This is a genomic window from Pseudomonas putida (assembly GCF_022627325.1).
Taxonomy (GTDB): Bacteria; Pseudomonadota; Gammaproteobacteria; order Pseudomonadales; family Pseudomonadaceae; genus Aquipseudomonas; species Aquipseudomonas putida_X.
On the sequence record NZ_JAETZZ010000008.1, the window covers coordinates 226,122 to 282,695 of the forward strand.

The window sequence follows — 56,574 nt, forward strand, 5'->3', positions numbered from 1 at the left end:
AGCCCAGAATCACCCAGAAGGTCACCAGCGGCGGATTGCCCAGCAGGATGATCAGCGCCAGCATTTGCGCTGCGGTTTTCCACTTGCCGAGGTTTGACACCGCCACATGCGCCCGCGCCCCGAGCTCAGCCATCCACTCACGCAGGGCCGACACCACGATCTCGCGGCCGATGATCACGGCGGCCGGCAGGGTCAGCCAGAAGTTGGCGTGCACTTGCACCAGCAGCACCAAGGCTACGGCGACCATCAGCTTGTCGGCCACAGGGTCGAGGAACGCGCCGAACGGCGTGCTCTGCTGCAGGCGACGCGCCAGGTAGCCGTCCAGCCAGTCGGTGGCGGCGGCGATGGCGAACACCGTGCTGGCGGCCATATAGCTCCAGTGATAGGGCATATAGAACAGCAAGATGAAGATCGGAATGAGCAGGACGCGTAGAACGGTGAGCAGGTTTGGAATATTCATCGGTACGACTGGCTGCGGGTTGAGCCCGGCATTCTACTCGCTATGCAGGCTGGCATAAATCGACTCGGCAAGCTTTTTACTGATGCCGGGCGCTTTGGCAATTTCATCGATACTGGCGCGGTTGAGCTCTTGCAGGCCGCCGAAATGTTTCAGCAGGTCGCGGCGGCGCTTGGGCCCTACCCCGGCAACATCTTCCAGGCTGGACACCCGGCGGGCCTTGCCACGGCGAGCGCGGTGGCCGGTGATGGCAAAACGGTGCGCTTCGTCGCGGATCTGCTGGATCAGGTGCAGTGCCGGGTTGTCACCTTTGAGGGTGAACTCGTGGGCCACGTCATTGAGGTAAAGGGTCTCGAAACCGGCCTTGCGGGTCACGCCCTTTGCCACACCGAGCAGGGTCAGGTCGGTGAAGGCCAGCTCCTGCATCACTTCGCGGGCCATGTTCAGCTGGCCCTTGCCGCCATCCACCAGCAGCACGTCGGGCAACTTGCCCTCGCCGTCCTTGATGCGCCCATAGCGGCGCGTCAGGGCCTGGTGCATAGCGGCGTAGTCATCACCGGCGGTCACACCTTCGATGTTGAACCGACGGTAATCAGACTTGAGCGGACCTTCAGGCCCGAATACCACGCAACTGGCGACCGTTGCCTCGCCGCTGGAGTGGCTGATGTCGTAGCACTCCAGGCGCTGCGGCACTTCGTCCAGGCCCAGCACCTCGGCCAGGGCCTCGAACCGTGCTGCCATGTGTTGGCGGTTGGCCAGGCGGGCGTTGAGCGCCTGTTCGGCGTTGGTCACCGCCAGTTGCTGCCAACGCGCGCGGGTGCCGCGCACGCGGTGGCTGATGGTCAGCTCACGGCCGCGCAGGGTTTGCAATGCCTCGCTGATTGCAGCGAAGTCCTCGTGCACCACGTTGACGATCAGTTCGCCCGGCAATTCGCGCTCGGCATTGCCCACATAGAACTGGGACAGGAAGGCGGCCATCACTTCGGACACCTCTTCCTCGATGCCTACCTGCGGGAAGAAGTTCTTGCTGCCCAGCACCCGGCCACCGCGCACGCTGATCAGGTGCACGCAGGCCCCACCGGGGTTGATGAATGCGGCGACTACGTCGACATCGCCGGAGCCGCCTTCCATGTATTGCTGGTCCTGGACCCGGCGCAGCAAGGCGATCTGGTCGCGCAGTTCGGCGGCCTTCTCGAAGTTCAGGGCCATCGCGGCCTTTTCCATCTCGGCATTGAGCTCATTACCCAACTGCTGGCTGCGGCCCTCGAGGAACATCACCGAATGGCGCACGTCCTCGGCATATTCCTCTGCATCGACCAGGCCCACACAAGGCCCCTTGCAGCGCTTGATCTGGTATTGCAGACAAGGGCGGGTGCGGTTGGCGTAATAGCTGTCCTCGCATTGGCGTACCGAGAAGGCTTTTTGCAGCAGGCCGAGGCTTTCGCGAATGGCCCCGGCGCTGGGGTATGGCCCAAAGTAGCGCCCCTTGGCTTTTTTCGCGCCGCGGTGAATGCCCAGCCGTGGGAATTGGCCGTCGGATAAAAACACGTACGGGTAGGATTTATCGTCGCGCAGCAGGATGTTGTAAGGCGGCCGCCACTGCTTGATCAGGTTCTGCTCTAACAGCAGCGCCTCGGTCTCATTGGCGGTGATGGTGGTCTCGACCTGGGCGATGCGCCCCACCAGCGCGGCCGTTTTAGGCGCCAGGCCAGTCTTGCGGAAATAGCTGGCCAAACGCTTCTTGAGGTTCTTGGCCTTGCCCACATAGAGCAGCCGAGCCTCGCTGTCGAACATCCGGTAGACGCCCGGGCGAGCGCTGCAGGTTGCCAGGAACGCGCTGGCATCAAAAGCTTGGGACATGAGGTTCAGAGGCTTGCGTCGACCATACCGTGGCGAACGGCCAGCAACGTCAGTTCGACGTCGCTGGTGACCGAGAGTTTTTCAAAGATCCGATACCGGTAAGTATTGACGGTCTTGGGCGACAGGCACAACTTGTCGGAGATGAGCTGAACCTTCTGGCACCCAACGATCATCAGGGCAATCTGGATTTCCCGCTCCGACAGCGCGTCGAACGGCGAACCTTGCGGCTGGAACGACTTGAGTGCCAGTTGCTGAGCAATCTGCGGGCTGATGTAACGCTGCCCGGCAAACGCCAGGCGGATGGCCTGGACCATCTCGTCCAGCCCCGCGCCCTTGGTCAGGTAGCCGGCCGCGCCGGCTTGCATCAGGCGCGTGGGGAACGGGTCTTCCTCGCACACGGTCACGGCCACCACCTTGGTATCAGGGTGGCTGCGCAACAGTTTACGGGTAGCCTCAAGGCCACCAATGCCAGGCATCTTGACGTCCATCAGCACGACATCCGGCTTGAGCTCCCGGACCAGCTTGAGCGCCGACTCGCCCGAATCCGCCTCCCCCACTACCTGCAAGCCGTCGATGTCGGCCAGCATGCGTGTAATACCGGTTCGCACCAGATCGTGGTCGTCGACCACTAGGACCCTAATCAAGCAGACACCTCGTCAACAGGGCGATTGGATCCCGCCACCTTAACAAAATTTTTCAAGACGGGCCTAGCGTAAAACTTCCTTAGGGAAGGCCCTACGCTCACGCCACTGCGGCCGCATCGCATCACTGCGCCCTCCATCGCCCAACAGGCGCTCCAGCAAATGCCCGAACGCGGCTTTGTCGTCAGCAGCCAGGCGCCTGAACGCAGCCACTAAACCGGTTTCATCCGCCGTCAGACTGTCCAGTTGCGCGGGGGTGCGCACACCGCTGAGCACATAGAGCGCGTCCACACCTCTGGCCGCCAGCGCCGCTAGGTAATCGAGCCTTGGCGTGCGCTCGCCACTTTCATATTTGCCCTGGGCATTGGGTTCGACGCCGCCGATATCACCAAACACCCGCTGGGTCATCCCCAGCCGTTCACGCTCTTCCTTAAGACGCGGACCGAGCCCATTCATACTGATGTTTCTCCTGCTTCCCTAGCCATCATCAAATACTGCTCACAACCCTGTGGGCCTTTGCAGACTACTCGGTCACTATGCCCATCGCACGCCGGAGTCGCAAGCCAGTATCATGCCTCCACCAAGCGCCGTAAGTCTTGATCTGCATGGCTTTTACAACACACATATGACGCGGATCAGCCAATCACCTTCTGCATACGCACAAAACACTCATCCTCGCCCATTTCGACAAACCCTTGGCGCTGGTACAGCCGCCGCGCCGGGTTGCTCTTGAACACCATCAAGCGCAGCAATGGCAGCCTCTGCTGCGCCGCCTTATCGGCCAGCGCTTGCAGTACCCAACTGCCAACCCCTCGCCCGCGATGCTCAGGCACCAGGTGCAGTTCGCGAATGAACAATGCCTGGCGGTCCTTGCTAAGGCTGCAGAAGCCCAGCACGGATCCCCCTTCCACGATCAGCCACTGCTCCCGCCAATCCCAGGCCTGATCGAACGCCTCTTCGATCCACAACAGATCGAATTCCCGATAGTAGGCCAGCATGGCCCGGCGCGTGAGGTCACGGGCGAAGGTGCGGTGGGCATCGGTCGCAGGTATCAACTCAATGGGCATCACACACCGCCTTGCTCAACCAACCGTGGCCGGGCACCTCGCGCTTGCAGCGGATCATCGGGGCCTCCTGCATTGGCCTGCAGCCTTTCGACAGGCTCGGAGATTCACTGACCGGGTCACAGCGCATCAACCTGGGATTTTCAGGCCCCGCTGAACGGCTGGGCGCTCGAGAAAATCGCTCAGCACGCGCTGCACGTTCTTGAACTGATCGAAGCCGACCAGCTCACTGGCGTTATAGCGTTCCACCAGGTTACGCACCCAAGGGAAGATGGCGATATCGGCGATGCTGTACTCATCGACCATCCACTGCCGCCCTTGCAGGTGCCGGTCCAGCACGCCTAGCAGGCGCTTGGATTCGTTGACGTAGCGGTCCCGTGGGCGCTTGTCTTCATACTCCTTGCCAGCGAAGAAGTGAAAGAAGCCGACCTGGCCGAACATCGGGCCGATGCCGCCCATCTGGAACATCAGCCACTGCAGCGTCTGGTAGCGGGTCGCCGGGTCATGGCTGAGCAATTGCCCGCTCTTTTCTGCCAGGTACTGCAGGATCGCGCCCGACTCGAACAACGGCAAAGGCTGGCCGCCAGGGCCATCGGGGTCGAGGATCGCCGGGATCTTGTTGTTGGCGCTGAGGGAGATGAACTCAGGGCTGAGCTGGTCGTCGGTTTCGAAGCTCACCTTGTGCGGCTCGTAAGCCAGGCCGATCTCCTCCAGCATGATCGACACCTTGACGCCGTTGGGCGTAGGCAGCGAGTACAGCTGCAGGCGCTCGGGGTGTTGCGCGGGCCATTTGCGTGTGACGGGAAATGCGCTGAGATCGGTCATGGTCAACCTGTGCCAAGGGAATGAACCTGTCACTTTAGTAACATCCCGGGCGGCTGACCATCACCTGCCGTTGTCAGCTCACTTGGCCATGGGCCTTGAGCTTGAGCTTTTCGGTATCCACACGGACGAACACCGAATCGGCGCTGACTGTCAGCACATCCCCCGCCCAGACCTCGCAGATGACCCGCGTCTTGCGCCCGACTTCGCCTTCCACACGCGCCTTCAGCAGCAGCTCGACACCCAGAGGTGTGGGTTTGAGGTAGTTCAGGCCCAGGCTGCCGGTGACACAATCGATACGTGGCAGGCTGCCCGGCGTACGCCCTTCGGCCCGGTAGTGGTAGGCCATGGCAGTCCAGTTGGAATGGCAATCGACCAGCATCGCCAGCAGGCCGCCGTAGACCAGCCCCGGCCAGCCGGTGAACGTGCCGTCGGGCGTGTGGCGGCACACCAGGTGGATACCGTCGGCGTCCCAATGGCTTTGCACATGCAGGCCGCTGGGGTGGGCAACGCCGCAGCCGTAGCAAATACCATCGGGTGCGGCCAATGCCTGCAGGCAGAGCGCTTGTTCGTTCATACGCGTCCTTTACGTGTGGCAATGGGTAGGGATGCAAGCTGCATGGTAGCGCCGCGCCTGGCATGCACCAATGCAAAGGGGCGCAAAGCGCCCCAATGTTCAGGCAGGCTGCGCCACCGCCCTGGCACCGCGCTGAGTCAGCGAAACCAGCAAGATGAACAAGGTCACCCCGGCCGTCATCAGGGTCTCGTAACGGTACGCATCACTGAACAGCATATAGCCCAGCACCATCACGATCGTGCCGATCACCAGCCAGGTCAGCCAGGGGAATAGCCACATCTTCAGCTCCAGCGCACGCCCCTCTCGATCGGCACGGGCCCGCATGCGCAATTGCGATACGGCAATCACCAGGTACACCAGCAAGGCAATCGCACCGGTGGTCGACAGCAGGAAGCCGAACACCTTGCCGGGGAACACGTAGTTGACGAAGCAGCCGGCAAAGCCTGCCAGGGTCGAGAAGACCACCGCAACGGTCGGCACGCCGGCACCGGAAATACGTTTGGTCATGCTCAGCGCCTGGCCACGGGCACCCAGGGAATACAGCATGCGCGAAGCGGTATACAGGCCGGAGTTCATGCAACTGGTGACCGCCACCAGCACCACCAGGTCGACCAGCAATTTCGCACCGGGCACATTCAGCACCTCAAGCACCCGCTGGAACGAACCCACCGCCTTGAGTTGCGGATCGTTCCAGGCCACCAGCGACACCACCAGGAAGATCGAGGCCAGGTAGAAGATGGCGATGCGGTACACCACCAGGTTGGTGGCGCGGCGGATCTTGTCTTTCGGGTTGGCGGTCTCGTCAGCGGCAATGGTGACGATCTCGGCGCCGAAGAACGAGAAGATGGTGATCAACACGCCACCGAGCACGGTACCGAAGCCATTGGGCATGAACCCACCGCTGTCCCAGAGCCGGCTCACCCCTGAGACCTCGGCCAGTGGCCAGAAGCCGAACACAGCCAGGCTGCAGACCACGATGAAGGCAATGATCGCGACCACCTTGACCAAGGCAAACCAGTACTCGAACGCACCGAAGTTCTTCACGCTGACCAGGTTGGTGCCCGACAGCACGAACATGATCAGGAAGGCGAATAACCACGACGGTACCGCTGGGAAGTAGGCGTGCAGGATGTCAGCACCGGCGATGGCTTCGACCGGGATGATCAGCACCCAGAACCACCAGTAGAGCCAGCCGATGGTGAACCCTGCCCAGGGGCCGATGGCCTCGGAGGCGTAAGTCGAGAAGGAACCGCTGTTGGGGTTGGCAATGGCCATTTCGCCGAGCATGCGCATCACCAGCAACACCAACAGGCCCGTCATGGCGTAGGAGATGAGAATGGCCGGGCCAGCGGTGGCAATGGCATTTGAGGAACCGATGAACAAGCCGGCGCCAATGATGCCGGCGATGGAAATCATCGACACCTGACGGGAGGTCAGGCCGTGCTGCAGGGAACGCTGTTTCTTGTTTTCTAGCGAAGCCATGGAGAACCCTCGAATGGGTCGGCCGTCGCAGGGACGGCTGAAAAAGTTGGAGCAGAATTCATCTAAGTCGTGATGCTGTTTTTCTTGTTTTGCAGTTGCCGGCGGTGCACTTTCCTCCTCTTCGCAGTACCGGTTGTCATCGTTGATCCAGGTCAGTATTAATCTATAGGGCGAGGTCAACAAACGACCTTTTCGAAGCACATGATTCCAGTATGGAATGAACTCCTTCCTTTTTTGCTCGGTACGCGCCTGCCATGTCCAAACGCCTGATGCCCTCGACTACCGCCCTGCAGTGTTTCGAAGCGGCCGCCCGCCACCTGAGCTTCACCCGGGCGGCGCAAGAGCTGCACCTGACCCAGAGCGCCGTCAGCAAGCAGGTCGCGCAGCTTGAAGAACTGCTTGCACACTCGCTGTTCCAGCGCGTTCGTCGGCGCCTGCACCTGACCCCGGCCGGCGCCCTGTACCTGACCGAAGTGAACAAGATCCTCAACCAGATCGACATTTCCAGCCGCTACATCCTCAGCTATGGCGACGAAACCGAAGTGCTGCGCATCGCCACCCAGCCCACCTTCGGTGCTCGCTGGCTGGTGCCCAGGCTCAGGGGCTTCGGTGACCGCTACCCGCGCATCCACCTGGACATCCGCAACGAGCTGGAGCCCTTCGACCTGGCGCAGGCCAAGGCGGACATCGCCTTCTTTTTCGGCCAGGGCACCTGGCCGGGGGCGACCTGCATCGAACTGTTCAGCGAAGAAGTGGTGCCGGTGTGCGCACCGCAGCTACAGGCCAGGCACCGCTTCGACAGTGCCCAGGCCCTCACCGAGCACCGCTTGCTGCAATGCGCATCTCGCCCGGAAGCCTGGCACGAATGGTTTCTGGGGCTGGGCCTGCACAGCCAGAACAGCTACCACGGGCCACGGTTCGACACGTTCTACCTGTGCATCCGTGCGGCCATCGCAGGTTGCGGCATCGCCCTGATCCCGCGCTACCTGGTGGCCGAGGAGTTGAGCGAAGGCAAGCTGGTAGTGGCCTGGGACCACCCGGTGGCGAGCAATGGGCGGCACTTCATCGCCCATGCCGAGCACGCGGCAGAGGTACCGAAGATCAGGGCCTTCGTGCAGTGGATTGGTGAACGCGTGGCAGAGGGAGACTGACCAAGTTCGCGAATCCATGGAATGATCGCAATCGAATAATTCGTTTGTGGAATAGCACTTCGACGCGCTTCGATAGTAAGAAACTCGAACAAGGTCTGCGTGCCCATGAATCTGGAAAGTATCAGCCAATCCATTGCCATCGTTCATCCGATTACACTTTCCCATGGCCGTAATGCCGAAGTCTGGGATACCGACGGCAAACGTTACATCGACTTCGTCGGCGGCATTGGCGTGCTCAACCTGGGCCACTGCAACCCGGCCGTGGTCGCGGCCATCCAGGCCCAGGCCACGCGCCTGACCCACTCTGCCTTCAACGCGGCCCCTCACGGCCCTTACCTGGAGCTCATGGAGCGCCTGCGCGCGTTCGTGCCGGTCAGCTACCCGCTGGCCGGCATGTTGACCAACAGCGGCGCAGAAGCAGCAGAAAACGCCCTCAAGGTCGCCCGCGGTGCCACCGGCAAGCGCGCCATCATCGCCTTCGATGGCGGCTTTCATGGCCGCACACTGGCCACCCTGAACCTCAACGGCAAGGTCGCGCCCTACAAACAAAGGGTCGGTGAACTGCCGGGGCCGGTCTACCACCTGCCCTACCCCAGCGCCGACACCGGAGTCACCTGCGAGCAGGCGCTCCAGGCCATGGACCGCCTGTTCAGCGTCGAGCTTGCGGTCGAGGACGTGGCGGCGTTCATCCTGGAGCCGGTGCAAGGCGAAGGCGGCTTCCTCGCCCTGGACCCGGCCTTTGCCCAGGCGCTGCGCCGGTTCTGCGACGAGCGCGGGATCCTGATCATCATCGACGAGATCCAGTCGGGTTTCGGCCGCACCGGGCAGCGCTTCGCCTTCCCGCGGCTGGGCATCGAGCCGGATTTGCTGCTGTTGGCCAAGAGTATTGCCGGTGGCCTGCCGCTGGGGGCGGTGGTCGGGCGCCAGGCGTTGATGGCTGCGCTGCCCAAGGGCGGCCTCGGCGGGACCTATTCGGGCAATCCGATTGCCTGTGCGGCGGCGCTGGCAAGCCTGGCGCAGATGACGGATGAGAACATTGCCACATGGGGCGAGCGCCAGGAGCAGGCCATCGTCAGCCACGTAGAACGCTGGCAGCAACGCTTCCCGTTCATCGGGCGCCTGACAGGCGTCGGTGCGATGCGCGGGATCGAGTTCGTCAATGCCGACGGCAGCCCTGCCCCCGCTCAGCTGGCCAAGGTCATGGACGCGGCGAGGGCCAAAGGCCTGTTGCTGATGCCCAGCGGCAAGGCGCGCCACATCATTCGCCTGCTGGCCCCCCTGACCATCGAAGCCGAGGTGCTCGAAGAAGGGTTGAACATCTTCGAGCAGTGCCTGGCGGAGTTGAACTGAGGCTTACAGGCCCAGCTCCTGCGGGGTCAGCATGTCGGACTCGAAAGCGATCCAGCCGCCTTCGAGTTCGGCGTGGCCGTTGACGATCGGACCGTAGTAGGTGAGGCCGTTCTCAAGCGTCACGCAGATATGCGTGGCCGGTTTTTCCGGGGCCGCGAGCGTGCCGACGAAATGCACCTTCTTCAGGGTTTCGGTCACGGCTTCCAGGCCAACACGCATGCTGGGGTTTTCCGAGGCCTCGACATCGCCCCCACGGTCTTCGGCGCTGATGGTGACGGTGGCGGTGTACGGGAACTGGGTGCTCAAGCGGGGTTACCTCGGTATTGGATGCAGGCTTGCGGGCGCGTAGATTACGGCAGCTGTACGCTGTTGTCTCTAATGGCCTCCCCCGGCTTGATCTGTTAGGGTGCGCGCCGATGCACGCCACACCACACGAGGACACCGAGTGAGCGCCGAAGAACCCCTGATCGCCGACCTGTTCGAGGTCGACAAACGCCTGACCCTCAAGCCCGTCGTGGACTTCAACAGCTACCTGCGCAACGCGTTTGGCGAAGGCCCGTGCCGCTGCCACCGCTGCAGCGAAGGTGGCGACGAAAGCACCTATACCCACGCCCACAGTTTCCTGTTCGAGGGCGGCCAGTGGCACCGACGTTTCGCCAGCACCGCCGGCAGCGACGTCGCGCAGGTACTGAAAAAAGCCTGGCTGTCGTACACCAAGGCTGACCTGCCCTTGGTCGGGGCCCTAGACCTTGCCACTCTCAAGACCTTTACCGAAGCGGCGTTGCATGAGCGCCTGCTGGCCCTGCTGCCCGCCAGCGGCCTTGCCCGCGAAGTGGACGGCCAGTGGCTGCTGCAAGCCCAGGCCGACTGACGGCCCGGCGGTAAAGCAGGATTCTCCCGCTCTGCTACCTTGGGAGAATCCGCTCATCCGCAGGTAGTCCGTCATGGCCCGTACAACGCCCATCGAGCTGTACCGCAACATTGGTATCGTCGCCCACGTGGATGCCGGCAAGACCACGACCACCGAGCGCATCCTGTTCTACACCGGGGTCAACCACAAGATGGGCGAGGTGCATGATGGTGCCGCGACCATGGACTGGATGGCCCAGGAGCAGGAGCGCGGCATCACCATCACTTCGGCGGCGACCACGGCCTTCTGGCAGGGCTCGACCAAGCAGTTCGCCGACAAGTACCGTTTCAACATCATCGACACCCCCGGCCACGTCGACTTCACCATCGAGGTGGAACGTTCGCTGCGCGTGCTCGATGGCGCCGTGGTGGTGTTCAGCGGTGCCGACGGGGTGGAGCCACAGTCCGAGACCGTGTGGCGGCAGGCCAACAAGTATCACGTCCCGCGCCTGGCCTATATCAACAAGATGGACCGCCAGGGCGCGGACTTCCTGCGCGTGGTCAAACAGATCGACAAGCGCCTGGGGCACCACCCGGTACCGATCCAGCTGGCCATCGGCAGCGAAGAAAACTTCATCGGTCAGATCGACCTGGTGAAGATGAAGGCGATCTACTGGAACGACGCCGACCATGGCACCACCTACCGCGAAGAAGAAATCCCGGACGAACTCAAAGCATTGGCTGACGAATGGCGCGCGCACATGGTCGAGGCGGCGGCCGAGGCCAATGACGAGTTGACCACGAAGTTTCTCGATGGCGAGGAACTGAGCATCGAGGAGATCAAGGCCGCCCTGCGCCAGCGCACCATTGCCAACGAAATCGTGCCGACCATCCTTGGCTCATCGTTCAAGAACAAAGGCGTGCCGCTGATGCTCGATGCGGTGATCGACTACCTGCCAGCGCCCTCCGAGATCCCGGCAATCAAGGGCACCGACCCGGACGACGAAGATAAGCACCTGGAACGCCACGCCGACGACAAAGAACCGTTCTCGGCCCTGGCGTTCAAGATCGCCACCGACCCTTTCGTCGGTACGCTCACGTTCGCCCGGGTGTACTCCGGCGTGCTCAGTTCCGGCAATGCAGTGCTCAATTCGGTCAAAGGCAAGAAAGAACGGATTGGCCGGATGGTGCAGATGCATGCCAACCAACGTGCTGAAATCAAGGACGTATGCGCCGGTGACATCGCGGCCTTGATCGGCATGAAGGACGTGACGACCGGCGACACGCTGTGCGACATGGACAAACCTATCATCCTCGAGCGCATGGACTTCCCGGACCCGGTGATCTCCGTGGCCGTAGAACCCAAAACCAAAGCCGACCAGGAAAAAATGGGCATCGCCCTGGGCAAGCTGGCCCAGGAAGACCCCTCGTTCCGCGTGCGCACCGATGAGGAGACTGGCCAGACCATCATCTCCGGCATGGGCGAACTGCACCTGGATATCATCGTCGACCGCATGCGGCGTGAGTTCAACGTCGAGGCCAATATCGGCAAGCCCCAGGTGGCCTACCGCGAGAAGATCCGCAACACCTGCGAGATCGAGGGCCGCTTCGTTCGCCAGTCCGGCGGGCGCGGCCAGTATGGGCACTGCTGGATCCGCTTTGCGCCAGGTGATGAAGGTAAGGAAGGCCTGGAGTTCATCAACGAAATCGTTGGCGGTGTGATACCGCGCGAGTACATCCCGGCGATTCAGAAAGGCATCGAGGAGCAGATGAAGAACGGCGTGCTTGCCGGCTACCCACTGATCAACCTCAAGGCTGCGGTATACGACGGCTCGTATCACGACGTCGATTCCAACGAGATGGCCTACAAGATCGCCGCCTCCATGGCCACCAAGCAACTGTCGCAAAAAGGTGGGGCGGTGTTGCTGGAGCCGGTGATGAAGGTCGAGGTGGTCACGCCCGAAGAATACCAGGGCGACATCATGGGTGACCTTAGCCGGCGCCGGGGCATGATCCAGGATGGCGACGAGACGCCCGCCGGCAAGGTGATCCGTGCCGAGGTGCCACTGGGAGAAATGTTCGGCTACGCCACCTCGATGCGCTCGATGACTCAGGGGCGCGCCAGCTACACGATGGAGTTCACCCGTTATGCCGAGGCGCCGGCGAGCATTGCAGACGGGATTGTGAAGAAGAATCGCGGGGAGTGAACCGCGCGAGGGCTGCGCCCTCGATCGCCGGCAAGCCGGCTCCCACCTCGCCCGCGCAGCGCTTCAGGGCTGCGCTTTACCTGTGGAAGCAACCGGCTTGCCCGATTTCTAAAAATTGGCGCAATCCAAGTGGGAGCCGGCTTGCCGGCGATAGGGCCGGCACTGCCCCATCAAGAACTCAGTGGTGTTCGCCAGCCCGCTTCAACAGCTTCTTGCAACGCTCGGACAGATGCACCACCCGCAGCTGCTTGCCCGCCTTGGCATAGCGCTCGCGCAAGGTCTTCAATGCGGCAATTGCCGAGTAATCGACAAAGCTCACATGCTGGCAATCCAGGGTAACCTTGGCCGGGTCACCCGCCGGGTCGAACTGGTTGAGAAACGGCGTGACCGAGGCGAAGAACAGCGTGCCATGCACCTGGTAATGCTTGATCCCCTCGGCATCTTCATGGCTGTCGGCATACAGCTCCCGAGCATGCTGCCAGGCAAAATTCACCGCTGCGATGACGATACCGAACAATACGGCCGTGGCCAGGTCGGTGAACACCGTGACCACCGTCACAGCGATGATCGCCAGCACATCACTGACCGGCACTTTGTGCAGCACGCGCAAGGACGCCCAGGCGAAGGTCTGCTGGGCGACCACGAACATCACCCCGACCAGCGCCGCCAACGGAATACGCTCGATCAGCGGCGACAGGAACAGCACGAACAACAAGATCATCACCCCCGCCACCACGCCGGACAGCCGGCCGCGGCCATTGGAGCTCAGGTTGATCACCGTCTGGCCGATCATCGCGCAGCCGCCCATGCCACCGCACAAGCCTGAAACCATGTTGGCCGCCCCCAGAGCCACGCACTCGCGGTCCGGATAGCCGCGGCTCTCGGTAATCTCGTCGGTGAGGTTCAGGGTCAGCAGGGTCTCCAGCAGGCCGACCATGGCCATCAGCACCGCGTATGGGGCAATGATCTTCAGCGTTTCCAGGTTCCAGGGCACGTCCGGCAGGGCCAGCGCCGGCAGCCCACCCGCGATGTGCGCCATGTCTCCGAGGGTGCGGGTTGGCAGGTCAAGCAGGTACACCAACACGCCAACGCCGAGGATCGCCACCAGCGCTGGTGGCACGGCGCGGGTCAGCTTGGGCAGCACGTACACCACCAGCATGGTCAGCGCCACCAGGCCGATCATCAGCCACAGCGGCGTGCCGCTGAGCCACTGCTCACCCGCCTTGAAGTGCTCCAGCTGGGCCAGGGCGATGACGATCGCCAGGCCGTTGACGAAGCCAAGCATCACCGGATACGGCACCAGGCGCACCAGCTTACCCAGGCGCAGCAGGCCGAACAGGACCATCACCACTCCGCCCAACAGCACGGTGGCCAGCAGGTACTGCGCACCGTGCTGCACCACCAGGGCGACGATGACCACCGCCATCGAGCCGGCAGCACCGGAGATCATGCCCGGCCGGCCACCGAACAGCGCAGTCAGGGTGCAGATGATGAAGGCGCCGTACAGGCCCATCAGCGGGTTGAGGTGCGCCACCAGGGCGAAGGCGATGCACTCGGGCACCAGGGCGAATGAAGTGGTCAGGCCGGCGAGCAGGTCGGCGCGAAGTCGGGCGGGTTTCATGAGTATCCTGTGATGCTGGGCCAGGCGGCCGATACTGGAAAAACAAACGAAGGGCGGGATGTTACGGAATTTGTCTGGCTGAGACCACCGCAAGCAGGCCAGCCCTAGCCGCGCGCCAGCCACTCGGCCATTGCCACATCTTCCAGCGCGTACTCGCCACGATTGGCCTTCCACACCAGCTCCTTTTCCCGCAAGGCATCCAGGGCTTTCTGCACATTGGGTGTGGTGGCATTGGCTTGAGCAGCGGCCTGTTCCAGCTTTCGATTGACGTCGATGAAGGTCTGCTCGGTGAAAGGCGAGAACGGCTGCCGGGCCAGCGTGCGCTCGGCCATCACCGCCAGCACCGCCTGTTGCAAGGCAGACAGCTCGTTCCAGGCACTTTCGTAGTCGCTCCACACCCCGGCCTGATGGTTCAACGCGCCGGTGCGCAGCAGCTCGCCAAGGTTACCTGCTTCGCCCAGCCCGATACTCACCTCGGTCAGCAACTTACCGAGCATCTCCGGGCGCCGGCCCACACGTTCGAAGGCATACTCCAGGTCCTCGGCCTTGAACTGGTTGCTGGCCGCCAGACGGCCATTCCAGACAGCGGTCACGAAGTCGACGAAGTCCCGCCCCAACAGCGGAAACGCTGTGATGCTGGCACCATAGAATGGCTGCTTGCTCTTGAGCACCAGATTGGCCAGCTTGTCCCGGCTGGAGCCGGTAAACACCAGGCGCAGCCCATCCGGGCGGTCACCCCGGTTGAGGTGGTCGCGCGCCGCCTTGAGGGCGAACATGGCGTTCAGCCCACCCTCGCTGTTGAGGGCATGCTGCGCCTCGTCCACTACCAGCACCACCATTTGCCCACACACCTGATGCAAGACCGCAAGCGCCTGGGCCAGTGTGGTACCGGCGGGCAGTTGCGGCCGGGTGAAATCCCAGCTGAGCGTGCGCAGCAGGTTGATCTTGTCGATACCCGCCTTCTTCGCGGTTTTAGCCAGGGTGCTTTCAAAACGCGCCAGAGCGCTGCCGATGGCACCACTGATCAACTCGGCAGGGTCGGCATCACGGTCAGACCACAGGTCGACATACACCGGCAGCCAGCCACGTTCCAGGCAGGCTGGAATGAAGTCGTTGTTCAGGAATGTACTCTTGCCCGTGCGCCGTGGCGCTGCGAGGAACATCCCCGAGCTGTAGTCGACGAACGACTCGCCAGCCAGGTCCCTTACCAGGGCTTTAGCCAGCTGTTCGCGGCGGAAGATCGGGCGGGCAAGGCTCATGGCACTATCCTGAATTATCCAGACGACTATAATTTATGGTTTATAGAATAAATTCAGGATAAAAGACAGCGTGTGATGCACGACAGGCACGAGTCGCGCAATTTTGCCATCATGTTGATTCCACCTGCGGAGATCATGGACATGGCGCTACGCCCCCTTTTAACTTCCCTGCTGCTGGCCGCCAGCCTGGCCGCCCACGCCGCCACCGAAGTGCTGCCGCTGCAGTACCGCAGCAGCGCCGAGCTGCTGCCCGCCGCCCAGTCGTTCATCGGCAAGGACGGTAGCGTCAGCGCCTTCGAGAACAAGTTGATCGTCAATGCCAGCCCCGAACGCATCGACGACCTGCGCACCCTGCTGCAACAGCTGGACACCGCGCCCAAGCGCCTGATGATCAGCGTCGACAACAACGACAGCAACTACCAGGACAACCGTGGCAATGCACGCATCATCCATTACGGCACCAGCAACCGGGAGGGTGGCCTGCAGCAGGTCCAGGCCAGCGAAGGCCAACCCGCGCTGATCCAGGTCGGCCAGAGCATCCCGGTCACCAGCACCAGCACCGACGGCTACGGGCGCATCCAGAGCACTACCGAATACCGCAATGTCACCCAGGGTTTCTACGTGACCCCAAGCCTGACCGGGGAAACGGTTCGTCTGCAAATAAGCACCAATAATGACCGCATCAGCCATGAACGTGCTGATGTAGTGAAAGTGCAAAGTACCGACACGACGGTGACCGGCAAGCTCGGCGAGTGGATTACCCTGGCAGGATTCAACCAGCAGAGCCAGGCCGAGCTCAATGCGTCAAGCCGCACATACAGCACCCAACGGGGTGAAAACATGACTTTACGTGTCAAAGTCGACCTTCTCGACTGAGCCCAGGCGAATCAAGGCCTCGACCAAAAGCCTTGAAACTGACCGACAAGTCGCATTAGACCAAAGATGTAGTAAGCACAAAAAAGCACTACAAAACATTTGACAGCTTCTTTTTCCCAAGGGCATGATGGCCTCGCTCCCGCTAATCAGGGGCCCTGGCAAGGGCCTTCGAGGCGCCCTCCTCCCACCCTTGGAGGCACTCGTGTCTATACGGCCCACAAGGCGGTTCGACGGGATTGCGACTGCAACGAAGAAGTTGTCCCGAGGGACGGAAGCGCATCACCGCAGTTCTGGCAATCGCGTAGCACCGCAGCAAGGCATCCACGAGCCGACCTGTCGGCGCATGCCCTCGCCCGGCCTGCAACCCCTTCCCCCTCCGAACCTTCCCGTTCGCCGCCGCACTCCCCCGGACAGGACAGCCGCCACGCCCCTGATTCGCTTCGTGAGCATCAGCACAATTACCCCAAGATCGATGCGACGAGGTTTATTTCCATGGCACTGACACGCGAACAGCAAATTGCAGCCCTCGAGAAAGACTGGGCCGAAAACCCGCGCTGGAAAGGCGTGACCCGTACCTACACCGCCGCCGATGTCGTTCGCCTGCGTGGCTCCCTGCAGCCGGAGCACACCCTGGCCCGCCTGGGTGCAGAAAAACTGTGGAAGCTGGTCACCGAAGGTGCCCACCCGTCCTTCCGCCCTGAAAAAGATTTCGTCAACTGCATGGGCGCCCTGACCGGCGGCCAGGCAGTGCAGCAGGTCAAGGCCGGCATCCAGGCCATCTACCTGTCTGGCTGGCAGGTGGCCGCCGACAACAACTCGGCCGAGTCCATGTACCCTGACCAGTCGCTGTACCCGGTCGACTCCGTACCGACCGTGGTCAAGCGCATCAACAACTCGTTCCGCCGCGCCGACCAGATCCAGTGGAAAGCCGGCAAGAACCCCGGCGACGAAGGTTACATCGACTACTTCGCACCAATCGTGGCAGACGCTGAGGCCGGTTTCGGCGGCGTATTGAACGCCTACGAGCTGATGAAGAACATGATCGAAGCGGGCGCTGCCGGTGTGCACTTCGAAGACCAGCTGGCCTCGGTGAAAAAGTGTGGCCACATGGGCGGCAAGGTGCTGGTACCTACCCAGGAAGCCGTGCAAAAGCTGGTGGCAGCTCGCCTGGCCGCTGACGTATCGGGCGTACCGACCATCATCCTGGCCCGTACCGACGCCAACGCCGCCGACCTGCTGACCAGCGACTGCGACCCCTACGACCAGCCGTTCGTGATCGGTGAGCGTACCCGTGAAGGCTTCTACAAGGTACGCGCCGGCCTCGACCAGGCCATCGCCCGCGGCCTTGCCTACGCGCCGTATGCCGACCTGATCTGGTGCGAAACCGCCAAGCCGGACCTAGACGAAGCCCGCCGCTTCGCCGAAGCGATCAAGAAGGAATACCCGGACCAGCTGCTGTCGTACAACTGCTCGCCTTCCTTCAACTGGAAGAAGAACCTGGACGACGCCACCATCGCCAAATTCCAGCGCGAGCTGTCGGCCATGGGCTACAAGCACCAGTTCATCACCCTGGCCGGCATCCACAACATGTGGCACGGCATGTTCAACCTGGCGCACGACTACGCCCGCAACGACATGACCGCTTACGTGAAGCTGCAGGAGCAGGAGTTCGCCGACGCCAGCAAAGGCTACACCTTCGTGGCGCACCAGCAGGAAGTGGGCACCGGCTACTTCGACGACATGACCACCGTGATTCAGGGTGGCGCATCGTCGGTGACGGCACTGACCGGTTCGACCGAAGAAGAGCAGTTCCACTGATAGTGGCTTGCTGTTGAACAAAAGCCCGGGGCTTGTGAAAGCTCCGGGCTTTTTTTCATACAAGCTTCTGGTTGTTTTCAGAGAAAGAGCGCACGCAGGCCTGAGTTGTTCATGCCGGAGAAAATTTGGCTGCCATGCTAGCCTCGTCACGTCGCACTGACTTTTCTTTCACTCAATTTTCACGGCAACGAGCGGATACTGCAGCCATCCCTACGTGATAGACGCTCCTTTGCCCGCCCCTCCCGGCGGGCTTTCTTTTGCTCGCGATTTGCCATGGCCTGCCTCGTCCATGGCACCATTCATTTCAGAACGCTGCCCATCGGCGTGAACCTTCAGGGCTTTGCGGGCTCAGTTGTGCAGACAGCGCTTGCACCATCGAGAAAGGGATTTGTAATGGGACATGCTCCACCCGCCGCTCTGCCAAAGGTTCGCATCGAACGTGAACTGAGCCCGCGGGCCGTGCTCACCGGCGCGCTGCTGGGCATCTTGCTCACGCCATCGAATGTGTATGCGGGCCTCAAGATCGGCTGGTCATTCAACATGTCGATCATCGCGTTGCTGGTCGGCTTCGCCCTGTGGCAGGGCATGGCGGGCCGCGCGAAGGGCCGGCCCGCGTGGACACTGCACGAAAGCAATATCAACCAGACCATGGCGTCGGCGGCTGCTTCCATCATTTCCGGCGGGCTGGTGGCACCGATCCCTGCCTATACGCTGCTCACCGGCAACCAACTGGACCCAGTGCCGATGATCGCCTGGGTGTTTTCCGTAAGCTTTTTGGGCATCTGGATCGCCTGGTATCTACGCCTCGCCTTGCTCAACGACCGTGACCTGAAGTTCCCCGAAGGCATGGCGACCCTGGAAACGCTGCAGCAGATCTACAATCATGGGCGCGAGGCCATGGCTCGCATCAAAGTGCTATGCAGTGCAGCGCTGCTGTCAGGGCTGGTGAAGTGGATTGATGGCTTCGTCTGGGCCATACCGCGCTGGGCCCCCACACCTGCGCTCGAACGCCTGACCTTCACTGTCGACCCTTCACTGTTGCTTATCGGCTTTGGCGGCATCATCGGCATTCGCGTGGGCCTGACGTTGCTGTTCGGCGCTGCGCTGGCCTGGGGTGGGCTAGCGCCGTGGCTGATCGACCACGCATTGGTAGTGATCGCCCCTAACGCCAGCGGCCCCCAGTTCGCCGCGTTGGTGGAGTGGCTGTTGTGGCCGGGCGTAAGCCTGATGGTCTGTGCGACCCTGACGTCATTGGCAATTCGTCTGTTGCAAGTGCCACGGCGGTTGCCTGCGAATGAGCCAGAACGTCGGGCGCCGCGTGTCAGGGCACGGTTTTCGCCAGGGCCTGCATCGGGTCTGCTGCTGTCCATCGCTCTGGTCGTCGCCCTCCAGGCGCTGCTGTTCGGGATCGATTGGTGGATGGCGTTGTTGAGCATTCCTTTGGCGATTTGCCTTGCTGTCGTCGCCGCACGCGTCGTCGGTGCCACCGGCATTGCGCCGATTGGCGCGATTGGCAAGCTGTCGCAACTCAGCTTCGGCCTGATCGCCCCGGGCCAGGTGGCCATCAACCTGATGAGCGCCAACACGGCAGGTGGCGCGGCCGGGCAGGCCACTGACCTGATGAACGATTTCAAGGTTGGCCTGGCGATCGGCGCCACCCCGCACAAGCAGCTGGTTGCTCAATGCATCGGTATTTTCATAGGCAGTGTGGTCGGCGTACTGGTTTACCTGATGCTGATCCCGGATCCGCAAACCATGTTGCTTACCGAGCAGTGGCCTGCGCCGGCTGTCGCGACCTGGAAAGCGGTGGCCCAGACGCTGACACATGGCTTGGGCGCGCTGTCGCCGGAAATCCGCTGGGCGATCTTGGTCGGCAGCGCCGTTGGCGTACTGCTGGGCATGCTGGACAGCCTGCTACCGCAACGGGCGGCACGCTGGTTGCCGAGCACCGCCGCGCTGGGGTTGGCATTCATACTGCCAGCGTCGATCGCAATGATGATGGGCTTTGGCGCAGTGCTTACCTGGCTGATCAACTGCCGATGGCCGAGAGTCACAGAGCGCTTCGCGATCACAGCGGCCGCAGGGTTGATTGCCGGTGAAAGCATCACGGGCGTTGGGGCATCGTTCTGGGAGATGCTTAGGGCGTTGTAGCTGCAGGAAACAGCATTGCACACACGGCAGCGCCAGTGTTTTTGCCTGCCGTGAGTGAATGTCAGCTCTGGGTCTAGGTGTTTTCCGGTTGTGTTCGGAAAATCAGACTTTTTCCCTTTCATGTAGTCCATTTCCCAAACATACTGCAGCCGCCTGATTTCCGTTGCGGTCGCCCTGCTCGCGCTCTAGTCTCGGCCTGTTGCTGCACAACAGCGACACGGCTTTGACAGGTCGTAACGGTTTAAGCACATGGCTTTCCTTCTATGGTGGCTGTGCGTGGGGCACGCTTGCGTGCGCCGGAACTTTGCTTATTCCGCCGGTCTGTCAACCCACGTACAGCTGCCACCCTTCTGTTTGACAGCGGCGAGGTGACGGCATCCATAGAGGTAATAAGCGATGTTGAAGATGGTTCCCGATCCACCCCACGCCCTCCACAATCTCGAAGACACTCTCATCCAGGCCGCAGACTTCGCTAACTGCGCGCTAGCCGTTGCGCATCAGGCGATGCTTGTTCAGCCGCGGTCGCCTGCGTCGGCTCTGATGAGGGCGTCGACACATGAACTCGAGTCGCTGCGTGTGCTGCTTGAGGCGGCATTGATTCAGGTCCAGATGCCGGCCGAGCCGCGAACCCTGCACTGAGTCGACAACACTGTGTTGTCTGGGCGGGCACTGACGCCGGCAAGCCGGCTACCGAGGCATGCGCGGCACTGCTTGAGGCTGGTGTCGCGACAACGGGCGCAGCTTACCCGCGAAAGGGCCCGCTCAGACCCTGGATGCTTCGGAGAGATCAATGCCTAGCGACGAGCCGGACGTAAAAACCACCGTGGGCAAGACCACGTTCTTTCAAGGTGAACACCAGACCCACCCCCTGTTTCGCGTCGAGGCCGGCATCCCTTGCCAGTCTGCCCGGGAGCAGGCTTCGGAACTGATGGGTTATGTGCGGGAATTGACGATCATCGGCGTGCTGGATGAGAACCCGATGATGGTCTGGGCAGCGCATTACCTGAGTGCCTTGGCCAAGGCGCTGATGGATGATGCCGAGTTGGGCATGATGCGCCGAGAAAGAGGCCCGGCATCACTGAGGTGAAGTTGAAAGCACTGCAAAAGCTGCTGCCACCGATTTCTAAGAAGGCTCGCTCAACGTCGCCGAAACCGTTACCCAGCGCTCCCGCAAATGACGCGGATAGCCAGCAAATCTCTCGCATCCTTTAATCAGACACAACGCTTGAGCACGGTTTTGGATCGGTCGTCGGACTTGACGCCTGGCAACATCCCTCGCTTTGATCCACCGGCAAGCCTCGATCTCGTTGCGAAGTCGAGGTTTGTCACTAGCCACTAGCCCTGCGTGCTTCGAACAGGTAATAAATCACCTTCTCTTCGCGGTACACCGAGACATAGCGAAGCTCATCAAAGACTAAACCTGTTTCTTCCGCCATTTCCGCATAGCCGCCTGCCGAGGGGTCTCCTCGCGTTCTACGCTGCCGCCCGGCAGGTTCCACTTCGCGTTGCGATTGCGCACAAACAGCACTTCGCCATCTTTTTGCTAGATCACGGTAGCGCGAACTTTGATGACCTTGCGTTCGGCTGTAGCAATGCCCGTTGCCTTCATGGAGAGTTCTGATGGGTTGGGGCCGGACTTGGGCTCTGCGGCCCCTTTATGCCAAGCCTATGCCTGCTTTGTGTCCGTTAAATGACCGCCAGTGATCTCGACCGTTCAAGCTATTCTCTTAGTTGGAAAAACTTCAGACAGCTCAATGCGATGTTCCGCTCATCCCTCAAGCTGAAAGATATTGGAAGCGCTTCCGACATAAACCATACCCTAGGGTGTTTCCAGAGCTAGCTTTCTATCCCCCAGAAACGCAAAAGGCAGGCCCACTTTCGCACTTAGCCAACTGACTTAACTGATAAAAACAAGTAAAAGGCAATCCAACAAAAGTCAGCAGCCTGAAGTCTGCAAATGCCATTTCAATAAATCAAAAACAGGCATATCAAGAAATATTGAATGAATTATCTAGCGCGGAAATATGGACTGAAATATGGGCCTAATGCATCTGATCTATTTTTTCCTTACACCGAACAGCTAAGTAGTCCATTAACATGGCGGAGTTTTTCTGCCCCAAATGGCATGCCATGCATTTCAAAAAGTGGGGGCTGGGGAGGAATCGTCAGGCTTGAGTGGGCACCCACCACAAGCGCTTTTTCTCATCCGCTTCCACCTCCCCTGCTCCGATAGCTTTACCCGCACTGTGATCGTCGAGATAATGGCATTTTAAAATCAAAATACCTGCCAACAGTAGGCATCACATGGAGCTCGAATGAACCAAGCACAACCCCCCGTGTTTTCTCCCCGCACCAACCAGATCACCTCGCTGGCAGCTAGGATCATGACCGGGCTGGGCGTTGTCCTGGGCGGCATGTGGGCAATCATCACCTACCTGGTACCCGACCCAAGCGTATTCGGTTTCGGCTTCATTAATTGGCGCAACATCGTGCTGCTGGTCAGCGTATTCACTGTTCTCGGCGCGCTTTCGCTATGCTGGCAAATCCGCAATTTACCGAAGATGCTCCACGGGGCGACCCTCACCCTGCTGATCGCCGGTCTGTCGTTCATCTTTTTCATTCTTGGCACCGAATACGCCAAGCCGACGTTCGAGTTCGCCAAGGTTCAATCCATGGTCGTCGAGAATGACGGCAACAACCTTTTGGGCAAGCGCATGGAAGTAGTGGACAGCGTGCGTGTTGAGTTGGTGGGTTGCGAGAACATCGGCCGCTATCCCAACTGCACCTTCACTCTCACCAACCTGGAAATGGACCGCGACTTCCGGTTCGAGAGCGCCAGCCGGTTCTTCGATGAGTCCGGTGCACCGGTGTCGATCAAGGAGCTGCGGGTGGGCCAACAACCAGTGAGCTACTGGAACAGCTTCCAAATCCTTCGGAATGTGCCGACCACCGTGATCTTGGTGTTCCAGGAAACCGACCGAAAGGTCGAGCACAGTCCGTCGATCAAGCTGATTGTCTCGACGCGGGACAACGGCACCCAGGCCCTCAAGTTCAACGATGTGACCTTGAAGTGAGTACTCTGCCCCCCTTTTGAAATGGCTTCAACTGCCCGACATGCACTCTGCCATCCGCGTCCCAGCGGCGAGCTCGCGCCCGCCGTTGCTTAAGAAAAACTTAACGCGGTGTCCGAGGTTAGTTGACCACTACATGCTTACCTCAAGCAGGCCGTAGATAAACGGCAAGGGGAAGAAACCGCAAGCGAGGCTATCAACCTGCGCCTGAAATTCATTAGGAACATGGTGTGCTTCCGACTGCCACGGGACATCATGGCGATCAACAAGATCCAGGCTGATGTCCTGGCGAAGAGGGGCTACGAACCTGGTGATTTCAGCTTCTTTGCGGAGCAGCTCGAAAACCTATTCCTCGACCCACTGCTGACGGCTTTGGACGAGTATGGAATCCCCACGCAGATTTCCACCCAGATCAAACACCTCATTCTGCCGTCAGATAATCTGAACGACCTTTTGGCCAAACTCCGCGCGCTAGCCCCACGCTTGGAGCATCTCCGGCTTACTGGGTTTGAAAAAGGCGTAATGCACTGGGCTGTAGCCGAGATGTGACAGCTCCCCCCTGGCATAGGGGGGGGCGACCTCGTGTCCGCCAGCCTCGGGCCGGACTCTGTCTTTCGTGAAGGCTCAGCATGCCGTTCTGGCTTCTGCAGAGCTTTGAGCTGGTAGTAGAAGGTGCTGCGCGCCAATTCGACCAGCTTAAGGAGGTCAGGCAAAGGAAACCTGCGCTTGAGGTTGGAAACGATCAGGACTTTTGCCCGCGTATTCGCTCCTTTTCCTCGCGCAGAGCCTTGAGCTCCTTTAGAACAGCATTCTCCATGCGCAGGTACTCAAGTTCAGCCAACAGCTGATCTCGAGACTTCTGATCATCATTGGTATCGGTGGGTATGGCAGGCTTGATCTTCTTCGGCACGTTGTTTGGCTTACTTGGTTTGATGGCAATAGAGGGGGTAAGACTGCCACTGTAGTACTGCCGTTGCCAAAAGCCTATCCGAGAGGACTGCCCGAGACCAAAATGGGCAGCGGTCTGGCGCAGCGAAAGCCGGTGCTCGTGCATGTAGCTGAGCACCTGCCGTTTGAAATCATTGGTATAGCGCTGCCCATGCGAGCCTGTGCCAGCGCCATTATTGGCCTGATAACTGGCCACCCAGCGTCGAAGCAGACTGAAATCGATACCGAAGTGTTTAGCCACCTTTCGGAAACCGTTGCTGCCATCCAGGTAGGCTGTAATCGCTGTGAGCTTGAATTGCTCGGTGTACTTACCCATAGATCCCCCAAGGGTTGGATTGGTGTCCAACTTCTTGGGGGCAGTCCAGTGCGTGGGGCACGCTTGCGTGCGCCGGAACTTTGCTTATTCCGCCGGTCTGTCAACCCACGTACAGCTGCCACCCTTCTGTTTGACAGCGGCGAGGTGACGGCATCCATAGAGGTAATAAGCGATGTTGAAGATGGTTCCCGATCCACCCCACGCCCTCCACAATCTCGAAGACACTCTCATCCAGGCCGCAGACTTCGCTAACTGCGCGCTAGCCGTTGCGCATCAGGCGATGCTTGTTCAGCCGCGGTCGCCTGCGTCGGCTCTGATGAGGGCGTCGACACATGAACTCGAGTCGCTGCGTGTTCTGCTTGAGGCGGCATTGATTCAGGTCCAGATGCCGGCCGAGCCGCGAACTCTGCACTGAGTCGACAACACTGTGTTGTCTGGGCGGGCACTGACGCCGGCAAGCCGGCTACCGAGGCATGCGCGGCATTGCGTGAGGCTGGTGTCGCGACTACGGGCGCAGCTTACCCGCGAAAGGGCCCGCTCAGACCCTGGATGCTTCGGAGAGATCAATGCCTAGCGACGAGCCGGACGTAAAAACCACCGTGGGCAAGACCACGTTCTTTCAAGGTGAACACCAGACCCACCCCCTGTTTCGCGTCGAGGCCGGCATCCCTTGCCAGTCTGCCCGGGAGCAGGCTTCGGAACTGATGGGTTATGTGCGGGAATTGACGATCATCGGCGTGCTGGATGAGAACCCGATGATGGTCTGGGCAGCGCATTACCTGAGTGCCATGGCCAAGGCGCTGATGGATGATGCCGAGTTGGGCATGATGCGCCGAGAAAGACGCCCGGCATCAGCGTGCAGATGAAGCATTGCAGGCTTTGAATCAAAGGCCGCCAGCTGCTTGCATCCCTGACACCAGAAACGCAAAAGCCCCGAATAATCGGGGCTTTTGCTGAAGAAAGTGGCGGAAGCGTAGAGATTCGAACTCTAGGATAGTTGCCCATCGACGGTTTTCAAGACCGTTGCCTTAAACCACTCGGCCACGCTTCCAGCTCGTTTGCGGCCGCCATAATACCGTAATGAAACACGCTGTCAAACTCTCTATGTCGCCGGTTGCAGGAGCTCTGATAGACTCCTAGCATCTGAACGTTCCAAAACCACAGGTTCACCAAGGAGTGTCGCCATGCGCGAACAGGATTATGCCGTACACAGCGGCCAACAGGTTGAGCAGCGCGAGGTCAGCAAGGTCCTGCGCAACACCTACAGCCTGCTGGCACTCACCCTCGCCTTCAGCGGTGTCATGGCCTTCGTCGCCCAGCAGATGCGTGTGGGCTACCCGAACATCTTCGTTGTGCTGATCGGCTTCTACGGCCTGTTCTTCCTCACCAACAAACTGCGTGATTCGGCGTGGGGCCTGGTGTCCACCTTCGCCCTCACCGGCTTCATGGGCTTCATCCTCGGCCCAATCCTCAACCGTTACCTGGGTATGGCCGGTGGCGCTGAGGTGGTCAGCTCGGCGTTCGCCATGACTGCCCTGGTGTTCGGTGGCCTGTCGGCCTATGTGCTGATCTCGCGCAAGGACATGAGCTTCCTCAGCGGTTTCATCACCGCCGGCTTCTTCGTCCTGCTGGGTGCCGTAGTGGCTAGCTTCTTCTTCCAGATCAGTGGCCTGCAACTGGCGATCAGCGCTGGCTTCGTGCTGTTCTCGTCGGTCTGCATCCTGTTCCAGACCAGCGCGATCATTCATGGCGGTGAGCGTAACTACATCATGGCGACCATCAGCCTGTATGTATCGATCTACAACCTGTTTGTCAGCCTGTTGCAACTGTTCGGCATCATGGGGCGCGACGACTGATAGCGGTTGCTAGCCCGTTCAAAAAGCCCGCTTCGGCGGGCTTTTTTGTGTGTTCGTGCAGGCCTGTATCTTCTAGCCAGCTCTCGGCGCGGCGACTGACTCAAAAGTCAGGTTATTAACGGCATACTCGCCGATCTTGCCGCCATCGTGCATGCCACTACCGCAATTCCCCTTCACCCCGTAGAATGCGCTCCTTTTTTCTTCCGGGGCAGCTTCACCGATGAGCTCACACGAACACAGCCCGGGCGCGGATGCGCCTGCCAATGAATTGGTGCTTGGCCTCGAGGACAAGCCACGGCTGCTGATCGGCCTGCTGGCGGCGCTGCAGCACCTGTTGGCGATCATCGTGCCGATCGTGACCCCAGGCCTGCTTATCTGCCAGGCGCTAGGTGTTTCGGCGCGTGATACCAACCTGATCGTGTCGATGTCGCTGGTGATCTCGGGTATCGCCACCTTCGTGCAGTGCAAGCGGTTCGGACCGTTTGGCGCGGGGTTGCTGATCGTACAGGGCACCAGCTTCAACTTCGTCGGCCCACTGATTGCAGGTGGTGCGCTGATGGTCAAGCAGGGCACCCCTGTCGAAAGCGTGATGGCAGCGATCTTCGGCGTGGTGATCGCCGGCTCGTTCGTCGAAATGGGCGTGTCGCGCATCCTGCCCTTCGTCAAACGCCTGATCACGCCGCTGGTGACGGGCATCGTGGTGTTGATGATCGGCCTGACCCTCATAAAGGTAGGCTTGATAAGCATGGGCGGCGGCTTTGGCGCCATGGCCAATGGCACCTTCGCCAATGGTGAAAACCTGCTGCTGTCGGGCGTGGTGCTGGCAATCATCGTCATCCTCAACCGCATCCCGGTGGTGTGGATGCGCAGCTGCGCGATCGTCATCGCCCTGGCGGTGGGTTACGCCCTGGCGGGTTACCTCGGCCGGCTGGACTTCACCGGCATGCATGAAGCTGCACTGTTCCAGGTGCCGACGCCGCTGCACTTCGGCCTCGGTTTCTCGTGGGCGCTGTTCATCCCGATGCTGGTGATCTACCTGGTGACCTCACTGGAAGCCATCGGCGACGTTACGGCAACCAGCAAGGTCTCACGCCAACCGGTCGAAGGCCCGGTGTGGATGCAGCGCATCAAGGGCGGCGTGCTGGTCAACGGCGCCAACTCGCTGCTGGCAGGCCTGTTCAATACCTTCCCCAGCTCGATCTTCGCGCAGAACAACGGCGTGATTCAGCTGACCGGCATCGCCAGCCGCCACATTGGTATCTGGATTGCCGTGATGCTGGTGGTATTGGGCCTTTTCCCGAGTGTTGCCGGTGTGATTCAGGCTGTACCTGAGCCTGTGCTGGGCGGCGCGGCCATGGTCATGTTCGGTGCAGTGGCCGCTTCGGGCATCAACATTCTGGCCAGCACGCGCCTGGACCGCCGGGCACTGCTGATCATCGCCGTGTCGTTGGCGTTGGGCCTGGGCGTGGCCCAGGTGCCGGAGTTCCTGGCGCACATGCCGGCGGCTATTCGCAATGTACTTGAGTCAGGCGTTGCCACCGGTGGTATCTGCGCCCTGGTGCTGAACTGGTTCCTGCCAGAGCGCAACGAACACGCCTGACAGCCCTGCCCCGGCCAGCCAGCCCGCGCCTACTCGCGCGGGCTTTTTGCTTTAGAATGGCCGCATTCCTTTGCACGAGTTGCCCATGAAATTCGCTATCGCGGTTTTTTCCCCGGCCCACGCACCCTCCTCGCGGCGCGCTTTGCGCTACGCCGAGGCGGTGCTGGCCGGCGGGCATGAGATTGCCCGGTTGTTCTTCTATCAGGACGGTGTTCACAGCGCCTCGGCCAACGTGGTCGCGCCCCAGGACGAACAGGACATCGCCGCCCAGTGGCGCGCCTTTATCGAGCAGCACCAGCTGGACGCCGTGGTGTGCATCGCCGCTGCCTTGCGCCGCGGCGTGCTCGATGAGGCCGAAGCCAGCCGCTACCAGCGCCAAGCGGTGAACCTGCCCAAGCCGTGGGAGCTCTCCGGCCTGGGTCAACTGCATGAAGCGGCACAGCTCGCCGACCGCCTTGTCTGCTTTGGAGGCGATTGAAATGGCCAAATCCCTGTTGATCATCAGCCGCCAGGCGCCCTGGAGCGGCCCGTCTGCCCGCGAAGCGCTGGACATCGCACTGGCCGGCGGCGCTTTCGATCTGCCACTGGGCATGCTGTTCCTCGATGACGGCGTGTTCCAGCTCGCCCCAGCCCAACAACCAGCGGCCGTGCAACAAAAGAACCTCGCCGCCAACCTGCAGGCACTGCCGATGTTTGGTGTAGAAGAGCTGTTCGCCTGCCAGCACAGCCTGGCCCTGCGCGGGCTTGCTGCCGACAGCCTGGCCCTGCCCGTTGAGGTGCTGGACGACGCGGCCCTGAAGGCCCTGATTGCCCGTTTCGACCAAGTGGTGACGCTCTGATGCCGACTTTGCATGTGATATCCCACTCGCCTTTTGGCGACGATCGTTTGAGCAGTTGCCTGCGCCTGCTTGCCGGCGAAGATGCCCTGCTGCTGTGCGGCGATGCAGTGTATGCCCTGCGTGACGGCAGCGAACCACAGCGCCTGCTTCAGACGGCAGCGTTGGAGCAGCGCCTTTTTGCACTCGACGAGGACCTGCAAGCGCGCGGTATCCACAGCGAGTTGGCCAACGCCGTGGACTATCAGGGGTTCGTCGCGTTGTCACTGCACTATGACAAGGTCAACAGCTGGCTATGAACACCCTGACCGTAGACGACCAGGCAATCGCCCTGGACAAGGACGGCTTTCTGGTCGACCTGCAAGACTGGTCCCACGCCGTCGCCGAAGCGCTGGCCGCGCGCGAAAGCATTGCCCTGACCAACGACCACTGGGAAGTGCTCGAACTGCTGCGCCAGTTCTATGAGGAGTTCCAGCTGTCTCCGGCAACGCGCCCACTGATCAAGTACACCGCGTTGAAGCTGGGCCCTGAAAAGGGCAACAGCCCGCACCTCAACCGCCTGTTCAACGGCACCCCCGCCAAACTTGCCGCCAAGCTGGCGGGCCTGCCCAAGCCGACCAATTGCATATGACAGACGCTCGCCCGCTCACCCTGCAAACCCCGGCCGAACACCCGTTCGCCGAATTCGTACGCATCCTTGGCAAAGGCAAACGCGGTGCTCGCAGCCTCACCCGTGAAGAAGCCCGAGCCGCCATGGCCCTGCTGCTTGAAGGCAAGGTTGAAGACACCCAGCTCGGCGCCTTCCTCATGCTGCTGCGGCACAAGGAAGAGAGCGCGGAGGAGCTGGCGGGCTTCACCGAGGCCCTGCGCGCGCAACTGAATGCTCCTCGCATTGCTGTCGATCTGGACTGGCCCAGCTATGCCGGCAAGAAGCGCCACCTACCTTGGTTCCTGCTGGCTGCCAAATGCCTGGCCGCCAACGGCGTGCGCATTCTGATGCATGGTGGTGGCGCCCACACCGCCGGGCGCATGTACACCGAGCAGCTGTTGGCCCTGCTGGAAATTCCGCTTTGTCGCCATTGGTCCGCCGTGGAGCAGGCGCTGGACCAGCAAAGGCTGGCGTTTTTCCCGTTGCACGATTGGGCCCCGCAACTGCAGCGCATGATCGACCTGCGCAACATACTTGGCCTGCGCTCCCCCATCCATTCGCTGGCGCGCGTGCTCAACCCGCTGAGCGCCCGCTGTGGCCTGCAGAGCATCTTCCACCCCGGTTACCAGGCCGTACACCGTGAGGCCAGCCGGCTGCTGGGTGACCACGCGGTAGTCATCAAGGGCGATGGTGGCGAAATTGAAGTTAACCCGGATGTGATCAGCCACCTGTACGGCACTAGCGCAGGTGAAAACTGGGACGAAGAGTGGCCAGCGCTGAGTGAGCGGCGTCATGTAAAACCTGCAAGCCTGCAGCCCGAGCAACTGCTGGCGGTTTGGCGCGGGGAGGCTCAGGACAGCTATGGGGAAATGGCCGTGGTGGCGACCATGGCCTTGGCGTTGCGCGGCTTGGGGCAGGACCGCGAGCAGGCCTTTGCGACCGCACGCAGCTATTGGAGCGCCCGGAACCAATCGAATAAATAGATCATTGCTTTGCAGTCTTTGCGCTATTTTTTCGAACGCTTTGCCCTAGACTGGGCTCCAACGACAAACACCTTTGTTCCGAGGAGCTCATCATGGGCCTATTGATCGACGGCCGCTGGCACGACCAGTGGTACGAAAACGGCAAGGATGGCACGTTCAAGCGCGAGAACGCCCAACGCCGCAATCCGCTGCCCGCCCCTGAAGCCGGTCGCTACCACCTCTATGTGTCGCTGGCCTGTCCATGGGCTCACCGCACCCTGATCGTTCGGGCGCTCAAAGGCTTGGAGCCGTTGATCGATGTGTCGGTGGTCAGTTGGCTGATGCAGGAAAACGGCTGGACTTTCGACCAGCAACAGGGCTCCACCGGCGATCACCTTGACGCCCTCGAATTCATGCACCAGCGCTATACCCAGGACGACCCGCACTACACAGGCCGCGTGACCGTACCCGTGCTGTGGGATAAAAAGGAAAAGCGCATCGTCAACAACGAGTCGGCGGAGATCATCCGTATCTTCAACAGTGCGTTCAATGAGCTGACAGGCAACACCCTCGACCTGTATCCGCAGCCATTGCGCCCGACCATCGAGGCGCTCAACGCACGTATCTACCCAGCCGTGAACAATGGTGTTTACCGTGCCGGCTTCGCCACCACGCAAGAAGCCTACGAGGCTGCGTTCGACGAAGTGTTCAACGAGCTGGACTACCTGGAAGCACTGCTGGATCGCCAACGTTACCTTGCAGGCGAGTATCTGACGGAGGCCGATGTGCGCCTGTTTACCACGCTGGTGCGCTTCGATGCGGTGTATCACGGCCACTTCAAGTGCAACCTGCGCCGGTTGAGCGATTACCCGAACCTGTCGAACTGGCTGCGTGAGCTGTACCAGTGGCCGGGTGTGGCGCCGACGGTGAACATGGAGCACATCCAGAAGCACTATTACATGAGCCACAAAACCATCAATCCGAACGGGATCGTGCCCAAAGGCCCGCTGCAGGATTTCAACTTGCCGCATGATCGGGAACGGTTGCCTGGCAAAGGGATTTGGGGCTGAGGAAATTTCGGGCTGAGGAAAGTTGGGGCTGCTTGCAGCCCCCGCTTTTACTGGTCCTGCTGCGCACCTTCGAACCAGGCCAGCTTGTCACGCAACTGGACCACTTCCCCGACAATCACCAGGGTCGGCGCATGCACTTCATGCTTGGCCACCAACGCTGGCAGGTCAGCCAGAGTACCAGTGAACACCCGCTGATTACGGGTAGTCCCCTGCTGCACCAACGCCGCCGGCGTGCTCGACGCACGGCCATGGCGAATCAGCTCAGCGCAAATGGTCGGTAACCCTACCAGGCCCATGTAGAACACCAAGGTCTGGTTCGGCGCCACCAGGTCATTCCAAGGCAGGTTGCTGGTACCGTCCTTGAGGTGGCCGGTGACGAAGCGCACTGACTGAGCATGGTCACGGTGGGTCAACGGAATGCCGCCGTAGGCAGAGCAACCACTGGCTGCGGTAATACCGGGCACCACCTGGAACGGGATGCCATGCTCGGCAAGCTCTTCGATCTCTTCGCCCCCACGGCCGAAAATGAACGGGTCACCGCCCTTCAGGCGCAACACACGCTTACCCTCGCGGGCCAGGTCGACCAGCAGACGGTTGATCTGGTCCTGCGGCACGGCATGCTCGGCACGACGCTTACCAACGTAGATACGCTCGGCGTCGCGGCGGCACATTTCAATGATCGCCGGTGCCACCAGGCGGTCATACAGCACCACATCGGCCTGCTGCATCAGGCGCAAGGCGCGGAAGGTGAGCAAGTCCGGATCACCCGGCCCCGCCCCTACCAGATACACCTCCCCCCCCTGCTGCACCGGGGCTCCGTCGACCATGGCCTGCAACAGCCGCTCGGCCTCGGCACCCTGCCCGGCCAGCTGACGCTCGGCGATCGGGCCCTGGAACACGGTTTCCCAGAAGCCGCGACGCTGGTTGACATCCGGGTAAAGCGACTTGACCTTGTGCCGGAAGCGCGCCGCCAAGGCGGCCAGCTCGCCATAAGTGGACGGGATCCAGGTTTCCAGCTTGGCGCGAATCAGGCGCGCCAGCACAGGGGCGTCACCGCCGCTGGATACCGCAACCACCAGCGGCGAACGGTCGACAATGGCCGGGAAGATCACCGTGCACAGCGCCGGTGCATCCACCACATTGACCGGCACGCAAAGCGCCTGTGCCTGCGCCGACACCTGAGCATTGAGCTCCGGGTCGTCGGTGGCCGCAATCACCAGGCGACAGCCAACCAGGTCAGCCCCCTGATAGCCACGCACCAGGACCTCGCCGCCACCTTCACGGGCCAGCGCAGCCAGTTGGCCGTCGACCTCAGGCGCCACCACCCGCAGCGCGGCGCCGGCATCGGCCAGCAGGCGCGCCTTGCGCAAGGCGATCTCGCCGCCGCCGACGACCAGCACACGGCCGCCCTGCAGCTTGTGGAACAGCGGCAGGTAATCCATTTAGCGGATGACCTCGACACCGCCCATGTAGGGCTTGAGCACTTCCGGCACGCGGATGGAGCCATCGGCCTGCTGGTAGTTTTCCAGCACAGCGACCAGGGTACGGCCTACGGCCAGGCCCGAACCGTTGAGGGTGTGCACCAGCTCTGGCTTGCCGGTTTCCGGGTTGCGCCAGCGGGCCTGCATGCGGCGCGCCTGGAAGTCACCGCAGTTGGAGCAGGAGCTGATCTCGCGGTACTTGTCCTGGCTCGGCACCCATACTTCCAAGTCGTAGGTTTTCACCGCGCCGAAGCCCATGTCGCCGGTGCACAGGGCCAGTACGCGGTAGGGCAGTTCCAGCAGCTGCAGTACGCGCTCGGCGTTGGCAGTGAGGCCTTCCAGCGCCTCCATGGACTTGGACGGCTCGACCACCTGGACCATCTCGACCTTGTCGAACTGGTGCTGGCGGATCATGCCACGGGTATCACGGCCCGAAGCGCCGGCTTCACTGCGGAAGCACGGGGTATGGGCGACCAGCTTGAGCGGCAGCAGCTTGGCATCGATGATCTCGCCGGCTACCAGGTTGGTCAGCGACACTTCAGCGGTCGGGATCAGGTAGAAGTCGGCTTCGCCTTCACGGGTGATCTTGAACAGGTCTTCCTCGAACTTCGGCAGCTGGCCGGTGCCCTGCAACGCTGGCGCCTGCACCAGGTACGGGGTGTAGTGTTCTTCGTAGCCGTGTTCAGCGGTGTGCAGGTTGATCATGAACTGCGCCAGGGCGCGGTGCAGGCGGGCAACCGGGCCGCGCAGCACGGCAAAACGGGCGCCCGACAGCTTGGCAGCAGCTTCGAAGTCCAGGCCACCGCTGATTTCACCCAGGGCGACGTGGTCCTTGATTGGAAAATCGAACGCCCTCGGCGTGCCCCAACGGCGCACTTCGACGTTGTCGTCTTCGCTGGTACCGACCGGCACACTGGCGTCCGGCAGGTTGGGGATGGTCAGGACAATGCCATCCAGTTCGGCCTGGATGCCATCGAGCTCGACCTTGCCAGCGGCCAGTTCATTGGCCATGCGCTCGACGTCAGCCATCAGCGGTGCGATGTCCTCGCCCTTGGCCTTGGCCTGACCGATGGATTTGGAGCGGGCGTTACGCTCGGCCTGCAGCTGCTCGGTGCGGGTCTGCACCGCCTTGCGGCGCTCTTCCAGCGATTCGATGCGCGCGACATCCAGGCTGAAGCCACGGGAGGCGAGGCGGTCCGCCACTTCCTGAAGTTGGCCGCGTAACAGTTTGGAATCGAGCATATCGTTCTCTCGTTATGTGTGTAGGTTGGTTCAGAGTCGGGTCAGGGGCAGGCCAGTAGCCCGCCCATCACGCTAATACCGGTATAGCCCACGGCCAGGGGCACTTGCCCACTTTCCACCGGGCGCACGGTATCGAGCGAAAAAGAGGAAAACGTCGCCGTGACGCCGAAAATAAGGCCAGCGCGCTGTCCGACAGGCGCCAGCGACTTGTGCAGGGACGGGTCATGGCACAGAGCGATCACGGCTTTCTCCGTTGACGCGGGCTGCTGCGATCGAGGTCGGCCAAGTGGCGCAGTTTCTCGCCGATCTTCAGCTCAAGCCCCCGAGGCACGGGCTGATAATACTGACGTGGCTCGAGCTGGTCCGGGAAGTAATCTTCACCTGCGGCATAGGCATCGGGCTCGTCGTGAGCGTAGCGGTACTCCTCGCCGTAGCCGAGCTGCTTCATCAGCTTGGTCGGGGCGTTGCGCAGGTGCAGCGGCACCTCCAGCGAGCCATGCTCGGCGGCTTCGCGCAGGGCAGTCTTGAAGCCCATGTACACGGCGTTGCTCTTCGGCGCGCAGGCAATGTAGGTAATGGCCTGAGCCACCGCCAGCTCGCCCTCTGGGCTACCCAGGCGCTCCTGCACGTCCCAGGCTGCCAGGCACAGGCTCAGGGCCCGTGGGTCGGCGTTGCCGATGTCCTCGCTGGCCATGCGCACCACGCGGCGGGCGATGTACAGCGGGTCGCAGCCGCCATCGAGCATGCGCGCGAACCAGTAAAGCGCGGCGTCCGGGTTGGAGCCGCGCACCGATTTGTGCAGGGCGGAAATCTGGTCATAGAAGGCCTCGCCGCCTTTGTCGAAGCGCCGGCGGCTGTCACCGAGCAGGCTCTGCAGCAGGTCTACGCCAATCTCGCTGCCATCTTCGGCCAGGTCCGAGGCGTTTTCGAGGAAGTTGAGCATGCGCCGGCCATCGCCATCGGCGGCGGCCATCAGCATCTTGAAAGCGTCGTCGCCCACGCTCAGGTTGCGCTTGCCCAAACCGCGCTCTTCGTTGAGTGCGCGGTCGACCAGCTTGCGCAAGGCGGGCTCGTCCAGGCTCTTGAGCACGTAGACCCGCGCACGCGAGAGCAAAGCGTTGTTCAGTTCGAAGGAAGGGTTCTCGGTGGTGGCGCCGATGAAGATCAGCGTGCCATCTTCGACAAAAGGCAGGAACGCATCCTGCTGGGACTTGTTGAAGCGGTGCACCTCGTCCACGAACAGGATGGTCCGGCGGCCATACTGGCCGGCCTGCTGCTTGGCCACCTCGACGGCCTGGCGGATTTCCTTGACCCCTGCCAGTACCGCCGAAACCGTCTCGAAGTGCGCATCGCAAAACTGTGCCAGCAGCCGGGCGAGCGTGGTCTTGCCCACGCCCGGCGGCCCCCAGAAAATCATCGAGTGCAGCGCACCCTGCTCCAGCGCCTCACGCAGCGGTTTGCCGCGCGCCAGCAGGTGCTCCTGGCCAACATACTCGTCCAGGTTGGACGGGCGTAGCCGGGCAGCCAGGGGCTGGGCAACGGGTTCGCTTCGAAACAGGTCCATGGTGCGCTCTGCTTACTCCTTGATGACGTCCGCGCCTTTCGGGATGTCGAACTTGAACCTGCTGTCCGGCACCGGCTGGTTGGCTTTGACGCCATTGAACAGGATGTTGGTGCGCTGGCCGACGCTGTCGATCAGCTGCATGTCGTTGATCAGGCCACGGCGGAACGATACGCGCAGCGAATCGAACAGGGTGTCCTTGGTGGTTGGCTTGAGGGTGAAGTCCATCACTTCGCCCTGCTCCTTGGAGGTGATGTCGAAGCTCTGGCTGATCTTCGACACGTCACCGGACAGCAGCAGCGCCGGGGTCTGGTTCAGGCGCACATCGAGCTTCTTGATGGTGGCCTGCTCCAGGTCAGGGTCCCACAGGGTGACGTTCTTGCCGTCGGACACCACCACCTGCTCCTGGGGTGCATCGGTGTGCCAGTAGAACAGGCCCGGGCGCTTGACCGTCATCTTGCCGGTTGTCTCCTGCAGGCTGGTGCCACCGGCATCCAGGGTCAGCTGGGAGAAATTGGCCTCGATGGTCTGCGACTTTTCCAGCAACTGGGTCAGGCGCTGTACGTCCTGCTCACCAGCGTGAGCCGACAGTGTGGCTGTTACCGAACCCAGGGTCAGGGCAGAAACCAACAGCATGCGAATCGCGCGCATGTTAATCCTCATTGAGCATTTATGAAGCCAGGCGCCACCGTCGGCGCCTGGCAAGGTGTTCATCAGTCGCGCGGGCCGCCCGGGGCAATCACTTCCCGCGAACCGTTGCTGTTCATGGGGGTGACCACACCGGCCATCTCCATCGCCTCGATCATGCGGGCGGCGCGGTTGTAGCCGATCTTGAGCTTGCGCTGCACGGCCGAAATCGACGCCCGGCGGCTTTCGAGGACGAACTGCACCGCCTCATCATACAGGGCGTCACTTTCCGAATCTTCGTCGCCGCCACCGCCACCGCCGCCTTCAAAGCCGCTGCCGGCCTCCTCGACGCCGTTGAGGATGTCGTCGTTGTAGTCGGGAGCGCCACGCAGCTTCCAGGCTTCCACCACGCGGTGCACTTCATCGTCGGAGACGAATGCGCCATGTACCCGGATCGGCAGGCTGGTACCTGGCGGCATGTAGAGCATGTCACCGTGGCCCAGCAGTTGCTCGGCGCCACCTTGGTCGATGATGGTGCGCGAGTCGATCTTGCTCGACACCTGGAACGCCATGCGGGTCGGGATGTTGGCCTTGATCAGGCCGGTGATCACATCCACCGATGGGCGCTGGGTGGCGAGGATCAGGTGAATACCGGCTGCCCGAGCCTTCTGGGCGATACGGGCGATCAGCTCTTCGACCTTCTTGCCAACGATCATCATCATGTCGGCGAATTCGTCGACCACCACCACGATGGTCGGCAGGGTCTTGAGGGCCGGTGGCTCGTCTTCCATGCTCTCGCGGCGGTACAGCGGATCATGGATGACCTCGCCGGCCTCCTGGGCATCCTTGATCTTGCGGTTGAAACCGGCAAGGTTACGCACGCCCATGGCCGCCATGAGCTTGTAGCGCCGCTCCATCTCGGCCACGCTCCAGCGCAGCGCGTTGGCGGCGTCCTTCATGTCGGTGACCACCGGGCACAGCAAGTGCGGGATGCCTTCGTAAATCGACAGCTCGAGCATCTTCGGGTCGATCATGATCAGGCGCGCGTCTTCAGGGCCGGACTTGAACAGGATCGACAGGATCATCGCGTTCACACCCACCGACTTACCGGAACCGGTGGTACCGGCTACCAGCAGGTGTGGCATCTTGGCCAGGTCGGTGATCACCGGCTTGCCGCCGATATCGTGGCCCAGGGCCAGGGTGACGGGCGACTTCTGCTCGTCGTATTGGGGTGTCGACAGCACCTCGGAGAAGCGCACCATCTGCCGGTTTTCGTTGGGGATCTCGATACCCACGGTGGTCTTGCCGGGGATGACCTCGACCACCCGCACACTGGTCACGGCCAGCGACCGTGCAAGGTCCTTGGCCAGGTTGGCGATGCGGCTGACCTTGACCCCGGCCGCGGGCTGGATTTCGTAGCGGGTAATGACCGGGCCCGGGTGAATGGAGTCCACCGAGACTTCGACGCCGAATTCCTTGAGTTTGATTTCCAGCAACTGACCGACGCCGGCCAGGGATTCTGGCGAGTACTCGATCTTCTTCTGCTCGGCTGGGTCGAGGATGGAGATGGACGGCAAGGTGCCTTCCACGGCGCTGTCGACGAACAATGGCGCCTGCTTTTCCTTCATCACCCGCTTGCTCGGCTCCACTGCCTTGGCCGGCGCGGCAGGCGGCATGATCACAGGGGCAATCGACGGCTCACGGGGGACCACAGGCTCGCGTGGCACAACCGGTTCGCGCTGGGCGACGACAGGGCGCGCTGGGGGCTCATCGCGCTCACCGATGCGCTCGCGCAGTTGCGTCTTGGCCGGCTCGCGTTTCTCGGCAGCCGCTGGCGGCGCATCGAACCTTGGCTCGTCCACCTCACGCAGTTGCGCTTCCAGGCGTTTGCGCTCGTTGCGCGCCTCCCACCAGCGGTTGGCCGCGCCTTGCACGAGCTCGAACAGGTCCAGGGTGATCTTGCCGGTCATGTCCATCACCTTGAACCACGAGAGGTCGGTGAACACGGTCAGGCCGAACAGGAACAGGGCGATGAACATCAGCGTGCTGCCCTGCACGTTGAGCAGGTTGCGCGCCAGATCGCCGAGGCTTTCGCCCAAGGCACCACCGGCGGAGAACGGCAGGCTCGCCGGGGGATGGAAATGGATATGCGCCAGTGCAGCACCCGACAGCACCAGGAACACCAGGCCGATCAGGCGCCAGGAGAACAGCCAGCCGCTCCATTGCCAGGGTTGATGGCGCTCGCGGAAGATCTGCCAGGTTTTGATCGCCAGCAGCAAAGGGAAGATGTAGGCGAAATAGCCGAGCACCATGAACATGATATCGGCGAAATACGCACCGGCACGCCCGGCAGCGTTCTGCACCTGGTCGACGTTGCTGGTGTGGCTGAAGCCTGGGTCGGAGGTATCGTAGGTCAGCAGCGCCATCCACAGGTACAGGCACAGGGCGCCGACAGCGATCAACGCACCTTCCTTAAGGCGGTAATGCAGCTGCTGGCGCCACAGGGGCACAGGCAATGGAGCTGGAGTTGCGGTGGATTTCTTCAAAACGCGTCTATTCCTGCGCGTGCTGCGCGTCCAGTAGTGATTGGCCGATGACAGGCCAATGAACCCCTACTTTTAACATTACTGCCCGCCGGCCGCCATGGCGGCACGCCCTATGGCGTTTGGGTGGGGGCGACTTTCGTATAGCTGCAATTTGAGCATGCATTTTCTTTTGTGACAAAGGCTTATGCTGTGTTTTTGCACAGGTGTGACAGCAAATGTGCCAGATGGTGCCTGCAGCCTCACGAATGTGTAGGAAATTGCCGACCCTATCGCCTGATTGGACGCCCCTGCGGGGAGGACTTGCCCCGCGCGGGCCAAGCATTGACCGCAGGCGCCCTCCTTGCCATGCTGCCGGCTCCCCTCCCCCACCGCACGATAGACCATGCTCACCTGGCTGACTCGCGACTCGCTGACCTTCCCACCCCTGGAAAAAGCCCTGCAGGACCCTAACGGCCTGCTCGCCGCTGGTGGCGACCTGAGCCCCGAGCGCCTGGTGCAGGCCTATCGCCATGGCTGCTTCCCGTGGTACCAGGACGGCCAACCCATCCTCTGGTGGTCGCCCGACCCACGCACCGTTCTGTTCCCGGACGAGCTGCATGTCTCGCGCTCGCTGGCCAAGCTGTTGCGCCAGGCGCGTTATCAGGTCAGCTTCGACACCGACTTCCCCGCCGTGATCGACGCCTGCGCGGCGCCGCGCGACTACGCGGACGGCACCTGGATCACCGACACCATGCGCAACGCCTACTGCGAGCTGCACCGGCGCGGTATCGCCCATTCGGTGGAGGTACGCCACAACGGCGAACTGGTGGGCGGCCTGTACGGCCTGGCCATGGGGCGGTTGTTTTTCGGCGAGTCGATGTTCAGCCGCGCCGACAATGCGTCCAAGGTCGGCTTCGTGATCCTGGTCAACCACCTGCGCGATGCAGGCTTCGTGCTGATCGACTGCCAGATGCCAACCGATCACCTGCACAGCCTGGGCGCTCGCGCAATCAGCCGCGCGAGCTTCGCCGATTACCTGGCCCTTCACCTCGACCAGCCCAACAGTGCCAGCTGGCGCACCTAGGCGAGTTTCGAGAGCTGGCTTACACTTAAAGCAAAGTCTCACCGAAGGGGTCGATCATGACAGAGTTGGCGCGGTTGAAGTTCTATGCCACTCAGCCCCACTCCTGCAGCTATCTGCCGAACGAGCAGGCGACCACCCTGTTCCTCGACCCCAGCCAGCCGATGGATGTGCATGTGTATGCCGACCTCTCGGAGATGGGCTTTCGCCGCAGTGGCGACCACCTGTACCGCCCCCATTGCCAGAACTGCAATGCCTGCGTGCCGGCGCGCATCCCGGCCGCGCGCTTCATTCCCAACCGCCAGCAACGGCGCATCCTCAAGCGCAATGCAGACCTCACCGTGACAGCTGCACGGCCGGCGTTCAAAGAAGAATATTTCGACCTGTACCGTCGCTACATCGAAACCCGTCATGCCGATGGCGACATGTACCCGCCAAGCCGCGATCAGTTTTCCACCTTTCTGGTGCGCGACTTGCCGTTCTGCTGGTTCTACGAATTCCGCCTGGCCGGTCGCCTGCTGGCAGTTGCCGTCTGCGACCTGCTACCCAACGGGCTGTCTGCGGTGTACACGTTCTATGAGCCCGACGAAGAACGGCGCAGCCTGGGGCGCTTTGCCATCCTCTGGCAAATCACCGAAGCCCTGCGCCAGGACCTCGAAGCGGTTTATCTTGGCTACTGGATCAAGAACTGCAAGAAGATGAACTACAAGACCCAGTATCGCCCCATCGAGCTGCTGATCAACCAGCGTTGGGTCACTCTCAACTGAAAGCATTGGCTTGACACACTATTTTCCGGCATAATCCACGCCACTTTTTTGCCCGGTGCGGTTATGCGTCGGGCCAACACTGGACACCGAGGGCTCAACTGCATGTCGAAAGAAGACAGCTTCGAAATGGAAGGTACTGTCGTCGACACCCTGCCCAACACCATGTTCCGCGTGGAGTTGGAAAACGGGCACGTCGTAACCGCGCACATCTCCGGAAAGATGCGCAAGAACTACATCCGTATTCTCACTGGCGACAAGGTCCGCGTCGAGCTGACGCCTTATGACCTGAGCAAGGGCCGCATCACCTACCGTGCGCGCTAAGCTCCAGCCATGAAAAAGCCCGGCCATGTGCCGGGCTTTTTTGTGCTTGCAAAAATGGCTTGGGGCCGCGAAGCAGCCCCTTGCATCACGCGACTTCCGCCGTGGTTTCGAAGTCGAACACCAACTCCCCATCGCGCAGGTCGATGTGCACCACACCGCCGTGCTCGGCCAGCTCGCCAAACAGAATCTCCTCGGCCAACGGCCGCTTGATCTTGTCCTGGATAAGCCGCGCCATCGGCCGCGCCCCCATCTGCACATCGTAGCCAGAGGCCGCCAGCCAGCCGCGGGCGGCATCGCTGACTTCAAGCAACACGCGCTTGTCTTCCAGCTGCGCCTGAAGTTCGATGAGGAACTTGTCGACGATGCTTTTGATGGTCTCGTGACTCAGGCGGCCAAACTGGATGATGGTGTCCAGACGGTTGCGGAACTCCGGTGTGAAGCTCTTGCGAATGACTTCCATCGCATCGGACGCATGGTCCTGATGGGTGAAACCAATGGAAGCGCGTGCCGCCGTTTCAGCGCCGGCATTGGTGGTCATGATCAGAATCACATTGCGGAAGTCCGCTTTGCGCCCGTTGTTGTCGGTCAAGGTACCGTGGTCCATCACCTGCAGCAGCAGGTTGAAGACTTCCGGGTGCGCCTTCTCGATCTCATCGAGCAGCAACACGCAATGCGGCTGCTTGGTGATCGCCTCGGTCAGCAGACCACCCTGGTCGAACCCGACATACCCAGGAGGCGCACCGATCAGGCGCGACACAGTGTGCCGTTCCATGTACTCGGACATGTCGAAGCGCACCAGCTCGACCCCCAGCGCCTTGGCCAGCTGCCGCGCCGCTTCGGTCTTGCCCACACCGGTAGGGCCGGCGAACAGGAACGAACCGACCGGCTTGTCCGGTGCCTTGAGGCCTGCACGGGACAGCTTGATTGCCGTGGCCAGCGAATCGATCGCCTGGTCCTGGCCGAACACGGTCAGTTTCAGGTCACGCTCCAGGTTACGCAGCAGTTCCTTGTCGGAGCTGGTGACGTGCTTCGGCGGAATCCGCGCGATCTTGGCGACGATGTCCTCGACTTGAGGTACATCGATACGCTTGACCCGATTCGCCTCAGGCTGCAGGCGCTGATACGCCCCGGCTTCGTCGATCACGTCGATGGCCTTGTCCGGCATGTGGCGGTCATTGATGTAGCGTGATGCCAGCTCGGCGGCGGCGCGCAAGGCTTCGTCGCTGTACTCGATATTGTGATGGCTTTCAAAGCGCCCTTTGAGGCCGCGCAGAATGCCCACGGTGTCCTCGACAGACGGCTCGCTGACATCCACCTTCTGGAAGCGCCGTGCCAGGGCACGATCCTTCTCGAAGATCCCGCGAAACTCTTGGAACGTCGTCGAACCGATGCAGCGAATCTCGCCGGAAGACAGCAGCGGCTTGAGCAGGTTGGAGGCGTCCATCACGCCGCCCGAGGCAGCACCGGCACCAATGATGGTGTGGATTTCGTCAATGAACAGGATGGCCTGGGGGCGTTTGCGCAGCTCACCAAGCAACGCCTTGAAGCGTTTCTCGAAGTCGCCACGGTACTTGGTCCCCGCCAGCAGTGCGCCAAGGTCGAGCGAATACACCACGCTCTGCGACAGCAGGTCGGGCACCTGACCGTCGACGATGCGCTTGGCCAGGCCTTCGGCAATCGCGGTCTTGCCCACACCAGCCTCACCGACCAGCAGCGGGTTGTTCTTGCGCCGGCGGGCAAGGATCTGCGCCACACGCTCGACTTCCTGCTCGCGCCCGACCAGCGGGTCGATCCGCCCAGCGCGGGCCAATTCGTTCAGGTTGCTGGCATACGCATCCAGGGGGTTGCTCGAGGACGACGTCTCGCCGCCCTCCTCATCCTGCATTTCCTGGTCGCTGTCACTGTGCGAGCCGTGGCCCGGCACTTTGGAAATGCCGTGGGCAATGTAGTTGACCACGTCGATACGGGCTACGCTCTGCTGCTTGAGCAGGAACACGGCCTGGCTTTCCTGTTCGCTGAAGATCGCCACCAGCACATTGGCACCGGTCACCTCGCGCTTGCCAGAGCTTTGCACGTGGAACACGGCACGCTGCAGCACACGCTGGAAGCCTAAGGTCGGCTGGGTTTCGCGATCCTCGTCGTTGACGGGAATCAGGGGAGTGGTGGAATCGATGAACTCTTGCAGGTCGTGCTTGAGTTTGTCGAGATTGGCGCCACAGGCGCGCAGAACGGTCGCAGCAGCCTCATTGTCAAGGAGTGCCAGCAGCAGATGCTCGACGGTCATGAACTCATGACGCTTCGAACGGGCCTCCTTGAAGGCAAGATTGAGGGTGACTTCGAGCTCGCGGTTTAACATAGCTTCACCTCATACCCAAGTGGTCGGCGATTAACCGTCCTTCTCGATTTCACAGAGTAGCGGATGCTGGCTTTCCCTGGCGTATTGGTTGACCTGCATGGCCTTCGTTTCGGCGATGTCCCGGGTAAACAATCCGCACACTGCCCGCCCTTCGGTATGGACGGTCAGCATGATCTTGGTCGCCAGCTCGCGGTTCAGATTGAAGAACGTTTCGAGCACTTCGACGACGAAATCCATCGGCGTGTAGTCATCGTTGAACAAAACCACCTTGTACATCGGTGGCGCCTGCAGGATCGGCTTGGCTTCCTGTACCGCAAGCCCTGAGCCGTCGTCCTCATTCGATTGCGGGCGATCCTGATTGAATGTTAGTCGAATCTCGCTACGTGCATGCATGGAAAGAATTTCATCATGATCGACAGGTTAAGGTTGTGAGTTGACCGCACAAGCCGCAGCCCGCGTGTAGACGGGGCGACCTTGACTATCGGCAAAACGGTGTTACAACCAATAAGAACCCACCGTGGTCGATAAAGATCCGCGCAGTCAACCAGATTTTTCGCAAGGTTCGTATGCGGATGAAGTGGATGATACTCCAGTGATGGAGTCCTTTGCAGAGGGACATAGGGATGGCAAGCGGTAAAGTCAAGTGGTTCAACAATGCCAAGGGCTACGGATTCATCAATGAAGACGGCAAAACCGACGATCTGTTCGCCCACTATTCGGCGATCAAGATGGACGGTTACAAAACCCTCAAGGCCGGACAAGCCGTGACTTTCGAGATCGTGCAGGGCCCCAAGGGCCTGCATGCGACCGAGATCGCCAACGCTATCACCAGCACCTCGACGGGAGCCTCGCAATCATCGACCGCAGAAGCCTGACCCCTGCTTTGCGCCGGCACACGAAAAACCGGCCGCCCCATCATAAGGGGCGGCCGGTTTTCAATTGTTTCACATATGCTTGATCATTTCGTCCCCGAAGCCTGAGCTGCCCACCAGCTTCGCGCCCTCCATCAGCCGCTCGAAGTCGTAGGTGACGGTCTTGGCCGCTATCGCGCCGTTGGTGCCCTTGATGATCAGGTCGGCTGCCTCGGTCCAGCCCATGTGGCGCAGCATCATCTCTGCCGAGAGGATCACCGAGCCCGGGTTGACCTTGTCCTGGCCGGCATACTTGGGCGCCGTGCCGTGGGTGGCCTCGAACATGGCCACGGTGTCGGACAGGTTGGCGCCTGGCGCGATACCGATACCCCCCACTTCCGCCGCCAATGCATCGGACAGGTAGTCGCCGTTGAGATTGAGCGTGGCGATCACGTCATACTCGGCCGGGCGCAGCAGTATCTGCTGGAGCATGGCGTCGGCAATGGCGTCCTTGACGATGACCTCGCGGCCGGTCTTGGGGTTCTTGAACTTCATCCACGGGCCACCATCGAGCAACTCGGCGCCAAACTCATCCTTGGCTACCTCGTAACCCCAGTCCTTGAAGGCACCTTCGGTGAACTTCATGATGTTGCCCTTGTGCACCAGGGTCAGCGACTCTCGGTCGTTGTCCACGACGTACTGCAGGGCCTTGCGCACCAGGCGCTTGGTGCCCTCGCGGGAAACCGGCTTGACCCCGATGCCGCAGTCCTGGTCGAAACGGATCTTGGTGACGCCCATTTCCTCCTTGAGAAACTTGATCACCTTGTCCGCCTCGGGCGAGCCGGCTTTCCATTCGATACCGGCGTAGATGTCCTCGGAGTTCTCACGGAAGATCACCATGTCGACATCGCCTGGCTTCTTGACCGGGCTGGGCACGCCCTCGAACCACAGCACCGGGCGCAGGCACACATAAAGATCGAGCTGCTGGCGCAGGGCCACGTTCAGCGAACGGATGCCCCCTCCGACCGGGGTGGTCAGCGGCCCCTTGATCGATACGACATAGTCGCGCACTGCATCCAGGGTCTCCTGGGGCAGCCATGTATCCTGGTCATAGACCTGGGTGGCCTTCTCCCCGGCGTACACCTCCATCCAGGCGATCTTGCGCTTGCCGCCGTAGGCCTTGTTCACAGCAGCGTCAACCACCTTGATCATCACCGGCGAGACGTCGATGCCAATGCCGTCGCCTTCGATATAGGGAATGATGGGGTTGTCGGGCACATTGAGCGAATGGTCTGCATTGACGGTGATCTTGGCGCCGTCGGTCGGAACCTTGATTTTCTGGTATCCCATGCTTGCACTACTCCGCTTTCGGGTGTGATTGGACATCATGCGATCCCACTGAGCCTAAACCACATCTGCCGACCTGCAAGCGCTGCGACATCACGCCACATTGCCGCTACGTCTTTGGTCTTATAAATGGCGCCGATGTCACTTCGCCTTGCTGAATAGCCCGATTGGTTTGATATACTGCGCCGCGACCGAAGGGTCATCGGGGCGAATCCCAGGAAAATGCGGCTCGCCCTCGGCCAGTAACTGGCCACAAAGCCTGGGCTGTTACCGCAGTTCAGCACTTGACGCTCGACTGATGCATCCACCATCACCGCTCGCAGCCTCTCGACTTTCCGCTCATGGCGTCGCCAGGGCGAAGCGCCTACCCTGCGCACCTCGAGACTCGAGTACGCTCAGCACATAGAGAGTTAACCCGCATGCCCACCCGTTCCAAGATCATCTATACCTTCACCGACGAAGCCCCCGCCCTCGCCACCTACTCGCTGCTGCCGATCGTCGAAGCGTTCACCGCTTCGGCTGACATCGCCGTCGAAACTCGCGACATTTCCCTGGCTGGCCGCATCCTCGCGGCATTCCCGGAGCAACTGGGCACCGAGAAGCAGGTAGGCGATCACCTGGCGGAACTGGGCCAACTGGCTACCACACCTGAAGCCAACATCATCAAGCTGCCGAACATCAGCGCCTCGGTGCCGCAGCTCAAGGCCGCTATCAAGGAACTGCAAGGCAAGGGCTTCAACATCCCGGACTACGCCGACGAACCGGCCACCGCGGAAGAAAAAGAATCCCGCGCGCGCTACGACCGCATCAAGGGCAGCGCCGTGAACCCGGTACTGCGCGAAGGCAACTCCGACCGCCGCGCACCGCTGTCGGTCAAGAACTACGCGCGCAAGCACCCGCACAAGATGGGTGCCTGGGCCGCCGACTCCAAGTCGCACGTTGCCCACATGACCCAGGGCGACTTCTACGGCAGCGAAAAGGCCGCACTGATCGAGGCTGACGACAGCCTGCGCATCGAGCTGGTTGCCAAAGACGGCAGCATCACCGTGCTGAAAGAAAAAACCGCCGTCAAAGCCGCCGAAGTCATCGACTGCGCGACCATGAGCCGCAAGGCCCTGAAAGCCTTCATCGCCGAGCAGATCGCCGATGCCAAGGCCTCTGGCGTGCTGCTGTCGGTGCACCTGAAAGCCACCATGATGAAGGTGTCCGACCCGATCATGTTCGGCGTCATCGTCGAAGCCTTCTACGGCGAAGTGCTGGCCAAGCATGCTGCCGCGCTGACCGAAGTGGGCTTCAATGCCAACAACGGCATCGGCGACCTGTATGCCCGCATCAAGGACCTGCCAGCCGACAAGCAGGCCGAGATCGAAGCCGACATCCAGGCCCTGTACGCCGACCGCCCGGCCCTGGCCATGGTCAACTCCGATAAAGGCATCACCAACCTGCACGTGCCGAGCGACGTCATCGTCGACGCATCGATGCCGGCCATGATCCGTGACTCGGGCAAGATGTGGAACACCGCCGGTGAGCTGCAGGACGCCAAGGCGATCATCCCGGACCGCTGCTACGCCGGTATCTACCAGGCCACCATCGAAGACTGCAAGGCCAACGGCGCGTTCGACCCGACCACCATGGGCAGCGTACCGAACGTCGGCCTGATGGCACAGAAAGCCGAAGAGTACGGCTCCCACGACAAGACGTTCCAGGTCAAGGCCGACGGTGTCGTGCGCGTGGTCGATGGCAAGGGCAAGGTCGTTCTGGAGCAGAACGTCGAAGCCGGTGACATCTTCCGCATGTGCCAGACCAAAGACGCGCCGATCCAGGACTGGGTCAAGCTGGCCGTCAACCGCGCCCGCCTGAGCAACACCCCGGCTGTATTCTGGCTGGACCCGGCCCGCGCCCACGACGGTGTGATGATCGAGAAGGTGCAGAAGTACCTGAAGGATCACGACACCGCTGGCCTGGACATCCGTGTCCTGGCGCCGGTCGACGCCATCAAGTTCTCGCTTGCCCGCATTCGTGAAGGCAAGGACACCATCTCGGTGACCGGCAACGTGCTGCGCGACTACCTGACCGACCTGTTCCCGATCATGGAGCTGGGCACCAGCGCCAAGATGCTGTCGATCGTACCGCTGATGAACGGCGGCGGCCTGTTCGAAACCGGCGCTGGCGGTTCGGCACCCAAGCACGTGCAACAGTTGGTGGAAGAGAACTTCCTGCGTTGGGACTCGCTGGGTGAATTCCTGGCCCTGGCCGCTTCCCTGGAGCACCTGGGCAACACTTACGACAACCCGCGCGCCAAGGTCCTGGCCAACACCCTGGACCAGGCCACCGGCAAGTTCCTCGACACCAACAAGTCGCCTTCGCGCAAAGTCGGTGGTATCGACAACCGCGGCAGCCACTTCTACCTGACCCTGTACTGGGCAGAAGCCCTGGCCGCCCAGACTGACGACGCCGCGCTGCAGGCGCGCTTCGCGCCGCTGGCAAAAACCCTGGCCGAGAACGAAGCGACCATCGTCGCCGAGCTCAACGCCGTTCAGGGCAAGCCGGCCGACATCGGTGGCTACTACGCTCCGGACGCAGAGCTGACCGCCAAGGTGATGCGCCCAAGCCAGACCCTGAACAGCGCGATCGCCGCCCTGTAAGGCTCGCTTGACGTAACAGCACAAACCCCGGCCACGCACCGGGGTTTGTGCTTTTTGAGCTGCAAGCTTCAAGCTGCAAGCTGCAAGCTGCAAGAAAAAGCGATGCGCGCACTGCTCTTGCTCTTGCTTGTAGCTTGTGGCTTGTGGCTTGTGGCTTGCAGCTTGCAGCTTGCAGCTTGCAGCTTGCAGCTTGCAGCTTGCAGCTTCTAACCATCGGAGAACATCGACCGTGTCCTGGCAACCGCACATCACCGTCGCCACTGTCGTCGAGCACGCAGGCAAATTCCTCTTCGTCGAGGAATTCAAGGCCGGCCAGCACGTGTTCAACCAGCCCGCCGGCCACCTGGAGCCTGACGAAACCCTGCCCCAGGCCGCACTGCGCGAAACGCTGGAAGAAACCGCGTGGGAAGTCGAGCTCACCGGCGTGGTCGGCATCTATCTGTACACCGCACCCAGCAACGGCGTGACCTACCAGCGCATCTGCTTCGCCGCACGCCCCGTGCGCCACCACGCCGACCGCGCCCTGGACAGCGACATCGTCCGTGCCGTCTGGCTCACCCGCGAGGAGCTGTTGGCCGCCCCCGTCCGCTGGCGCAGCGAACTGGTGCCACGCTGCCTGGATGACTACCTCGCAGGCCCGTTGCACAGCCTCGACTTGCTGCGCGACTGACGCGCAGCCTCGGGTTTGATAGAATCGGCGCTTTTCCCCCTTGATACACATCGGTAGCCATGACCAGCCCAGCACTCAAAGACCCCGCCAAGACCCGCGTCATCGTCGGCATGTCCGGCGGCGTGGACTCTTCCGTCTCCGCCCTTCTGCTCATGGAGCAGGGCTACCAGGTGGAAGGTCTGTTCATGAAGAACTGGGAAGAGGACGACGGCACCGAATACTGCACCGCCCGGGAAGATCTGGCCGACGCCCAGGCCGTGTGCGACCGTATCGGCGTCAAGCTGCATACCGCCAACTTCGCTGCTGAATACTGGGACAACGTTTTCGAGCACTTCCTCGAAGAATACAAAGCCGGCCGTACACCCAACCCGGACATCCTCTGCAACCGCGAAATCAAGTTCAAGGCGTTTCTCGACTACGCGCTTTCGCTGGGGGCAGACCTGATCGCCACCGGTCATTACGTGCGCCGCCGCGACACCGGCGCGATCACCGAACTGCTCAAGGGCCTGGACCCGAACAAGGACCAGAGCTATTTCCTGCATGCCGTGGGCGGCAAGGAAATCGCTCGCACCCTGTTCCCGGTCGGCGAACTGGAAAAGCCCGAGGTCCGCGCCATCGCCGAAAAACACGGCCTGGCCACCGCCAAGAAGAAGGATTCCACCGGTATCTGCTTCATCGGTGAGCGCCGTTTCAGTGACTTCCTCAAGCAGTACCTGCCGGCCCAGCCAGGTGAGATCCAGACCACCGAAGGCGAAGTCATCGGCCGCCACCACGGTCTGATGTACCACACCATTGGCCAGCGCCAGGGCTTGGGTATTGGCGGCCTGAAAGACGCAGGCGACGAGCCGTGGTACGTGCTGCACAAAGACCTGGCCCGCAATGTACTGGTGGTCGGTCAGGGCAATGAACACCCTTGGTTGTTCTCCCGCGCGCTGCTCGCTTCGGAAATCTTCTGGGTCAACCCGATCGACCTCAGCAGCCCGCGCACGCTCACTGCCAAGGTGCGCTACCGCCAGAGCGACCAGCGCTGCACCCTGGAACTGACCGAAAGCGGCTACCGCGCCGTGTTCGACGAGCCGCAGCGCGCCGTTACCCCTGGCCAGTCGGTAGTGTTCTACGACGGTGAGGTGTGCCTGGGTGGCGGCGTGATCGAGACGGCCGAGCCGTGGAGCCCGCGCGCATGAGCAAACTGCAGGAGCAATTGATTGCCCTGGGCGGGGTGTTTCAGGCCGCCGTGCTGGTCGACCGCATCGCCCGCACCGGCCAGGCCAGCGAGGCCGATATCGGCTGCATGCTGGGCAGCCTGCTGGTGCGCGACCCCAAGGACACCCTGGAGGTGTTCGGTGGCGACGACCTCAACCTGCGTGACGGTTATCGCGCCCTGGTCGGCGCCCTGGAGCGCGACCCCAGCAGCCTGCAGCGCGAACCGCTGCGTTATGCGCTGTCGATGCTCGGCCTGGAACGCCAGCTGAACAAGCGGGGCGACCTGCTCGACACCATTGGCAACCGCCTGCCGCAGATCCAATCGCAGGCCGACCATTTCGGCCTGGTTCACGAAAACGTCATCGCCTCCAGCGGCGCGTTGTATCAGGACACCCTGAGCACCCTGCGCCAGCGCATTCAGGTGCATGGCGACATGCGCTTCCTGCAGCAGGCCAGCAACGCTTCGAAAATTCGCGCTCTGCTGCTGGCCGGTATACGCGCCGCACGCCTTTGGCGCCAGCTGGGCGGGCACCGCTGGCAGCTGGTGTTCAGCCGGCGCAAGTTGCTCAACGAGCTGTACGATATGATGCGCAGCCCCAGCTGAGGGCTGAGCTGCCTGTTTGCACAGCGACTGCCACCCGATCCAGATTGGGCTGACCTTTGGTCAGCCACCCGACCTCGGCGCATTTTTCATGTATGATATGCGCCCTCCAAAAGCCTGACTGTCCGAGAACACCCCATGCAGCTCTCTTCGCTCACTGCGGTTTCCCCTGTAGACGGCCGTTATGCCGGCAAAACCCAGGCCTTGCGCCCCATTTTCAGCGAATTCGGCCTGATCCGTTTCCGCGCCCTGGTCGAAGTGCGCTGGCTGCAGCGCCTGGCCGCCCACCCGCAGATCGGCGAAGTGCCGGCGTTCTCCGCCGAAGCCAACGCCCTGCTGGACAGCCTGGCCACCGACTTCAAGCTCGAGCACGCTGAACGCGTCAAGGAAATCGAGCGCACCACCAACCATGACGTCAAGGCGATCGAGTACCTCCTCAAGGAGCAGGCTGCGCAACTGCCTGAGTTGGCCAAAGTCAGCGAATTCATCCACTTCGCCTGCACCAGTGAGGACATCAACAACCTGTCCCACGCCCTGATGCTGCGTGCTGGCCGCGATGACGTGCTGCTGCCACTGATGCGTCAGATCGCGGATGCCATCCGTGCCCTGGCCCATGCACATGCCGACGTGCCGATGCTGTCGCGCACCCACGGCCAGCCGGCTTCGCCGACCACGCTGGGTAAAGAGCTGGCCAACGTCGTCTACCGCCTGGAGCGCCAGATCGCTCAAGTGGCCGCCGTGCCGCTGCTGGGCAAGATCAACGGTGCCGTGGGCAACTACAACGCCCACCTGTCGGCCTACTCGCAGATCGACTGGGAAGAAAACGCCCGCGCCTTCATCGAAGACGAACTGGGCCTGGTGTTCAACCCGTACACCACCCAGATCGAGCCGCACGACTACATCGCCGAGCTGTTCGACGCCATCGCCCGCTTCAACACCATCCTCATCGACTTCGACCGCGACGTCTGGGGCTACATCTCGCTGGGCTACTTCAAGCAGAAGACCGTCGCTGGCGAAATCGGCTCGTCGACCATGCCGCACAAGGTCAACCCGATCGACTTCGAAAACTCCGAAGGCAACCTGGGTATCGCCAACGCACTGTTCCAGCACTTGGCCAGCAAGCTGCCGATCTCGCGCTGGCAGCGTGACCTGACCGACTCCACCGTGCTGCGCAACCTGGGTGTGGGCTTCGCTCACAGCGTCATCGCCTATGAAGCCAGCCTCAAAGGCATCGGCAAGCTGGAAGTCAACGCCGCACGTATCGCCGCCGACCTGGACGCCTGCTGGGAAGTCCTCGCCGAGCCGATCCAGACCGTGATGCGCCGCTTCAACATCGAGAACCCCTACGAGAAGCTCAAGGAGCTGACCCGTGGCAAGGGCATCACCCCAGAAGCACTGCTGACCTTCATCGACGGCCTGGACATGCCAGCCGAAGCCAAGGCCGAGCTCAAGCAGCTGACCCCTGCCAGCTACATCGGTAACGCCGTAGCGCAGGCCAAACGCATCTAAGCTAAGCGTCGAGTTCAACGCCCGGCCTGGCCGGGCGTTTTTATTCCCGGACGAAAATTACGTTTTTTCAATAGGTTGAACATGAATCCTGATACTCCACTGCAGCTGCTCGGCGGCATCTCGGCCCGTGAATTCATGCGCGACTACTGGCAGAAGAAGCCGCTGCTGGTGCGCCAGGCATTCCCGGACTTCGAAAGCCCGATCGACCCCGACGAGCTGGCCGGCCTGGCCCTGGAAGAGGAAGTCGAGTCGCGCATCGTGCTCGAGCACGGCGCCCACCCGTGGGAGCTGCGCCGCGGCCCGTTCAACGAAGACACCTTCGCCGACCTGCCTGAGAAAGACTGGACCCTGCTGGTTCAGGCCGTCGACCAGTTCGTACCTGAAGTGGCCGAACTACTGGAGCACTTCCGCTTCCTGCCAAGCTGGCGCATCGACGATGTGATGATCAGCTTCGCCACTCCCGGTGGCAGCGTAGGCCCGCACTTCGACAACTACGACGTGTTCCTGCTGCAAGGCCACGGCCAGCGCAACTGGAAGATCGGCCAGATGTGCAACAGCGACAGCCCGCTGCTGGACCATGCCGACCTGCGCATCCTCGCCGAATTCGAACAGAGCGGCGAATGGACCCTGGAGCCTGGCGACATGCTCTACCTGCCACCGCGCCTGGCCCACTACGGCGTGGCCGTGGACGACTGCCTGACCTACTCGGTCGGTTTCCGCGCGCCAAGCGCCGCCGAAGTGCTGACCCACTTCACCGACTTCCTCGGCCAGTTCCTGCCGGACGAGGAACGCTACAGCGACGCCGACGCCGAGCCTGCCAGCGACCCGCACCAGATCCAGCACGACGCCCTCGACCGTCTCAAGGGCCTGCTCGACAAGCACATGAACGACAAGGACCTGCTGCTGACCTGGTTCGGCCAGTTCATGACCGAGCCGCGCTACCCCGAACAGGTCGTCGGTGAAGAGCTGGACGAGCAGGAGCTGATCGAAGCACTCGAAGACGGTGCCATCCTGATTCGCAACCCAAGTGCGCGGATGGCCTGGTCGGAGCTTGGCGATGACCTGATGCTGTTCGCCAGCGGCCGCAGCTGCCCGCTGCCCGCCAAACTGCGCGAGCTGCTGAAGCTGGTGTGTGCCGCCGACGCGTTACACATCGACAACCTTGCACAGTGGCTGGAGGATGAAGACGGCCTTATGCTAGTACAGCAGTTGATCAAACAAGGAAGCCTGGGATTCGCCAATGAATAAGATTCGCGTGCGCCTCGCCGATTGGCAGAAAGACAACGCCGATATCCGGCGTATCCGTGAAGCGGTGTTCGTCGCCGAACAGCACATTCCACCTGAGCTGGAGTTCGACTCGGAAGACCAGGACGCGCTGCATTTTCTGGCGCTGGAAGGCGATTACCCGATTGGCACTGCCCGCCTGCTGGCCGACGGTACCATCGGGCGCATCTCGGTGCTCAAGGACTGGCGCGGGCTGAAGGTTGGCGATGCACTGGTCAATGCGGTCATCCTCGAGGCGCAGAACCGTGACCTCAAGCAACAGATGCTCAGCGCGCAAGTGCATGCCACGCCATTCTACGAGCGGCTCGGCTTTCGCGTGGTCAGCGAGGAATTCCTTGAAGCCGGCATCCCGCATGTTGACATGGTGCGCGACTCCCGCGAGTTTGCCTGATTCCTAGCGGCTGACCTCACCGGCCCTCTCGCCGGCAAGCCGGCTCCCCCACATGCCTCATAGCTTTCAGGAGCGATGACACACCTGTGGGGGCCGGCTTGCCGGCGCGAGGCCGGTGGTCGCAGCAACATCCTCACCGACAAAACCTGTACATCCATCCAGATAAAACTTGCCTCCGCGCCCGCGCTTGCGCATCCTAGTGCCTATCACTCTCGATAAAGCGTCCCGGCCATGCGCCTGTTCCTCTGCGAAAAACCCTCCCAGGCAAAAGACATCGCCAAGATCCTAGGTGCCAACCGCAAGGGCGACGGCTGCTGGCAAGGCACAGACGTCTGCGTCACCTGGTGCATCGGCCACCTGTTGGAAACCGCGCCGCCCGGCAGCTACGACGAACGCTACAAGCGCTGGAACCTCGCCGACCTGCCCATCATTCCAGACAAATGGAAGATGCTGGTCAAGCCCAAGACCGCCAGCCAGTTCAAGGCCGTCAAGCGCTTGCTCGGCGAGGCACGCGAACTGGTAATCGCCACCGATGCCGACCGCGAAGGCGAAATGATCGCCCGCGAACTGGTCGAGCATTGTCGCTACCGTGGGCCCATACAGCGCCTGTGGCTGTCCGCTCTGGACGATGCCTCGATTCGCAAGGCCTTGGCGCGCCTTCTGCCAGGGCAGGATACCTTCAACCTCTATCACTCGGCGCTGGGCCGCTCACGCGCCGACTGGCTCATCGGCATGAACATGAGCCGGCTGTTCACCCTATTGGGCCGCCAGTCGGGCTACCAGGGTGTGCTACCGGTGGGCCGGGTACAAACACCTACCCTGCGCCTGGTGGTGGACCGCGACCGCAGCATCGCCGATTTCGTACCGTTACCGTTCTGGGCCATCGACGTGCAACTCGAGCATGCCGGCATGGGCTTCAACGCCCAGTGGCGAGCGCCACAACACATCTGCGACGACCAGGGCCGCTGCCTTGACCAGGCACTGGCCCAACAGGCCGCCACAGACATCGGCAACGCCCGGACTGCACGGGTGATCAAGGTGACCACAGAGCGTGTACGCGAGGCAGCCCCCCTGCCCTTCGACCTCGGCACCCTGCAGGAACTGTGCTCCAAGAAATTCGGCCTTGGTGCCCAGGAAACCCTCGACATTGCCCAGGCCCTGTACGAAACCCACAAGCTGATCACCTACCCACGCAGCGATTGCGGTTACCTGCCCCTCAGCCAGCACAGCGAAGCGCCGGCAATCCTTGCTGCATTGCAGCGAGCCGATAGCAGCCTGGCGCCGCTGCAAGCGCACCTTGCGCCGCACCGCCGCTCGCGGGCCTGGAACGATGCCAAAGTCACCGCGCACCACGGCATCATCCCTACTGCGGCCGCCAGCGACCCGTCACGCTTGCCAGCCAAGCACAAGGCGGTCTACACCCTGATCCGCGCCCGCTACCTGGCCCAGTTCCTGCCTAACCACGAGTATGATCGCACCCAGGCCGAGTTCGACTGTGCAGGCCATGCCCTGCGTGCAGTGGGCAAGCAGATCGCGGAGCCGGGCTGGCGTCGCGCATTACCCGAGGCGCTGGCTCCAGCCAAAGGTCGCGAAGCGCCGCCAGCGCAAGTGCTGCCCACATTGTGCGAGGGCCAGGACTGCGCCGTACAGGGCCTGCAGTTGAAGGACCTCTGGACCCAACCGCCCAAACCCTTCACCGAAGGCGACCTGATCAAGGCCATGAAGAACGTCGCCAAGCTGGTGGACGACCCGCGGCTGAAACAGAAGCTCAAGGAAACCACCGGCATCGGCACCGAGGCGACCCGTGCCAGCATCATCCAGGGCCTGCTCGACCGCGGCTATCTGGTCAAGAACGGCAAGGCACTGGCCGCCACCCCAGCCGCCTTCAGCCTGATCGACGCCGTGCCACGCGCCATCGCCGACCCAGGTACCACGGCAATCTGGGAACAGGCGCTGGACATGGTGCAAAATGGTGAAATGAGCCTGGAGGACTTCGTTGCTCGGCAGTCGGCATGGATGGGCAAACTGGTGGAGCGCTGCAGCGGCATGCGCATGACCATCAACGGGCCAGCGGTGGGCAAGGCGGCGCCGTGGAAGAAAAAGCGCCGCAGCGGTGGCAAAGGCAAACCTGCAGCTAACGGTGCCAAGGCCACAGGCAGCAAGCCGCGGCAACCCCGGCGCAAAGCCGCCAACTGAATAGTCAGCCAGTGCAGCACGGCCTCACTTCCAGACGCGGTCCTCGCTCCAGCCAAGCTCGGCAAAATCATGCACTCGCAAACCGGCCTCTTCCTCACAGAAGAACTCATCGAGCTGGGGCGGGCGCACCGCTGTATCGCTGAGCATGGCATGGACCTGGCCACGGTGATGGATCTGGTGCTCGAAAAGGTGTGCAAGCAAGCGCAGGCGCTGTTCACGCTGCACACGGTCGGGCCTCACGATGCTCACGTAGCGCGATAACTGGTCGTCGCTCAGCACACTGCAGTAAGCGATCAGCCGATGGTCGGCCTGGGCCTGTTCGGCGTGCAGGTCGGTGCACGTAGCAAAAGGCTGCTCCGCCTCGAAGAAGCGTTCACCGTCGGCCGCAGGCGCCTCGCCACGCTGCTCGCACTCGAGCATGTG

Annotated in this window: 55 protein-coding genes, 1 tRNA gene and 1 pseudogene (2 of these 57 running past the window's edge); 33 read left to right on the top strand and 24 right to left on the bottom strand. The window is 61.7% G+C overall.

The window, feature by feature from the left end; genetic code table 11:
- The 8 genes from pgsA to JNA92_RS14865 all read right to left on the bottom strand — a co-directional run.
- A protein-coding gene (gene pgsA, locus JNA92_RS14830) for a CDP-diacylglycerol--glycerol-3-phosphate 3-phosphatidyltransferase (protein WP_174142233.1) crosses the window boundary here: on the bottom strand, window positions 1–460 show its 5' portion. It extends 101 nt beyond the left edge of the window; 460 of the gene's 561 nt are visible here — the first part of the coding sequence; it begins with the start codon at window positions 458–460; its stop codon lies off the left edge, out of view.
- A 33-nt stretch (window positions 461–493) separates the two neighbouring features.
- Entirely contained in the window at window positions 494–2,317 is a 1,824-nt protein-coding gene (uvrC, locus tag JNA92_RS14835) for an excinuclease ABC subunit UvrC (RefSeq protein WP_241805391.1), read from the bottom strand.
- 5 nt (window positions 2,318–2,322) lie between these two features.
- A complete protein-coding gene (gene gacA, locus JNA92_RS14840) occupies window positions 2,323–2,961 on the bottom strand; it encodes a response regulator transcription factor GacA (RefSeq protein WP_012315215.1) in 639 nt (212 codons plus the stop codon).
- Between the two features lie 63 nt (window positions 2,962–3,024).
- Window positions 3,025–3,414 carry a helix-turn-helix domain-containing protein gene (locus JNA92_RS14845; RefSeq protein WP_241805392.1) on the bottom strand — a complete coding sequence of 130 codons (390 nt, stop codon included), beginning with the start codon at window positions 3,412–3,414 and terminating at the stop codon, window positions 3,025–3,027.
- 179 nt (window positions 3,415–3,593) lie between these two features.
- Window positions 3,594–4,025, bottom strand: coding sequence for a GNAT family N-acetyltransferase (locus JNA92_RS14850; RefSeq protein ID WP_241805393.1), 432 nt, complete (start codon window positions 4,023–4,025; stop codon window positions 3,594–3,596).
- Window positions 4,026–4,151: 126 nt separating this feature from the next.
- Entirely contained in the window at window positions 4,152–4,847 is a 696-nt protein-coding gene (locus tag JNA92_RS14855; protein WP_241805394.1) for a glutathione S-transferase N-terminal domain-containing protein, read from the bottom strand.
- A 73-nt stretch (window positions 4,848–4,920) separates the two neighbouring features.
- Window positions 4,921–5,421: a PaaI family thioesterase gene (locus JNA92_RS14860; RefSeq protein ID WP_241805395.1), complete on the bottom strand. Its 501-nt coding sequence runs from the start codon at window positions 5,419–5,421 to the stop codon at window positions 4,921–4,923.
- Window positions 5,422–5,520: 99 nt separating this feature from the next.
- The gene (locus JNA92_RS14865; RefSeq protein WP_241805396.1) at window positions 5,521–6,903 is read right to left on the bottom strand and encodes an amino acid permease; all 1,383 of its coding nucleotides are present in this window, start codon (window positions 6,901–6,903) and stop codon (window positions 5,521–5,523) included.
- 254 nt (window positions 6,904–7,157) lie between these two features.
- Between JNA92_RS14865 and JNA92_RS14870 the strand changes: the two genes are divergently transcribed.
- Together JNA92_RS14870 and JNA92_RS14875 are read left to right on the top strand one after the other, a co-directional pair.
- A complete protein-coding gene (locus tag JNA92_RS14870) occupies window positions 7,158–8,054 on the top strand; it encodes a LysR substrate-binding domain-containing protein (protein ID WP_241805397.1) in 897 nt (298 codons plus the stop codon).
- A gap of 105 nt (window positions 8,055–8,159) precedes the next feature.
- Complete coding sequence (locus JNA92_RS14875) at window positions 8,160–9,404, top strand: 2-aminoadipate transaminase (RefSeq protein ID WP_241805398.1); 1,245 nt, start codon at window positions 8,160–8,162, stop codon at window positions 9,402–9,404.
- Window positions 9,405–9,407: 3 nt separating this feature from the next.
- Here JNA92_RS14875 and JNA92_RS14880 read toward each other — a convergent pair whose 3' ends face one another.
- The gene (locus JNA92_RS14880; RefSeq protein ID WP_241805399.1) at window positions 9,408–9,710 is read right to left on the bottom strand and encodes a hypothetical protein; all 303 of its coding nucleotides are present in this window, start codon (window positions 9,708–9,710) and stop codon (window positions 9,408–9,410) included.
- Window positions 9,711–9,849: 139 nt separating this feature from the next.
- Between JNA92_RS14880 and JNA92_RS14885 the strand changes: the two genes are divergently transcribed.
- Together JNA92_RS14885 and fusA are read left to right on the top strand one after the other, a co-directional pair.
- A complete protein-coding gene (locus JNA92_RS14885; RefSeq protein WP_241805400.1) occupies window positions 9,850–10,275 on the top strand; it encodes a hypothetical protein in 426 nt (141 codons plus the stop codon).
- A 73-nt stretch (window positions 10,276–10,348) separates the two neighbouring features.
- Window positions 10,349–12,460 (top strand): elongation factor G, encoded by a 2,112-nt coding sequence (fusA, locus tag JNA92_RS14890; RefSeq protein WP_241805401.1) that lies wholly within the window; start codon window positions 10,349–10,351, stop codon window positions 12,458–12,460.
- A 178-nt stretch (window positions 12,461–12,638) separates the two neighbouring features.
- Here fusA and JNA92_RS14895 read toward each other — a convergent pair whose 3' ends face one another.
- Window positions 12,639–14,081 (bottom strand): SulP family inorganic anion transporter, encoded by a 1,443-nt coding sequence (locus JNA92_RS14895; RefSeq protein WP_241805402.1) that lies wholly within the window; start codon window positions 14,079–14,081, stop codon window positions 12,639–12,641.
- Window positions 14,082–14,185: 104 nt separating this feature from the next.
- The gene (locus JNA92_RS14900; protein WP_241805403.1) at window positions 14,186–15,340 is read right to left on the bottom strand and encodes a hypothetical protein; all 1,155 of its coding nucleotides are present in this window, start codon (window positions 15,338–15,340) and stop codon (window positions 14,186–14,188) included.
- Between the two features lie 141 nt (window positions 15,341–15,481).
- On the opposite strand from JNA92_RS14900, the gene JNA92_RS14905 reads away from it, so the two are divergent.
- From JNA92_RS14905 to JNA92_RS14925, 5 genes are all read left to right on the top strand, one after another.
- Window positions 15,482–16,216: a secretin N-terminal domain-containing protein gene (locus JNA92_RS14905; protein ID WP_431312464.1), complete on the top strand. Its 735-nt coding sequence runs from the start codon at window positions 15,482–15,484 to the stop codon at window positions 16,214–16,216.
- Between the two features lie 492 nt (window positions 16,217–16,708).
- Window positions 16,709–18,034 carry an isocitrate lyase gene (aceA, locus tag JNA92_RS14910; protein ID WP_012315229.1) on the top strand — a complete coding sequence of 442 codons (1,326 nt, stop codon included), beginning with the start codon at window positions 16,709–16,711 and terminating at the stop codon, window positions 18,032–18,034.
- A 393-nt stretch (window positions 18,035–18,427) separates the two neighbouring features.
- Complete coding sequence (locus JNA92_RS14915) at window positions 18,428–20,185, top strand: OPT family oligopeptide transporter (RefSeq protein ID WP_241805404.1); 1,758 nt, start codon at window positions 18,428–18,430, stop codon at window positions 20,183–20,185.
- Between the two features lie 396 nt (window positions 20,186–20,581).
- Window positions 20,582–20,824, top strand: a complete 243-nt coding sequence (locus tag JNA92_RS14920; protein ID WP_241805405.1) for a hypothetical protein — start codon at window positions 20,582–20,584, stop codon at window positions 20,822–20,824.
- 151 nt (window positions 20,825–20,975) lie between these two features.
- Window positions 20,976–21,272, top strand: a complete 297-nt coding sequence (locus JNA92_RS14925; protein WP_241805406.1) for a DUF3077 domain-containing protein — start codon at window positions 20,976–20,978, stop codon at window positions 21,270–21,272.
- A gap of 327 nt (window positions 21,273–21,599) precedes the next feature.
- Here JNA92_RS14925 and JNA92_RS14930 read toward each other — a convergent pair whose 3' ends face one another.
- Window positions 21,600–21,713 (bottom strand): NUDIX domain-containing protein, encoded by a 114-nt coding sequence (locus JNA92_RS14930; protein ID WP_347269622.1) that lies wholly within the window; start codon window positions 21,711–21,713, stop codon window positions 21,600–21,602.
- A 787-nt stretch (window positions 21,714–22,500) separates the two neighbouring features.
- Between JNA92_RS14930 and JNA92_RS14935 the strand changes: the two genes are divergently transcribed.
- A complete protein-coding gene (locus tag JNA92_RS14935; protein ID WP_241805407.1) occupies window positions 22,501–23,259 on the top strand; it encodes a hypothetical protein in 759 nt (252 codons plus the stop codon).
- Between the two features lie 252 nt (window positions 23,260–23,511).
- Window positions 23,512–23,805, top strand: coding sequence for a hypothetical protein (locus JNA92_RS14940; RefSeq protein ID WP_241805408.1), 294 nt, complete (start codon window positions 23,512–23,514; stop codon window positions 23,803–23,805).
- Between the two features lie 193 nt (window positions 23,806–23,998).
- Here JNA92_RS14940 and JNA92_RS14945 read toward each other — a convergent pair whose 3' ends face one another.
- Window positions 23,999–24,520, bottom strand: a complete 522-nt coding sequence (locus JNA92_RS14945) for a transposase (protein ID WP_241805409.1) — start codon at window positions 24,518–24,520, stop codon at window positions 23,999–24,001.
- Window positions 24,521–24,692: 172 nt separating this feature from the next.
- On the opposite strand from JNA92_RS14945, the gene JNA92_RS14950 reads away from it, so the two are divergent.
- Window positions 24,693–24,935, top strand: a complete 243-nt coding sequence (locus tag JNA92_RS14950) for a hypothetical protein (protein WP_241805405.1) — start codon at window positions 24,693–24,695, stop codon at window positions 24,933–24,935.
- 151 nt (window positions 24,936–25,086) lie between these two features.
- Window positions 25,087–25,386 (top strand): DUF3077 domain-containing protein, encoded by a 300-nt coding sequence (locus tag JNA92_RS14955; RefSeq protein ID WP_241805410.1) that lies wholly within the window; start codon window positions 25,087–25,089, stop codon window positions 25,384–25,386.
- 97 nt (window positions 25,387–25,483) lie between these two features.
- Here JNA92_RS14955 and JNA92_RS14960 read toward each other — a convergent pair.
- Window positions 25,484–25,571, bottom strand: a tRNA-Ser gene (locus JNA92_RS14960).
- Between the two features lie 133 nt (window positions 25,572–25,704).
- Here JNA92_RS14960 and JNA92_RS14965 point away from each other — a divergent pair.
- From JNA92_RS14965 to JNA92_RS15000, 8 genes are all read left to right on the top strand, one after another.
- On the top strand, window positions 25,705–26,376 hold the full coding sequence (locus tag JNA92_RS14965; RefSeq protein WP_241805411.1) for a Bax inhibitor-1/YccA family protein: 672 nt from the start codon (window positions 25,705–25,707) through the stop codon (window positions 26,374–26,376).
- A 220-nt stretch (window positions 26,377–26,596) separates the two neighbouring features.
- Window positions 26,597–27,976: a nucleobase:cation symporter-2 family protein gene (locus JNA92_RS14970; protein WP_241805412.1), complete on the top strand. Its 1,380-nt coding sequence runs from the start codon at window positions 26,597–26,599 to the stop codon at window positions 27,974–27,976.
- 85 nt (window positions 27,977–28,061) lie between these two features.
- The gene (gene tusD, locus JNA92_RS14975) at window positions 28,062–28,454 is read left to right on the top strand and encodes a sulfurtransferase complex subunit TusD (RefSeq protein WP_241805413.1); all 393 of its coding nucleotides are present in this window, start codon (window positions 28,062–28,064) and stop codon (window positions 28,452–28,454) included.
- A 1-nt stretch (window position 28,455) separates the two neighbouring features.
- The gene (gene tusC / locus JNA92_RS14980) at window positions 28,456–28,815 is read left to right on the top strand and encodes a sulfurtransferase complex subunit TusC (protein ID WP_241805414.1); all 360 of its coding nucleotides are present in this window, start codon (window positions 28,456–28,458) and stop codon (window positions 28,813–28,815) included.
- Window positions 28,815–29,111 carry a sulfurtransferase complex subunit TusB gene (gene tusB, locus JNA92_RS14985; protein WP_241805415.1) on the top strand — a complete coding sequence of 99 codons (297 nt, stop codon included), beginning with the start codon at window positions 28,815–28,817 and terminating at the stop codon, window positions 29,109–29,111. Before tusC ends, tusB begins: the two co-directional genes overlap by 1 nt.
- Window positions 29,108–29,443 (top strand): TusE/DsrC/DsvC family sulfur relay protein, encoded by a 336-nt coding sequence (locus JNA92_RS14990; protein WP_241805416.1) that lies wholly within the window; start codon window positions 29,108–29,110, stop codon window positions 29,441–29,443. Before tusB ends, JNA92_RS14990 begins: the two co-directional genes overlap by 4 nt.
- Window positions 29,440–30,444, top strand: a complete 1,005-nt coding sequence (locus tag JNA92_RS14995) for a glycosyl transferase family protein (protein ID WP_241805417.1) — start codon at window positions 29,440–29,442, stop codon at window positions 30,442–30,444. The genes JNA92_RS14990 and JNA92_RS14995 overlap by 4 nt, the downstream gene beginning before the upstream one ends.
- Window positions 30,445–30,536: 92 nt before the next feature.
- A complete protein-coding gene (locus JNA92_RS15000) occupies window positions 30,537–31,493 on the top strand; it encodes a glutathione S-transferase family protein (RefSeq protein ID WP_241805418.1) in 957 nt (318 codons plus the stop codon).
- A gap of 47 nt (window positions 31,494–31,540) precedes the next feature.
- On the opposite strand, the gene cysG is transcribed toward JNA92_RS15000, so the two are convergent.
- From cysG to JNA92_RS15030, 6 genes and pseudogenes are all read right to left on the bottom strand, one after another.
- The gene (gene cysG / locus JNA92_RS15005; protein WP_241805419.1) at window positions 31,541–32,935 is read right to left on the bottom strand and encodes a siroheme synthase CysG; all 1,395 of its coding nucleotides are present in this window, start codon (window positions 32,933–32,935) and stop codon (window positions 31,541–31,543) included.
- Complete coding sequence (serS, locus tag JNA92_RS15010; protein ID WP_241805420.1) at window positions 32,936–34,216, bottom strand: serine--tRNA ligase; 1,281 nt, start codon at window positions 34,214–34,216, stop codon at window positions 32,936–32,938.
- A 41-nt stretch (window positions 34,217–34,257) separates the two neighbouring features.
- Window positions 34,258–34,413 (bottom strand): annotated as a pseudogene (locus JNA92_RS15015) (fluoride efflux transporter CrcB); the annotation flags it as partial.
- A gap of 41 nt (window positions 34,414–34,454) precedes the next feature.
- The gene (locus JNA92_RS15020; RefSeq protein WP_241805421.1) at window positions 34,455–35,780 is read right to left on the bottom strand and encodes a replication-associated recombination protein A; all 1,326 of its coding nucleotides are present in this window, start codon (window positions 35,778–35,780) and stop codon (window positions 34,455–34,457) included.
- Between the two features lie 12 nt (window positions 35,781–35,792).
- A complete protein-coding gene (gene lolA / locus JNA92_RS15025; RefSeq protein WP_241805422.1) occupies window positions 35,793–36,428 on the bottom strand; it encodes an outer membrane lipoprotein chaperone LolA in 636 nt (211 codons plus the stop codon).
- A gap of 62 nt (window positions 36,429–36,490) precedes the next feature.
- Window positions 36,491–38,950, bottom strand: a complete 2,460-nt coding sequence (locus JNA92_RS15030; RefSeq protein WP_241805423.1) for a DNA translocase FtsK — start codon at window positions 38,948–38,950, stop codon at window positions 36,491–36,493.
- Between the two features lie 382 nt (window positions 38,951–39,332).
- Between JNA92_RS15030 and aat the strand changes: the two genes are divergently transcribed.
- The 3 genes from aat (at window position 39,333) to infA (ending at window position 41,098) form a co-directional block, all read left to right on the top strand.
- A complete protein-coding gene (gene aat, locus JNA92_RS15035; protein WP_241805424.1) occupies window positions 39,333–40,013 on the top strand; it encodes a leucyl/phenylalanyl-tRNA--protein transferase in 681 nt (226 codons plus the stop codon).
- A 56-nt stretch (window positions 40,014–40,069) separates the two neighbouring features.
- Window positions 40,070–40,777: an arginyltransferase gene (locus tag JNA92_RS15040; protein WP_046788264.1), complete on the top strand. Its 708-nt coding sequence runs from the start codon at window positions 40,070–40,072 to the stop codon at window positions 40,775–40,777.
- Window positions 40,778–40,879: 102 nt separating this feature from the next.
- On the top strand, window positions 40,880–41,098 hold the full coding sequence (gene infA, locus JNA92_RS15045) for a translation initiation factor IF-1 (RefSeq protein ID WP_002553999.1): 219 nt from the start codon (window positions 40,880–40,882) through the stop codon (window positions 41,096–41,098).
- Between the two features lie 85 nt (window positions 41,099–41,183).
- Here infA and clpA read toward each other — a convergent pair whose 3' ends face one another.
- The gene (clpA, locus tag JNA92_RS15050; protein ID WP_039601928.1) at window positions 41,184–43,454 is read right to left on the bottom strand and encodes an ATP-dependent Clp protease ATP-binding subunit ClpA; all 2,271 of its coding nucleotides are present in this window, start codon (window positions 43,452–43,454) and stop codon (window positions 41,184–41,186) included.
- Between the two features lie 30 nt (window positions 43,455–43,484).
- Entirely contained in the window at window positions 43,485–43,847 is a 363-nt protein-coding gene (clpS, locus tag JNA92_RS15055) for an ATP-dependent Clp protease adapter ClpS (RefSeq protein WP_241805425.1), read from the bottom strand.
- 230 nt (window positions 43,848–44,077) lie between these two features.
- Between clpS and cspD the strand changes: the two genes are divergently transcribed.
- A complete protein-coding gene (gene cspD, locus JNA92_RS15060) occupies window positions 44,078–44,329 on the top strand; it encodes a cold shock domain-containing protein CspD (protein WP_241805426.1) in 252 nt (83 codons plus the stop codon).
- Window positions 44,330–44,398: 69 nt separating this feature from the next.
- On the opposite strand, the gene icd is transcribed toward cspD, so the two are convergent.
- Complete coding sequence (gene icd / locus JNA92_RS15065; protein ID WP_241805427.1) at window positions 44,399–45,655, bottom strand: NADP-dependent isocitrate dehydrogenase; 1,257 nt, start codon at window positions 45,653–45,655, stop codon at window positions 44,399–44,401.
- 416 nt (window positions 45,656–46,071) lie between these two features.
- On the opposite strand from icd, the gene JNA92_RS15070 reads away from it, so the two are divergent.
- The 8 genes from JNA92_RS15070 (at window position 46,072) to JNA92_RS15105 (ending at window position 56,151) form a co-directional block, all read left to right on the top strand.
- Window positions 46,072–48,297, top strand: a complete 2,226-nt coding sequence (locus tag JNA92_RS15070; protein ID WP_241805428.1) for an NADP-dependent isocitrate dehydrogenase — start codon at window positions 46,072–46,074, stop codon at window positions 48,295–48,297.
- Between the two features lie 229 nt (window positions 48,298–48,526).
- Entirely contained in the window at window positions 48,527–48,967 is a 441-nt protein-coding gene (locus JNA92_RS15075; RefSeq protein ID WP_241805429.1) for an NUDIX hydrolase, read from the top strand.
- A gap of 59 nt (window positions 48,968–49,026) precedes the next feature.
- A complete protein-coding gene (gene mnmA, locus JNA92_RS15080; protein ID WP_241805430.1) occupies window positions 49,027–50,151 on the top strand; it encodes a tRNA 2-thiouridine(34) synthase MnmA in 1,125 nt (374 codons plus the stop codon).
- Window positions 50,148–50,774: a high frequency lysogenization protein HflD gene (gene hflD / locus JNA92_RS15085; RefSeq protein WP_241805431.1), complete on the top strand. Its 627-nt coding sequence runs from the start codon at window positions 50,148–50,150 to the stop codon at window positions 50,772–50,774. The genes mnmA and hflD overlap by 4 nt, the downstream gene beginning before the upstream one ends.
- Window positions 50,775–50,909: 135 nt before the next feature.
- On the top strand, window positions 50,910–52,280 hold the full coding sequence (purB, locus tag JNA92_RS15090) for an adenylosuccinate lyase (RefSeq protein WP_241805432.1): 1,371 nt from the start codon (window positions 50,910–50,912) through the stop codon (window positions 52,278–52,280).
- A gap of 81 nt (window positions 52,281–52,361) precedes the next feature.
- Window positions 52,362–53,528, top strand: a complete 1,167-nt coding sequence (locus tag JNA92_RS15095) for a cupin domain-containing protein (protein ID WP_039604938.1) — start codon at window positions 52,362–52,364, stop codon at window positions 53,526–53,528.
- Entirely contained in the window at window positions 53,521–53,955 is a 435-nt protein-coding gene (locus JNA92_RS15100; RefSeq protein ID WP_241805433.1) for a GNAT family N-acetyltransferase, read from the top strand. Before JNA92_RS15095 ends, JNA92_RS15100 begins: the two co-directional genes overlap by 8 nt.
- A gap of 231 nt (window positions 53,956–54,186) precedes the next feature.
- The gene (locus JNA92_RS15105; protein ID WP_241805434.1) at window positions 54,187–56,151 is read left to right on the top strand and encodes a DNA topoisomerase III; all 1,965 of its coding nucleotides are present in this window, start codon (window positions 54,187–54,189) and stop codon (window positions 56,149–56,151) included.
- A gap of 24 nt (window positions 56,152–56,175) precedes the next feature.
- On the opposite strand, the gene JNA92_RS15110 is transcribed toward JNA92_RS15105, so the two are convergent.
- On the bottom strand, window positions 56,176–56,574 hold the 3' portion of the coding sequence (locus JNA92_RS15110) for a DinB family protein (protein ID WP_241805435.1). 180 nt of this gene lie beyond the right edge of the window; 399 of the gene's 579 nt are visible here — the last part of the coding sequence; the start codon falls outside the window, past its right edge; it ends in the stop codon at window positions 56,176–56,178.

Coding starts and splice junctions, on each gene's coding strand:
- uvrC (WP_241805391.1), bottom strand. CDS start 2,317: ATGTCCCAAGCTTTTGATGCCAGCGCGTTCCTGGCAACCTGCAGCGCT.
- JNA92_RS14845 (WP_241805392.1), bottom strand. CDS start 3,414: ATGAATGGGCTCGGTCCGCGTCTTAAGGAAGAGCGTGAACGGCTGGGG.
- JNA92_RS14850 (WP_241805393.1), bottom strand. CDS start 4,025: ATGCCCATTGAGTTGATACCTGCGACCGATGCCCACCGCACCTTCGCC.
- JNA92_RS14855 (WP_241805394.1), bottom strand. CDS start 4,847: ATGACCGATCTCAGCGCATTTCCCGTCACACGCAAATGGCCCGCGCAA.
- JNA92_RS14860 (WP_241805395.1), bottom strand. CDS start 5,421: ATGAACGAACAAGCGCTCTGCCTGCAGGCATTGGCCGCACCCGATGGT.
- JNA92_RS14865 (WP_241805396.1), bottom strand. CDS start 6,903: ATGGCTTCGCTAGAAAACAAGAAACAGCGTTCCCTGCAGCACGGCCTG.
- JNA92_RS14870 (WP_241805397.1), top strand. CDS start 7,158: ATGTCCAAACGCCTGATGCCCTCGACTACCGCCCTGCAGTGTTTCGAA.
- JNA92_RS14875 (WP_241805398.1), top strand. CDS start 8,160: ATGAATCTGGAAAGTATCAGCCAATCCATTGCCATCGTTCATCCGATT.
- fusA (WP_241805401.1), top strand. CDS start 10,349: ATGGCCCGTACAACGCCCATCGAGCTGTACCGCAACATTGGTATCGTC.
- JNA92_RS14895 (WP_241805402.1), bottom strand. CDS start 14,081: ATGAAACCCGCCCGACTTCGCGCCGACCTGCTCGCCGGCCTGACCACT.
- JNA92_RS14900 (WP_241805403.1), bottom strand. CDS start 15,340: ATGAGCCTTGCCCGCCCGATCTTCCGCCGCGAACAGCTGGCTAAAGCC.
- JNA92_RS14905 (WP_431312464.1), top strand. CDS start 15,482: ATGGCGCTACGCCCCCTTTTAACTTCCCTGCTGCTGGCCGCCAGCCTG.
- aceA (WP_012315229.1), top strand. CDS start 16,709: ATGGCACTGACACGCGAACAGCAAATTGCAGCCCTCGAGAAAGACTGG.
- JNA92_RS14915 (WP_241805404.1), top strand. CDS start 18,428: ATGGGACATGCTCCACCCGCCGCTCTGCCAAAGGTTCGCATCGAACGT.
- JNA92_RS14920 (WP_241805405.1), top strand. CDS start 20,582: ATGTTGAAGATGGTTCCCGATCCACCCCACGCCCTCCACAATCTCGAA.
- JNA92_RS14925 (WP_241805406.1), top strand. CDS start 20,976: ATGCCTAGCGACGAGCCGGACGTAAAAACCACCGTGGGCAAGACCACG.
- JNA92_RS14935 (WP_241805407.1), top strand. CDS start 22,501: ATGAACCAAGCACAACCCCCCGTGTTTTCTCCCCGCACCAACCAGATC.
- JNA92_RS14940 (WP_241805408.1), top strand. CDS start 23,512: ATGGCGATCAACAAGATCCAGGCTGATGTCCTGGCGAAGAGGGGCTAC.
- JNA92_RS14945 (WP_241805409.1), bottom strand. CDS start 24,520: ATGGGTAAGTACACCGAGCAATTCAAGCTCACAGCGATTACAGCCTAC.
- JNA92_RS14950 (WP_241805405.1), top strand. CDS start 24,693: ATGTTGAAGATGGTTCCCGATCCACCCCACGCCCTCCACAATCTCGAA.
- JNA92_RS14955 (WP_241805410.1), top strand. CDS start 25,087: ATGCCTAGCGACGAGCCGGACGTAAAAACCACCGTGGGCAAGACCACG.
- JNA92_RS14965 (WP_241805411.1), top strand. CDS start 25,705: ATGCGCGAACAGGATTATGCCGTACACAGCGGCCAACAGGTTGAGCAG.
- JNA92_RS14970 (WP_241805412.1), top strand. CDS start 26,597: ATGAGCTCACACGAACACAGCCCGGGCGCGGATGCGCCTGCCAATGAA.
- tusD (WP_241805413.1), top strand. CDS start 28,062: ATGAAATTCGCTATCGCGGTTTTTTCCCCGGCCCACGCACCCTCCTCG.
- tusC (WP_241805414.1), top strand. CDS start 28,456: ATGGCCAAATCCCTGTTGATCATCAGCCGCCAGGCGCCCTGGAGCGGC.
- tusB (WP_241805415.1), top strand. CDS start 28,815: ATGCCGACTTTGCATGTGATATCCCACTCGCCTTTTGGCGACGATCGT.
- JNA92_RS14990 (WP_241805416.1), top strand. CDS start 29,108: ATGAACACCCTGACCGTAGACGACCAGGCAATCGCCCTGGACAAGGAC.
- JNA92_RS14995 (WP_241805417.1), top strand. CDS start 29,440: ATGACAGACGCTCGCCCGCTCACCCTGCAAACCCCGGCCGAACACCCG.
- JNA92_RS15000 (WP_241805418.1), top strand. CDS start 30,537: ATGGGCCTATTGATCGACGGCCGCTGGCACGACCAGTGGTACGAAAAC.
- cysG (WP_241805419.1), bottom strand. CDS start 32,935: ATGGATTACCTGCCGCTGTTCCACAAGCTGCAGGGCGGCCGTGTGCTG.
- serS (WP_241805420.1), bottom strand. CDS start 34,216: ATGCTCGATTCCAAACTGTTACGCGGCCAACTTCAGGAAGTGGCGGAC.
- JNA92_RS15020 (WP_241805421.1), bottom strand. CDS start 35,780: ATGGACCTGTTTCGAAGCGAACCCGTTGCCCAGCCCCTGGCTGCCCGG.
- lolA (WP_241805422.1), bottom strand. CDS start 36,428: ATGCGCGCGATTCGCATGCTGTTGGTTTCTGCCCTGACCCTGGGTTCG.
- aat (WP_241805424.1), top strand. CDS start 39,333: ATGCTCACCTGGCTGACTCGCGACTCGCTGACCTTCCCACCCCTGGAA.
- JNA92_RS15040 (WP_046788264.1), top strand. CDS start 40,070: ATGACAGAGTTGGCGCGGTTGAAGTTCTATGCCACTCAGCCCCACTCC.
- infA (WP_002553999.1), top strand. CDS start 40,880: ATGTCGAAAGAAGACAGCTTCGAAATGGAAGGTACTGTCGTCGACACC.
- clpA (WP_039601928.1), bottom strand. CDS start 43,454: ATGTTAAACCGCGAGCTCGAAGTCACCCTCAATCTTGCCTTCAAGGAG.
- clpS (WP_241805425.1), bottom strand. CDS start 43,847: ATGCATGCACGTAGCGAGATTCGACTAACATTCAATCAGGATCGCCCG.
- cspD (WP_241805426.1), top strand. CDS start 44,078: ATGGCAAGCGGTAAAGTCAAGTGGTTCAACAATGCCAAGGGCTACGGA.
- icd (WP_241805427.1), bottom strand. CDS start 45,655: ATGGGATACCAGAAAATCAAGGTTCCGACCGACGGCGCCAAGATCACC.
- JNA92_RS15070 (WP_241805428.1), top strand. CDS start 46,072: ATGCCCACCCGTTCCAAGATCATCTATACCTTCACCGACGAAGCCCCC.
- mnmA (WP_241805430.1), top strand. CDS start 49,027: ATGACCAGCCCAGCACTCAAAGACCCCGCCAAGACCCGCGTCATCGTC.
- hflD (WP_241805431.1), top strand. CDS start 50,148: ATGAGCAAACTGCAGGAGCAATTGATTGCCCTGGGCGGGGTGTTTCAG.
- purB (WP_241805432.1), top strand. CDS start 50,910: ATGCAGCTCTCTTCGCTCACTGCGGTTTCCCCTGTAGACGGCCGTTAT.
- JNA92_RS15095 (WP_039604938.1), top strand. CDS start 52,362: ATGAATCCTGATACTCCACTGCAGCTGCTCGGCGGCATCTCGGCCCGT.
- JNA92_RS15100 (WP_241805433.1), top strand. CDS start 53,521: ATGAATAAGATTCGCGTGCGCCTCGCCGATTGGCAGAAAGACAACGCC.
- JNA92_RS15105 (WP_241805434.1), top strand. CDS start 54,187: ATGCGCCTGTTCCTCTGCGAAAAACCCTCCCAGGCAAAAGACATCGCC.